Source organism: Mycobacterium sp. (assembly GCF_050700595.1).
Taxonomy (GTDB): Bacteria; Actinomycetota; Actinomycetes; order Mycobacteriales; family Mycobacteriaceae; genus Mycobacterium.
The window spans coordinates 1-49,058 of record NZ_JBOHHI010000079.1 but is presented as its reverse complement, the minus strand read 5'-3'; the positions used below and the strand labels follow the sequence as shown (position 1 = coordinate 49,058).

Annotated in this window: 50 protein-coding genes, 1 tRNA gene and 4 pseudogenes; 27 read left to right on the top strand and 28 right to left on the bottom strand. The window is 65.9% G+C overall.

From position 1 onward, the window contains the following. Window positions 1-129 precede the first annotated feature (129 nt). Genes ACRDTL_RS08325 through ACRDTL_RS08295 form a run of 7 tightly spaced genes read left to right on the top strand, consistent with a single transcriptional unit; the run spans window position 130 to window position 4,538 of the window. Complete coding sequence (locus tag ACRDTL_RS08325; protein ID WP_431506232.1) at window positions 130-1,020, top strand: NifU family protein; 891 nt, start codon at window positions 130-132, stop codon at window positions 1,018-1,020. After that, the gene (locus ACRDTL_RS08320) at window positions 1,017-1,652 is read left to right on the top strand and encodes a DUF5947 family protein (protein ID WP_431506231.1); all 636 of its coding nucleotides are present in this window, start codon (window positions 1,017-1,019) and stop codon (window positions 1,650-1,652) included. Before ACRDTL_RS08325 ends, ACRDTL_RS08320 begins: the two co-directional genes overlap by 4 nt. Beyond that, window positions 1,649-2,290: a DUF6084 family protein gene (locus tag ACRDTL_RS08315; RefSeq protein WP_431506230.1), complete on the top strand. Its 642-nt coding sequence runs from the start codon at window positions 1,649-1,651 to the stop codon at window positions 2,288-2,290. The genes ACRDTL_RS08320 and ACRDTL_RS08315 overlap by 4 nt, the downstream gene beginning before the upstream one ends. Further along, window positions 2,287-3,639 (top strand): hypothetical protein, encoded by a 1,353-nt coding sequence (locus tag ACRDTL_RS08310; protein WP_431506229.1) that lies wholly within the window; start codon window positions 2,287-2,289, stop codon window positions 3,637-3,639. Before ACRDTL_RS08315 ends, ACRDTL_RS08310 begins: the two co-directional genes overlap by 4 nt. After that, entirely contained in the window at window positions 3,627-3,746 is a 120-nt protein-coding gene (locus ACRDTL_RS08305) for a DUF6893 family small protein (RefSeq protein ID WP_431506228.1), read from the top strand. The genes ACRDTL_RS08310 and ACRDTL_RS08305 overlap by 13 nt, the downstream gene beginning before the upstream one ends. A gap of 18 nt (window positions 3,747-3,764) precedes the next feature. Further along, window positions 3,765-4,262, top strand: a complete 498-nt coding sequence (locus tag ACRDTL_RS08300; protein ID WP_431506227.1) for a hydrogenase maturation protease — start codon at window positions 3,765-3,767, stop codon at window positions 4,260-4,262. Window positions 4,263-4,265: 3 nt separating this feature from the next. Continuing rightward, window positions 4,266-4,538: a HypC/HybG/HupF family hydrogenase formation chaperone gene (locus tag ACRDTL_RS08295; RefSeq protein WP_431506226.1), complete on the top strand. Its 273-nt coding sequence runs from the start codon at window positions 4,266-4,268 to the stop codon at window positions 4,536-4,538. On the opposite strand, the gene ACRDTL_RS08290 is transcribed toward ACRDTL_RS08295, so the two are convergent. The 5 genes from ACRDTL_RS08290 to ACRDTL_RS08270 form a co-directional block, all read right to left on the bottom strand. After that, complete coding sequence (locus ACRDTL_RS08290) at window positions 4,539-5,345, bottom strand: MEDS domain-containing protein (RefSeq protein WP_431506225.1); 807 nt, start codon at window positions 5,343-5,345, stop codon at window positions 4,539-4,541. It lies immediately after the preceding gene. 58 nt (window positions 5,346-5,403) lie between these two features. Continuing rightward, a complete protein-coding gene (locus ACRDTL_RS08285) occupies window positions 5,404-6,348 on the bottom strand; it encodes an anti-sigma factor RsbA family regulatory protein (RefSeq protein ID WP_431506224.1) in 945 nt (314 codons plus the stop codon). Window positions 6,349-6,407: 59 nt separating this feature from the next. Next, window positions 6,408-7,241, bottom strand: coding sequence for a class I SAM-dependent methyltransferase (locus ACRDTL_RS08280; RefSeq protein ID WP_431506223.1), 834 nt, complete (start codon window positions 7,239-7,241; stop codon window positions 6,408-6,410). 94 nt (window positions 7,242-7,335) lie between these two features. Beyond that, window positions 7,336-8,685, bottom strand: a complete 1,350-nt coding sequence (locus tag ACRDTL_RS08275; protein ID WP_431506222.1) for a FadR/GntR family transcriptional regulator — start codon at window positions 8,683-8,685, stop codon at window positions 7,336-7,338. Beyond that, window positions 8,679-9,875, bottom strand: coding sequence for a thiolase family protein (locus ACRDTL_RS08270; RefSeq protein ID WP_431506221.1), 1,197 nt, complete (start codon window positions 9,873-9,875; stop codon window positions 8,679-8,681). Before ACRDTL_RS08270 ends, ACRDTL_RS08275 begins: the two co-directional genes overlap by 7 nt. A 48-nt stretch (window positions 9,876-9,923) precedes the next feature. Between ACRDTL_RS08270 and ACRDTL_RS08265 the strand changes: the two genes are divergently transcribed. After that, window positions 9,924-10,265 carry a Zn-ribbon domain-containing OB-fold protein gene (locus ACRDTL_RS08265; protein ID WP_431506220.1) on the top strand — a complete coding sequence of 114 codons (342 nt, stop codon included), beginning with the start codon at window positions 9,924-9,926 and terminating at the stop codon, window positions 10,263-10,265. Window positions 10,266-10,282: 17 nt separating this feature from the next. Here ACRDTL_RS08265 and ACRDTL_RS08260 read toward each other — a convergent pair whose 3' ends face one another. Next, complete coding sequence (locus ACRDTL_RS08260) at window positions 10,283-12,448, bottom strand: acyl-CoA dehydrogenase (RefSeq protein ID WP_431506219.1); 2,166 nt, start codon at window positions 12,446-12,448, stop codon at window positions 10,283-10,285. 129 nt (window positions 12,449-12,577) lie between these two features. Next, entirely contained in the window at window positions 12,578-13,336 is a 759-nt protein-coding gene (locus tag ACRDTL_RS08255) for an SDR family NAD(P)-dependent oxidoreductase (RefSeq protein WP_431506218.1), read from the bottom strand. Between the two features lie 84 nt (window positions 13,337-13,420). Here ACRDTL_RS08255 and ACRDTL_RS08250 point away from each other — a divergent pair, with 84 nt between their 5' ends. Both ACRDTL_RS08250 and ACRDTL_RS08245 read left to right on the top strand, forming a co-directional pair. Further along, window positions 13,421-14,956, top strand: coding sequence for an ATP-dependent DNA ligase (locus ACRDTL_RS08250; protein WP_431506217.1), 1,536 nt, complete (start codon window positions 13,421-13,423; stop codon window positions 14,954-14,956). A 95-nt stretch (window positions 14,957-15,051) separates the two neighbouring features. Next, window positions 15,052-16,131, top strand: a pseudogene (locus ACRDTL_RS08245) (phosphatase PAP2 family protein); the annotation flags it as partial. A gap of 33 nt (window positions 16,132-16,164) precedes the next feature. Here the strand turns inward: ACRDTL_RS08245 and ACRDTL_RS08240 are convergent. Continuing rightward, a complete protein-coding gene (locus ACRDTL_RS08240; RefSeq protein ID WP_431506216.1) occupies window positions 16,165-17,100 on the bottom strand; it encodes a D-2-hydroxyacid dehydrogenase family protein in 936 nt (311 codons plus the stop codon). Window positions 17,101-17,243: 143 nt separating this feature from the next. Between ACRDTL_RS08240 and ACRDTL_RS08235 the strand changes: the two genes are divergently transcribed. Beyond that, window positions 17,244-18,074 carry an oxidoreductase gene (locus ACRDTL_RS08235; protein WP_431506215.1) on the top strand — a complete coding sequence of 277 codons (831 nt, stop codon included), beginning with the start codon at window positions 17,244-17,246 and terminating at the stop codon, window positions 18,072-18,074. A 40-nt stretch (window positions 18,075-18,114) separates the two neighbouring features. Here ACRDTL_RS08235 and ACRDTL_RS08230 read toward each other — a convergent pair whose 3' ends face one another. From ACRDTL_RS08230 to ACRDTL_RS08215, 4 genes are all read right to left on the bottom strand, one after another. Then, window positions 18,115-18,975 carry a hypothetical protein gene (locus ACRDTL_RS08230; RefSeq protein WP_431506214.1) on the bottom strand — a complete coding sequence of 287 codons (861 nt, stop codon included), beginning with the start codon at window positions 18,973-18,975 and terminating at the stop codon, window positions 18,115-18,117. Window positions 18,976-19,024: 49 nt separating this feature from the next. Then, window positions 19,025-20,416, bottom strand: coding sequence for a hypothetical protein (locus ACRDTL_RS08225; RefSeq protein WP_431506213.1), 1,392 nt, complete (start codon window positions 20,414-20,416; stop codon window positions 19,025-19,027). Next, the gene (locus ACRDTL_RS08220; RefSeq protein WP_431506212.1) at window positions 20,413-23,622 is read right to left on the bottom strand and encodes an AAA family ATPase; all 3,210 of its coding nucleotides are present in this window, start codon (window positions 23,620-23,622) and stop codon (window positions 20,413-20,415) included. The genes ACRDTL_RS08225 and ACRDTL_RS08220 overlap by 4 nt, the downstream gene beginning before the upstream one ends. Window positions 23,623-23,765: 143 nt before the next feature. Then, entirely contained in the window at window positions 23,766-24,608 is an 843-nt protein-coding gene (locus tag ACRDTL_RS08215) for an alpha/beta fold hydrolase (RefSeq protein WP_431506211.1), read from the bottom strand. A gap of 74 nt (window positions 24,609-24,682) precedes the next feature. On the opposite strand from ACRDTL_RS08215, the gene ACRDTL_RS08210 reads away from it, so the two are divergent. After that, window positions 24,683-25,387 (top strand): alpha/beta fold hydrolase, encoded by a 705-nt coding sequence (locus ACRDTL_RS08210; RefSeq protein WP_431506210.1) that lies wholly within the window; start codon window positions 24,683-24,685, stop codon window positions 25,385-25,387. A 35-nt stretch (window positions 25,388-25,422) separates the two neighbouring features. Here ACRDTL_RS08210 and ACRDTL_RS08205 read toward each other — a convergent pair whose 3' ends face one another. After that, complete coding sequence (locus tag ACRDTL_RS08205; protein ID WP_431506209.1) at window positions 25,423-26,178, bottom strand: hypothetical protein; 756 nt, start codon at window positions 26,176-26,178, stop codon at window positions 25,423-25,425. A 573-nt stretch (window positions 26,179-26,751) separates the two neighbouring features. Between ACRDTL_RS08205 and ACRDTL_RS08200 the strand changes: the two genes are divergently transcribed. The 4 genes and pseudogenes from ACRDTL_RS08200 to brnA all read left to right on the top strand — a co-directional run bounded on the left by ACRDTL_RS08200 (window position 26,752) and on the right by brnA (window position 28,788). Then, entirely contained in the window at window positions 26,752-27,795 is a 1,044-nt protein-coding gene (locus tag ACRDTL_RS08200) for a DMT family transporter (protein WP_431506208.1), read from the top strand. Between the two features lie 170 nt (window positions 27,796-27,965). Further along, window positions 27,966-28,274, top strand: a pseudogene (locus ACRDTL_RS08195) (hypothetical protein); the annotation flags it as partial. A gap of 24 nt (window positions 28,275-28,298) precedes the next feature. Further along, window positions 28,299-28,562, top strand: a complete 264-nt coding sequence (locus tag ACRDTL_RS08190) for a BrnT family toxin (protein WP_431506207.1) — start codon at window positions 28,299-28,301, stop codon at window positions 28,560-28,562. After that, a complete protein-coding gene (brnA, locus tag ACRDTL_RS08185) occupies window positions 28,552-28,788 on the top strand; it encodes a type II toxin-antitoxin system BrnA family antitoxin (protein ID WP_431506206.1) in 237 nt (78 codons plus the stop codon). The genes ACRDTL_RS08190 and brnA overlap by 11 nt, the downstream gene beginning before the upstream one ends. A gap of 153 nt (window positions 28,789-28,941) precedes the next feature. Here the strand turns inward: brnA and ACRDTL_RS08180 are convergent, their stop codons facing one another. The 7 genes and pseudogenes from ACRDTL_RS08180 to pgm form a co-directional block, all read right to left on the bottom strand. Then, window positions 28,942-29,250, bottom strand: a complete 309-nt coding sequence (locus ACRDTL_RS08180; protein ID WP_431506205.1) for a hypothetical protein — start codon at window positions 29,248-29,250, stop codon at window positions 28,942-28,944. 200 nt (window positions 29,251-29,450) lie between these two features. Further along, window positions 29,451-29,696 (bottom strand): annotated as a pseudogene (locus ACRDTL_RS08175) (recombinase family protein); the annotation flags it as partial. A gap of 190 nt (window positions 29,697-29,886) precedes the next feature. After that, complete coding sequence (locus tag ACRDTL_RS08170; RefSeq protein WP_431506204.1) at window positions 29,887-31,149, bottom strand: ATP-binding protein; 1,263 nt, start codon at window positions 31,147-31,149, stop codon at window positions 29,887-29,889. A 266-nt stretch (window positions 31,150-31,415) separates the two neighbouring features. Beyond that, window positions 31,416-31,491 (bottom strand) — tRNA-Ala (locus ACRDTL_RS08165). 85 nt (window positions 31,492-31,576) lie between these two features. Then, entirely contained in the window at window positions 31,577-32,806 is a 1,230-nt protein-coding gene (locus ACRDTL_RS08160; RefSeq protein ID WP_431506203.1) for an NAD(P)/FAD-dependent oxidoreductase, read from the bottom strand. 32 nt (window positions 32,807-32,838) lie between these two features. Beyond that, on the bottom strand, window positions 32,839-34,092 hold the full coding sequence (locus tag ACRDTL_RS08155) for an MFS transporter (RefSeq protein ID WP_431506202.1): 1,254 nt from the start codon (window positions 34,090-34,092) through the stop codon (window positions 32,839-32,841). Beyond that, window positions 34,089-35,723 (bottom strand): phosphoglucomutase (alpha-D-glucose-1,6-bisphosphate-dependent), encoded by a 1,635-nt coding sequence (gene pgm, locus ACRDTL_RS08150; protein WP_431506201.1) that lies wholly within the window; start codon window positions 35,721-35,723, stop codon window positions 34,089-34,091. Before pgm ends, ACRDTL_RS08155 begins: the two co-directional genes overlap by 4 nt. A gap of 94 nt (window positions 35,724-35,817) precedes the next feature. On the opposite strand from pgm, the gene crcB (ACRDTL_RS08145) reads away from it, so the two are divergent. From crcB (ACRDTL_RS08145) to ACRDTL_RS08135, 3 genes are read left to right on the top strand one after another with little or no spacing between them, the layout of a single operon-like run. Next, a complete protein-coding gene (gene crcB, locus ACRDTL_RS08145; RefSeq protein ID WP_431506200.1) occupies window positions 35,818-36,213 on the top strand; it encodes a fluoride efflux transporter CrcB in 396 nt (131 codons plus the stop codon). Further along, complete coding sequence (gene crcB / locus ACRDTL_RS08140; RefSeq protein ID WP_431506199.1) at window positions 36,213-36,572, top strand: fluoride efflux transporter CrcB; 360 nt, start codon at window positions 36,213-36,215, stop codon at window positions 36,570-36,572. The genes crcB (ACRDTL_RS08145) and crcB (ACRDTL_RS08140) overlap by 1 nt, the downstream gene beginning before the upstream one ends. After that, complete coding sequence (locus ACRDTL_RS08135) at window positions 36,569-37,657, top strand: DUF190 domain-containing protein (protein WP_431506233.1); 1,089 nt, start codon at window positions 36,569-36,571, stop codon at window positions 37,655-37,657. Before crcB (ACRDTL_RS08140) ends, ACRDTL_RS08135 begins: the two co-directional genes overlap by 4 nt. Here ACRDTL_RS08135 and ACRDTL_RS08130 read toward each other — a convergent pair. Continuing rightward, on the bottom strand, window positions 37,651-38,280 hold the full coding sequence (locus ACRDTL_RS08130) for a GNAT family N-acetyltransferase (RefSeq protein WP_431506198.1): 630 nt from the start codon (window positions 38,278-38,280) through the stop codon (window positions 37,651-37,653). The two genes, ACRDTL_RS08135 and ACRDTL_RS08130, sit on opposite strands and share 7 nt — an antisense overlap. 85 nt (window positions 38,281-38,365) lie before the next feature. On the opposite strand from ACRDTL_RS08130, the pseudogene ACRDTL_RS08125 reads away from it, so the two are divergent. Both ACRDTL_RS08125 and ACRDTL_RS08120 read left to right on the top strand, forming a co-directional pair. Beyond that, window positions 38,366-38,470 (top strand): annotated as a pseudogene (locus tag ACRDTL_RS08125) (type II toxin-antitoxin system RelE/ParE family toxin); the annotation flags it as partial. A gap of 9 nt (window positions 38,471-38,479) precedes the next feature. After that, window positions 38,480-38,770, top strand: coding sequence for a HigA family addiction module antitoxin (locus ACRDTL_RS08120; RefSeq protein WP_431506197.1), 291 nt, complete (start codon window positions 38,480-38,482; stop codon window positions 38,768-38,770). A gap of 7 nt (window positions 38,771-38,777) precedes the next feature. On the opposite strand, the gene ACRDTL_RS08115 is transcribed toward ACRDTL_RS08120, so the two are convergent. The 3 genes from ACRDTL_RS08115 to ACRDTL_RS08105 are packed head-to-tail and all read right to left on the bottom strand — an operon-like array spanning window position 38,778 to window position 41,807. After that, window positions 38,778-39,605, bottom strand: coding sequence for an LLM class F420-dependent oxidoreductase (locus ACRDTL_RS08115; protein WP_431506196.1), 828 nt, complete (start codon window positions 39,603-39,605; stop codon window positions 38,778-38,780). 14 nt (window positions 39,606-39,619) lie between these two features. Further along, window positions 39,620-40,042: a DUF4267 domain-containing protein gene (locus ACRDTL_RS08110; protein ID WP_431506195.1), complete on the bottom strand. Its 423-nt coding sequence runs from the start codon at window positions 40,040-40,042 to the stop codon at window positions 39,620-39,622. A gap of 4 nt (window positions 40,043-40,046) precedes the next feature. Continuing rightward, on the bottom strand, window positions 40,047-41,807 hold the full coding sequence (locus ACRDTL_RS08105) for an N-acyl-D-amino-acid deacylase family protein (RefSeq protein WP_431506194.1): 1,761 nt from the start codon (window positions 41,805-41,807) through the stop codon (window positions 40,047-40,049). 95 nt (window positions 41,808-41,902) lie between these two features. Here ACRDTL_RS08105 and ACRDTL_RS08100 point away from each other — a divergent pair, with 95 nt between their 5' ends. Together ACRDTL_RS08100 and ACRDTL_RS08095 are read left to right on the top strand one after the other, a co-directional pair. Further along, on the top strand, window positions 41,903-43,207 hold the full coding sequence (locus ACRDTL_RS08100) for an aromatic ring-hydroxylating oxygenase subunit alpha (protein WP_431506193.1): 1,305 nt from the start codon (window positions 41,903-41,905) through the stop codon (window positions 43,205-43,207). Beyond that, complete coding sequence (locus ACRDTL_RS08095; RefSeq protein ID WP_431506192.1) at window positions 43,204-43,827, top strand: TetR/AcrR family transcriptional regulator; 624 nt, start codon at window positions 43,204-43,206, stop codon at window positions 43,825-43,827. Before ACRDTL_RS08100 ends, ACRDTL_RS08095 begins: the two co-directional genes overlap by 4 nt. A gap of 23 nt (window positions 43,828-43,850) precedes the next feature. On the opposite strand, the gene ACRDTL_RS08090 is transcribed toward ACRDTL_RS08095, so the two are convergent. Next, window positions 43,851-44,333, bottom strand: a complete 483-nt coding sequence (locus tag ACRDTL_RS08090) for a ricin-type beta-trefoil lectin domain protein (RefSeq protein ID WP_431506191.1) — start codon at window positions 44,331-44,333, stop codon at window positions 43,851-43,853. Window positions 44,334-44,554: 221 nt separating this feature from the next. Between ACRDTL_RS08090 and ACRDTL_RS08085 the strand changes: the two genes are divergently transcribed. The 3 genes from ACRDTL_RS08085 to solA all read left to right on the top strand — a co-directional run bounded on the left by ACRDTL_RS08085 (window position 44,555) and on the right by solA (window position 46,842). After that, window positions 44,555-44,785 (top strand): hypothetical protein, encoded by a 231-nt coding sequence (locus ACRDTL_RS08085; RefSeq protein ID WP_431506190.1) that lies wholly within the window; start codon window positions 44,555-44,557, stop codon window positions 44,783-44,785. A 110-nt stretch (window positions 44,786-44,895) separates the two neighbouring features. Further along, window positions 44,896-45,684 (top strand): enoyl-CoA hydratase, encoded by a 789-nt coding sequence (locus tag ACRDTL_RS08080; RefSeq protein ID WP_431506189.1) that lies wholly within the window; start codon window positions 44,896-44,898, stop codon window positions 45,682-45,684. A 9-nt stretch (window positions 45,685-45,693) separates the two neighbouring features. Continuing rightward, window positions 45,694-46,842, top strand: coding sequence for an N-methyl-L-tryptophan oxidase (solA, locus tag ACRDTL_RS08075; RefSeq protein ID WP_431506188.1), 1,149 nt, complete (start codon window positions 45,694-45,696; stop codon window positions 46,840-46,842). A gap of 18 nt (window positions 46,843-46,860) precedes the next feature. Here solA and ACRDTL_RS08070 read toward each other — a convergent pair whose 3' ends face one another. Continuing rightward, the gene (locus ACRDTL_RS08070; protein WP_431506187.1) at window positions 46,861-47,145 is read right to left on the bottom strand and encodes a hypothetical protein; all 285 of its coding nucleotides are present in this window, start codon (window positions 47,143-47,145) and stop codon (window positions 46,861-46,863) included. A gap of 93 nt (window positions 47,146-47,238) precedes the next feature. Between ACRDTL_RS08070 and ACRDTL_RS08065 the strand changes: the two genes are divergently transcribed. Beyond that, window positions 47,239-47,745, top strand: a complete 507-nt coding sequence (locus ACRDTL_RS08065) for a hypothetical protein (RefSeq protein WP_431506186.1) — start codon at window positions 47,239-47,241, stop codon at window positions 47,743-47,745. A gap of 57 nt (window positions 47,746-47,802) precedes the next feature. On the opposite strand, the gene ACRDTL_RS08060 is transcribed toward ACRDTL_RS08065, so the two are convergent. After that, window positions 47,803-48,624: an enoyl-CoA hydratase gene (locus ACRDTL_RS08060; RefSeq protein WP_431506185.1), complete on the bottom strand. Its 822-nt coding sequence runs from the start codon at window positions 48,622-48,624 to the stop codon at window positions 47,803-47,805. Beyond that, window positions 48,621-49,058, bottom strand: a 438-nt coding sequence (locus tag ACRDTL_RS08055) for a hypothetical protein (RefSeq protein WP_431506184.1), incomplete at its 5' end; no start/stop codon positions are given. The genes ACRDTL_RS08060 and ACRDTL_RS08055, both read right to left, overlap by 4 nt.

Genomic DNA, 49,058 nt, shown 5'->3' with positions numbered 1-49,058 from the left:
ATCGACATCATGCGCACGGTACGCAGCTTCGACCCGTGCCTGCCCTGCGGCGTGCACATGTATCTCGGCGAAGGCAAGACACTGCAGCGCCTGCACTCACCGACCCAGTCCGCTGCCGCGGAGTGATGCATGGCCGAGCGCCAGGACGGACTCTCCGAGGACACGCAGTGGCGCACGGCGGGCGATCGGATCCAGACGCTGCTGGACGCCGCCGCGGCGGGTGGACCCGTCGCACGCGAGCGTGCCGAGCGACTGGTCAGTGAGGTAGTCGAGCTCTACGGCGCGGGCCTGGCCCGGATCGTGGATCTGGTCGGCGATACACAAATCATCGATGGGCTGGCCGCCGACGACCTGGTGGCCAGCCTGCTGCTCGTCCATGGGCTGCACCCGCACGACATCCGCCGCCGGGTATCGGACGCACTCGAGCGGGTCCGGCCTTATCTGGGTTCGCACGGCGGCGATGTGCACCTGCTCGACATCGTCGGCGACACCGTGCAACTGCAGTTCGCCGGCAGCTGCAAGAGTTGTCCGTCGTCGGCGGTGACGCTGGAGCTAACGGTCGAGGACGCGATCCGGGCCGCCGCACCAGAGATTTCGTCGATTGAAGTCGTTGCGGCCCAAACGGAGCCGACCGCAGCGGTGATCCCGGCCGAGTCGCTGCTGACCAAAGTGCACGCCAACGGCGGTCCCACCTGGCACGCGGTACCCGACCTGGCCGAGCTGGCTGCCGGCGACGTCGGCGGGTTCATGGTCGCCGACGTCCCGGTGCTGGCCTGCCGGGTCGGCGACCAACTCTACGTCTACCGTGACCTCTGTCCGGGCTGTGAAAAGTCCTTGGCGGGCGCCCAACTGCACGGCGCACTCCTGCACTGTCCGCGCTGCGGTGGAAAGTTCGACGTCGTACACGCGGGCGCCGGACTGGACAACACCACCGCCCACCTGGAACCGATGCCGTTGCTGACCCGCGACGGGATGCTTTCGATCGCGTTGCCGGCTGAGCCGATGGGCGCACCGGCATGACCAGCCCCTACGACGTACTGGCCCGCATCACCGACAACCGGCGCGCGCCGGCGCCTGCCGGTCAACAGTGCGAAATGTGCTCCGAACCCATCGCCGATGCGCACCAACACGTCGCGAATGTGACCGGCCGACAACTGATGTGCGTCTGTCGCGCGTGCTATCTGCTGTTCACCGACGGCAAAGCCGAACTGCGGTACCGCGCAGTCCCGGACCGCTATCTGGCCTTCCCCGATTTCATGCTGGATCGTCGCACCTGGGAGGCGCTGCAGATCCCCGTCGGCCTGGCGTTTTTCTTCCGCAACTCGGCGCTGGATCGCACCATCGCGTTCTATCCGGGACCGGCAGGCGCCACCGAATCCGAACTCGACCTCGCCGCCTGGTCCACGATCAGCGACGCCGAACCCCGGGTCGGCCTGCTCGCCGACGACGTCGAGGCGCTGCTGGTGCGCGTACCCGGTGATACCGAGGCGGCGCAGCCACAGTGTTATCTGGTCCCGATCGACGCCTGCTACGAATTCGTCGGCGGGCTGCGACAGTTGTGGCGCGGCTTCGACGGCGGCCAGGAAGCACACGAGTTCATCGATGACTTTTTCGCGAAACTGGCCGCCCGCAGCGTGGAGCGCCCACGATGACCGACTTATCGTTGAATGTCGTCGACGTCGCTCCGGAACCGTATGCGGCCACCCCGCTGCTAACGGCGCGGGTCGCTATTACCGCGCCTGGCGACGACCCTGTGCACGCCATCGCGTTGCGCTGCCAGGTTCGCATTGATCCGTTGCGGCGCCGCTATTCCGACCAGGAGGCCGCCGGACTGACCGATTTGTTCGGGCTGCGGGAACGCTGGAGCAGCACCCAGCACACCTTTCTGTGGCAACACTGCGGGACGATGGTCCAGGGGTTTACCGGTAGCACTGAGACAACGCTCCCCTTGGACTGCACCTACGACTTCGAGGTCACCGCCGCCAAATATCTGCACGCATTGCGAGACGATGCCGTACCACTCCAATTCCTGTTCAGCGGAACAGTCTTCACCGCCCGCCCGCAGGGATTCTCAGTCCAGCCGGTGTCGTGGGACTGCGAGGATCGTTACGAGATGCCGGTTTCGGTGTGGCGGGATCTGATCCAGCAGCATTATCCGAACAGCGGATGGCTGCGCCTGTCGCACGACACGATGGCGGCGCTGGCCGAGTACAAGTCTGCGCGCAGCCTGTTAGGTCTCGACGACGCGGTCACCGAGCTGTTGACCGGGGCCCGTGAGGAGGTCCGGTGAGCGCAAACTGGGACCGGGCTCGCGCCGTCGCCGACGCCGTGCTCTACGAGGGCTACCTGCTCTACCCTTACCGCGGGACATCGAGCAAGAACCAATCTCGTTGGCAGTGGGGCGTTATCGGACCACCCGGCGCGGCTGAAGCCGGGATCGGTGAGGAGGACCGGCTCTCGGCGCAGTTCCTCATCGACGGCGCGCAGGCCATCACGTTGGTCGTGCGCTTCCTGCAACTACAGCACCGCAACGCCGAACGCGACACCGGCTGTCGGCGCTACGAACCGGTCGAGGAACTGACGACGCCGTCCGGATCATGGCTGAGCTGGGACGAGGCAGTCGAAATCGAGCTGTCGTTGGGGCCGTTCGAGTTCGGCGATCCGCCCGCACAGTGGACGCTGCCGGTGCTGGCGCCGTCGGGCATCGACGTCGAACCGGTCGACGGGGGCAGGCTGGTGCGCACCCGGCAAGATGTGTGCGCGTCGCTCACCGTCGAGGTCGAGCATGACGAGGACGGCTTGCACCGTGTCACGCTGACGCTGAGCAACACGGGCGCTGCCGCCACGGACAAGAATGACGCGATTGCCAGGTCGCTGATCGGCACCCATGTCATCGCAGAAGTCGTTGGCGGCGCCTTTATTTCGCTGCTGGAGCCGCCCGAGTACGCCGCAGTCGCGGTGGCTCGGTGCCGACAGCACCGATGCTTCCCGGTGCTGGCCGGCCCACCCGGCGACACTGATCTACTGCTGGTGTCGCCGATCATTCTCTACGACCACCCCGAGATCGCCGAACAGAGCGAAGGCGCGCTCTACGATTCCACCGAGATCGATGAGCTCTTGACCCTGCGGGTGATGACGATGACCGACGAGGAGAAGGCCCAGGCACGCGCCACCGATCCGCTGGCCGCGCAGATCATCGACCGCTGTGACGCGATGTCGCCGGAGTCCCTGCAGCGGATGCACGGAGTGCTGCGGGATCCGCATCAGGTTGTCAGCCTGATCCCCGAGGTGCCCGAGGGTGCCGGGTGGTGGGATCCGTTGGCCGACACCGCGGTTTGTCCCGAGATCGATGCGGTGCTGATCAACGGGGTGCGTATCGCGCGCGGCAGCCGGGTATGGCTGCGGCCGTCGCGGCATGCCGACGCGCAGGACATCTTTCTCGCCGACAAGGTGGCCCGCGTCACCTCGGTACATGAGGACGTCGACGGCAACCAACATATCGGAGTTGTCGTCGAGGACGACCCGGCGGCCAACCTGCATGAGTGGTACGGCCGTTCCCTCTACTTCGCGCCCGACGAAATCGAACCGCTCGAAGCTCAGCACGCCAGCACGGAAAGGAGTCCGACATGGAGATCGTAGGGTGGGTGTTCATCGCTATCCTGGCGCTCATCACGCTCGTGGCAGTTGTGATGGGGCTGATGTCCCTGCCCGACGCCCGGCGTTATCTCAGGATCCGGCACATGTAGCGAGGCCCTCCGCTGCATATGACTTCCCGCATCCTGATAGCCGGCATCGGCAACATCTTCCTCGGTGACGACGGTTTCGGTCCCGAGGTGCTGTGTCATGTGTCGCAGCGGGTCACCGAGTCGGATGGCTTGCGCGCCACCGACTACGGCATCGGGGGGATGCACCTGGCCTACGACCTGCTCGAGGACTGGGATGCGCTGGTGCTCGTCGACGCCGTGCCCAACCGGGGCTCGCCCGGGACCGTGCACGTCTTTGAAGCCGACCACGGCTCTCCGGACTCCCCCGCGGGCCTCGACGCGCACGGCATGGACCCGGCGACGGTGTTCGCGAGTCTTCGCGCCCTGGGTGGCGCCCCTCCGCGGACTATCGTGGTGGGCTGTGAGGTCGCCGACATCGGCGACAGGATAGGGCTGTCCGACGCCGTCCGGGCCGTGGTCCCGGAAGCGGTATCGGCGGTCGAATCGGCAGTGGCGATGCTGCGCGCCGAGACCGGCGACGCGTTACGAGAGGTTTGACCGATGTGTTTGGGAATTCCGGGTCAGGTCGTGCGGATGCTCGACGGCTATGACGGGCAGCTGGCGCTGGTCGACGTCGCCGGTGAAAACCGGAAAGTCAACGTCGGTATGCTGCCCGAGGAGACGTTCGCGCCGGGCGATTGGGTGATCATCCACATGGGCTTCGTGGTGGAAAAAACCGACAAGGCCGGCGCCGACGCAGCGATGGCCGGTTTGGAGTTGATGGGGCGCGGCGCCGCCGATCCCGACGGTCTTAGCGGTCAGGATTTGGAGTGATTACCGCGTAGCCGGCGTCGTCGAAAGCCACTGGCGGCTCTCCACCCGCACGTTCGTCAAATCGAGCAAATCGGCCAACCGGGCCGGAAGCATTTGAGCGGTCTGCAGCACGACTTTGCGGTCCATGGTGCGCGCGTACTGATCGAGCATGCACAGCGACCGGTGATCGATGAACTCCAGCCGCCGCGCGTCGACAACCAGGGTGTCCTCACCTGTCAGGTCCCAGGTGCGGCGCAGCGCGGTGGCGAACACTTCGCTGGTGGCGGCGTCGATCTCACCGGTCAATGCGAAACCGGTGTCCGGCTCCGCATAGAGCCGGAAGGTGCACGCACTCTGGTCGACGTATGGGTGCAGGCAGATCAATCCGTTCGCATCGTCAGCCAGCTGACTGGTGTCGTATGCACACAGCGTCGAGACCGGAAGCACCGACATCTTCTGGTCGATCAGGAACTCGAAGCACGCTAAGGCGTTCCGTTGTTCCGGCCTGCTTGCCATCGCGGTGGCATCCACGACGGCGCGAAAGCCCGTGTAGCCATCGTCGATCGCTTTCTCAACGGCCGCAACACGTGTCGCCACCGCGACATGGGGGTCCACGATGTCGCTTCCGGCGGGTACGGCGTAAAACTCCAGCACCGGCGTCACCTTGACATCGCTGGCGTCAGTGATCCCGGGCATGGTGGCCAGTTCGGCCCGCAGCTGCGCGCGACTGCCCGCACCGACGTATTCGACCCACTGGTTCTGGGCAAGCCCGTCGGCGATGTACTCGGCGGCGCGGGCCCGAAACTCTGCCCGGTCGCGGTAGCCCAACCCAGATGCCCGAACGGGATCAATCCGACTGCTGAGGAGACAACTCCGTTTTCGCGAGTCATGTGATCGTCCCCAGCCGAAGATAGGCCTGGATCGTAGTGCCACTGGCGGTCGCGTGGGTGCGGACGAGATCCGCCACGGAGTTGATGAGAAACAGTCCGCGACCGCTGACGGCGTTGACGCACGGCGGGCGGCGACCGGCCAGCGGATCATCGAGGCGGCCGCTGTCGCTGGCCTCGCAGACGATGCACCCGTCGTGCTGCCAGAAGGCAAGTCGGCAGACGCCGCCGGTGTGTTGGAGGCTGTTGGTGGCCAGCTCGGTGGCGATCAGCTGCAGATTGGCGATGCCGTCCGGGTCCAGTCCGAGCCACCGCGCATACCGGGTGGCGAATGACCGCGCCGGACTGAGATCATCCAATGCCCGGACCGTGTAGGTGACCGCCATCGCGTCGCGAGGTAACGGCTGGTTGTACCGGGCAAACGCGTCGTCAGGTGCGTAGTCCGGGCTGCGGTCAGCGGCGCCGTCCTGCCATAGCAGCGGATGGGTGCTACGGGCGTCGGTCATTACGTCTTCGTCGAGTCCGCACGCATCGTAGGGGCACAGTACTCGCGCCTGGCGCTCACCGAACGCCGCGTTGATCAACGCCTCATGCTGCACGCATGCCGGGTACTCGTCGCTGGTGCGGCCCGGCCACACCGGCTCGCCGATTATGCGCACCGGCCGACCGGGGTGTTCTGCGGCAAAGGCGGTCTGCAGCCCGAGGATCCGGGTGGGGTTGCGGCCGACCTCGACCATGTCGACCAGGGTCACCTCTGGGGACGGATCACCTAACCCGTCACGCAGCACGGCCAGGTTTTTAGCCGGCACCATGACCAGCACGGGTTCGCTTTTGCGCAGGCCGTCGAGAACGAAGGGAATTACCCCGTCGAGATATTCGCGCTCGGAGCAGTAGAACAGTGCGGAGTGCGGAAGCCCGGCCGGCTCGGCACACGGCTTAGCCAAGATCGTCACCTCGATCGCTACGCAAAGACTCGACCTGCTCCGATCGTACGCGCTAGCAGTCAGGCGGGTTGCGCCTTGCAGCAGGTGATTAGCAGATACTCCCATTCCATCGCCGGCGATTCGACGAGGTGGCGATCACCCAGCTCGGCCAGCGCCGCATCCAGTGCAGCGACCCGGGCCGGCTCGGACGCAATTCCGTTGTACGCCGAGATCGTGGGCCCGTAATGGCTTTTGAAATAGTCGCGGAACGCGGCCCCGTCGGCGAATGTCTCTATCCGCAGCGTCCGCCGGCGCGCAACGAACTCGACCACCCGGTCACCCAGCAAGTCGCGCACATACTCCTCGCGGCCCCAGAGCGGCGGCGAGGCACCGGACGGCGGAGCCGCAACGTACGGCTTGATCGTCGCGAACATTTCGCCGATGAAACCTTCCGGAGTCCAACTGATCAGGCCGATCGTGCCGCCCGGACGACAGACCCGAATCAACTCGTCGGCCGCGCGCCGGTGGTGCGGGGCGAACATCACCCCCAGGCAAGACAGCACGATCTCGAACTCACCGTCGGCGAACGGCAGTTCCTCGGCATTGGCTTCCTGCCAGCGCAACCGCGCGCCGCGAGCGTCAGCCAGTTTCCTGCCACTATCCAGCAGCGCCGGGCACAGGTCGCTGGCGATCACATCGGCGCCGGAGAGCGCGGCGGGAATTGCGACATTTCCCGAGCCCGCTGCGACGTCCAGCACCCGATGGCCGGTTCGGACGCCGACGGCGTCGACGAGTAGCGAACCCAGCGGCGCTACCAGGTCGGTGGCCACGGTGGCGTAGTCACCGAGCGCCCAAAGGGCGCGATGTGTGTTCTCCAGTTCGCGGTCCATGGACATCATGTCGTTAGAGTTCATCGCGTTCTCCTTCGTCGACTTCATCAAACATCGTCGATCGCGCCGGTGACGCGATTCCGCCCGTCCCGCCTGAGGACGCCAAGTTGTCGGCGGGTTAGAGCCACCAGGATGCGGCGGCGTCCAGGTGACGGCGAGCGCGATAGCGGGCCAGGCTGTCGTCGCCTTCGCCGATCGCCTCGATCACCCGCAGGTGCGCACGTTGTACCTCGACGAGATCGCCGCGGCTCGGCGACTTCTGCTCCGTACCGGTCCACTGCCGACGGAAAAGCTCGACGAGGATGCGCAAAAACAACTCCAGCACGGTGTTTCCGGCCAGTTGTGCCAGACCCGTGTGAAACAGGAACTCCTCCATGCCGGCCTTGCGCGGATCGTCGTCGGCTTGGTCGATGACGAGCCGATGCGCGTCGAGGAAGGCCCGCACATCCGCCGCGTCACGTCGTTTGACGACCTTCGCGACATTGTCGATTTCGATGACGTCACGGACTGAGCGGAAGTCGTCGCGGTTGGGTTTGCGGTATTGCAGATAGAGCGCGACCGTGTCAATACTGGCCTGCGCCAGTGGTTTTGTCACCACAAGACCGCCACCGGGGCCCCGACGCATCCGCGCGACGGCGTGGTATTCCAGCAACCGCACCCCTTCCCGCAACACCGAGCGGCTGACCCGATAGCGTTCCAGCAGTTGCAGTTCGGTCCCGAAGACCGAACCGACCTGCCAGCCGCCGGCGGCGATGTCATTGCGGATGACGGTGGCCAGCACCTCGGCGCGCTTGGCGTGCGCCGGCTCGCGGTCCTCGCCGCCCCGCCCGGTGACGTGGTGCAGCCGGGCGGTCACCGATTCCACATGGCGCTCGCTGAGCGTCTTGGCGCGTGCCACGTCGCCGGCGGTGACGGCGGCCACGATGTCGACATGCTCGGCGCACGTCCGATCCAGCGCATCGTCGTTTACGCCGGAGCCACGGGCGAACTGTGCGGTCAGCCGCATCAAAATGTCGATAAACAGCTGCAGCACCGGGTTTTTGGACTCTTCGGCGAGCGCCGAGTGAAATTTGTGCGCCGGCGTCACAGGCAGGGCGGTCCGCAGCCGGCCGATGCCGGCTTCGTCGATGCGTTCGGCGGCAAGTGCTGCCGCCAACGGCTCGAACAGTAGACGCGCATCGAGTAGATCAGCGATCGTAGTACCCAGGTACTCCAGGTAGATGACAATGGCGTTGGTCGCCGGGCCGACATCCGGCTCGCAGATCAGCAGACCGCCGCCCGGTCCGCGGCGCATGCGCGCCACCTGGTGATGCTCGACGAGCCGCACGGCTTCCCGCAGTACCGATCGGCTCGCCCGGTAGCGCTGTTGCAGCACTTGCTCGGAGCCCAGCGATTCGCCGGCCGGCCAGCCGCGCCGGATGACGTCCGCCTCGATGCGACGCGCGATCTGCGAAGCACGGCTCAGCATGTCAGTAGCATGCATCCGGCGATCGGACCGCCGCCGACGGCAACCACCGCGACTTCTGGGCGCCGCGGAACCTGGCGCTCCCCGGCCTCGCCGCGCAATTGCAGGCAGGCTTCGTGCAGCACCCAATAGCCATGCATGCGTCCCGCTGAGAGTTGGCCGCCATAGGTGTTCAGCGGCAGGACGCCGTCGCGGGCGATCCGCTCGGTGCCCTCGACGAATGGACCGGCTTCGCCGTCGCCGCAGATACCCAACGCTTCCAGCCACGCAAAGGTGAGGAAGGTGAACCCGTCATATAACTCGGCGAGGTCCAGATCGGCGGGCGTCAGGTCGGTCCGCGACCACATCTGCCTCGCCGCGTCGGCCGACGCCATCTTCGGATAGTCCTGGCGGTGAAACCAACCACCGGCGCCGTTTGAGCCGCCGATCGCCTCTACCGCCACCACGGGATGTGGGCAGTCGCGGGCGTATTCCGCAGTCGACACCACGACCGCGATCGACCCGTCGACGGGAACGTCGCAATCGAATAGCCCGAACGGTGTGGAGACCGGCCGCGCCGCGAGGTAGTCGGCCATAGTCATCGGTTCGCGGTATACCGCAAGTGGATTCAGCGCCGCGTTGCGCCGGCTGTTGATCGCCAGCCAGCCCAACTGTTCCTTGGTGGTTCCGTATAAGTGCATATGGCGCCGGCAATTCAATGCCAGCCAATTCGCCGCCGAATATGCATGCGCCGCAACGAGGTCAGACACATCGTCCATCGGGCCGACAACAGGCCGATCGCCGTCCACGGGCGACTCGACGAGCCGCGCCAGCGCCGGACGTGGCTCATCCTCCGATGGCGGCGAGGTCGGCACCGTCCCACCGATCATCTGCACAGTCCGATAGACCAGCACGTGGGAGACCCGACCCTCGGCGACGGCACGACAGGCCGACATCACCGGGGTCAACAGACCGCCGGTGTCGAAGCCGAACCCGCAGTCCACGGCGCCGATGCCCAAAACGGTGGTGACCTCGGCCGCCGGTGTATCTCCCAGAGTGGCGATGCCGTCGATATCTGCGGCGATCAGTCCGGCGTCGGCGATGGCGGCGCGCACCGCCTCGCAGGTGAGCTCAAGCCCGGGAATGCCGGTGCGGCGGCCGATTCGGGAGATGCCGATCCCGGACAGGATCGCGTTCTTCTCGAAATGTCCCATTAGCCATCCGCCCGTGCTGTCAGCTCAATAAAGTGTACTGTATTGCGGGTGGCGGCCGGGGCGAACTTGCTCATCGAGTACTGCGACGCGTGCACGCGCTGGGTGCATCCGCCGGCCGGCACATGCCCGGACTGTGCCGGTTCGCTGGTTGCCCGAGCGGTTTCGGGACGGGGCACGGTGCTCACCTACACGGTGAACTTCCATCCCTACAACCCCGACATTCCGACGCCGTATGTGATCGCGATCGTCGAACTGGCCGAACAGCAAGGGCTTCGGCTGGCGGCCAATATCGTTGATTGCGAACCGGACTCGATGGTGTGCGAGATGCCCGTCGAGGTCCGCTTCGATGGATCTACGCCGGTTTTCGCCCCGGTTGCCACGCCGGCGTGACGCTCGCGGACGACCGGTTACTTGATCAGCGGGTCGCGCGGCATACCGAGGATGCGCTCAGCGATCTGGTTGCGGGTGACCTCGGAGGTACCGCCGGCGATGGCCATGCCGCGGGCACCCATGATCATCCGGCCGACCAGCCCGGCCGGTCCGTCGGCCAGCGCGATCTCCGGTCCGAACAGCGCCGCGGCGATCGCGGCGCCTTCGCCCATGTGCTCGGCGAGCGTGAGCTTGGTGATGTTGCCTTCCGGACCCGGCCCCGCTCCCTCGATACTGCGGGCGGCGCGACGCAGGTTCAGCAGCCGCAGCGCGTGTTCCGCGGCCAGGAAGGTTCCGACGCGAACCGTGGCTCCCGCCAACCGATCTGCGCGTTGCTGGGCCAGCTGCACCAGCTGCGCGGCCACGCCCTCGTAGTACGACCCGCCGCCACCGATGCTGACCCGCTCGTTGCCCAAAGTCGCGCGCGCCACGGTCCATCCGGTGTTGGGTTCGCCCACCACGTCCTCGTCGGGGATGAACACGTCGTTGAAGAACACCTCGTTGAAGTCGGAGCCGCCGGTGATCTGCCGCAACGGCCGAACTTCGACGCCGGGCGCTTTCATGTCGATGATCACCGTGGTGATGCCGGCGTGCTTGGGCACGTCGGGATCGGTGCGCACGGTGGCCAGGCCACGGTGGCAGTAGTGGGCGCCGCTGGTCCACACCTTCTGGCCGTTGATCTTCCAACCGCGGTCGACCCGGGTAGCTCGGGTCTTGACGGCGGCCGCATCCGATCCGGCGTCGGGCTCGGAGAACAGCTGGCACCAGATTTCGTCTTGTCGCAGTGCTTTCTCGACGAATCTGTCGATCTGCGAAGGGGTTCCGTGCTGGATCAGGGTCAGGATGACCCACCCGGTGATCTGGTAGTCCGGCCGTTTGACCCCGGCGGCGGTGAACTCCTCCTCGATCACCAGCTGCTCGACCGCGTCGGCGGCCCGGCCCCACGGTTTGGGCCAGTGCGGCATCACGTAGCCGGTCGCAATCAGCTTGTCCCGCTGCGCGTTCTTGTCCAGCGCGGCGATCTCGGCGGCGTCGGCGCGGATCGCCTTGCGCAGTTCTTCGGCCTCGGCGGGCAGGTCGAGGCTGTTGGCCCGGGTGACGCCGGCCGCGGTGCGGTCGAACACATCCTGCGCGGGCGCATCGCCGCCAAACAGCGCCCGGGTGGTAAGCGCCCGACGCAGATGCAGGTGCGCGTCGTGCTCCCAGGTGAAGCCGATACCGCCGTGCACCTGAATGTTGAGTTCGGCGTTGCGCGCGTAGGCGCCGAACGCCAGCGCCGCGGCCACCGCGGCGGCCAGCCGGAACTGCTGCTCGTCCTCGCCGGCGGCGCGGGCGGCGTCCCATACCGCGGCGACGCCGGATTCGGCGCCTACCAACATGTTCGCGCAGTGATGCTTGACCGCCTGGAAGGTGGCGATGGTGCGGCCGAACTGCTGGCGCACCTTGGCGTAGTCGACCGCGGCGTCCACGCAGTCCGACGCCCCGCCGACCGCCTCGGCGGCCAGCAGCGTGCGCGCGCGGGCCAGCGCCGATTTACGTGCCGCGGGCAGGATGTCGTCGGCGGCGACGCTGACGCTCCGCAGGCTGACCCGTCCCGAGCGCCGGGTGGGGTCGAGGTTGTCGGGCACGTCGACCGTGACGCCGTCGCGGCCGCGGTCCAGCAGCAGCACGTCGTCACCGGCGGCGATCAGCAGCAGCTCGGCGAGCCCGGCGCCCAAGACGATTCCGGCGTCGCCGTTGGCCACCCCGTCCTCGACGCGGACGTCGCCGCCCAACCCGACGCCGGCGGTGACGCTGCCGTCGATCAGTCTCGGCAGCAGCCGGGCCTTTTGCTCGGCGGTGCCGTCATTCGCGACGACGGCCGAGGCTATCACCGTCGGCACGAACGGTCCCGGCGCCACCGCCCGGCCAAGCTCCTCGATCACCACCACCAGTTCGGGCAGCCCGTATCCCGAACCACCGTGCTCTTCGTCGATGTGCAGGCCGAGCCAGCCGAGTTCGACGAGGTCTCCCCAGAACTGCGGACGAGATTCGTCGCGCGAATCGAGCAGCGAGCGCGCCGCCCAACGAGCCTTCTGCGACGTCAAAAACGCGCGAGCCACGTCACCGAGTTCGCGATGGTCGTCGGTCAATGCGATACCCATCAGGGCCCTCCTCGTCTTTGCAGGCGGCGCGCAAAGAGTGTACTGAATGCGGTTTGACCGCGAGCCAGAGGCTACGGTCGTGATCCCGGCCTCGATCGCCGCCGTGGCTTCTGTTTCGCGGCTACGAGATTACTTCGGCGCGAAGCGCTGCCCGGCGTCGAGGCGCAGGCATTGACCGTTGAGCATCGGGTTATCCACGATGGCCGCAACCAGCTTCGCGTACTCCTCCGGGCGGCCCAGGCGCTTGGGGAACGCCGCGTCCTTGGTCAGGGCGGTGGCGAATTCGTCCGGAATGCCCTTGGTGAGCCCGGTGGCGAACAGGCTCGGCGCGATCGCCAGCACCCGGATGCCCATGGACCCGAGGTCACGCGCCATGGTCAGGCACATGCCGGCGATGCCCGCTTTGGCCGCGGTGTAGGCAACCTGCCCGATCTGGCCCTCGAACGCCGCGATGGATGCGGTGTTGATGATGACGCCGCGTTCGTCGTCCTCGGGTTCGTTCTTGCTCATGTGAAAGGCGGCCAGCCGGCTGATGTTGAAGGTGGCGATGAGGTTGAGATCCACCACTTGGCGGAAGGATTCCAGATCGTGTGGGCCTTGCTTGGACAGCGTCCGCTTGGCGATGCCGCCGCCGGCCGTCGTCACGATCACGTGCAGACCGCCGAGCGCGTCGACCGCGGCCTGCAGCGTTTCCTCGGTGGCGGCGAAGTCGGTGACGTCCACCGGGTAGAACGTGCCGCCGATGGCCGCGGCGACGTCCTTGCCGTCGGAACCCTCGCGGTCGAGTATCGCGACACTCGCCCCGCGATTTGCCAGCAGTTCGGCGGTTGCGCGCCCCATACCCGAGGCGCCGCCGATGACGACCACCGACTTGGCGTTGATCTCCATTCAAACCTCCTTGTTTGATCCGTTGCCAAAGCACGCTATCGCGGCCGTGCGTGACGTTGTCGGCCAGGCGTGTAAAGCTGGGCTGTGCTGCTGATCGATGTGGCGGCCACCTCGGTCGATGTGGGGGGTGTCTCGTCGCGGCGAGCCAAGATCGCGCGGATCGCCGAACTGCTGGGCCGCGCCAACACTGACTCGAGGCTGGTCGCGATAGTCGTCTCGTGGCTTTCCGGCGAGTTGCCGCAACGCCAAATCGGCGTCGGCTGGGCCGCTTTACGCTCGTTACCACCCGCCGCAGCGCAGCCGACGCTGACCGTCGTCGACGTCGACGCCGCCTTCTCGGCGATCAAGGCGACCTCCGGTAAGGGCTCGCAGGCACGGCGCGCCGAACTCGTCGCCGGGGTGTTCGCGGCCGCCACCGCAACCGAGCAGACGTTTCTGCGACGCCTGCTCAGTGGTGAGCTGCGCCAGGGCGCACTGGCCGGTGTCATGGTCGACGCGGTCGCGGCCGCCGCCCGGCTCCCCGCCGCCGCGGTGCGACGGGCCGCGATGCTCGGTGGCGACCTGCCCGCCGTTGCCGCGGCAGCCCTGGACGGTGATACGGCAGCGTTGGACGCGTTCACCCTTCAGGTGGGCCGACCGGTCGGCCCCATGCTGGCGCAGACCGCGGCCAGCGTGACCGAGGCACTCGAAAGACTCGGTGGCGAGGGCGTTTTCGAAGCAAAGCTGGACGGCGCGCGGGTCCAGGTCCACCGGTCGGGCGATCAGGTTACGGTCTACACCCGCAGCCTCGACGACGTCACGGCCCGGCTGCCGGAGGTGGTCGAGGCGACGCTGGCGCTACCCGTCACCCGGCTGATCGCCGACGGCGAGGCGATCGCGTTACGACCGGACAACCGGCCACAGCCTTTTCAGGTCACCGGGTCGCGGTTCGGCCGCTCGGTCGACGTGGCGGCCGCCCGCGCGGTCCAGCCATTGTCGGTGTTCTTCTTCGACGTCTTGCACTGCGACGGTGTCGACCTGCTCGACGCACCGACCACCGAACGGGTGACGGTGCTCGACCAGATCGCCCCGGCCCGCCACCGGGTCGATCGACTGGTCACCTCCGATCCGGTCGCGGCGGCCGACTTCCTGAACGCGACACTGGCGGCCGGGCACGAAGGCGTGATGGCCAAGTCGCCGAGCGCACCCTACGAGGCCGGCCGCCGCGGGGCGGGGTGGCTCAAGGTCAAACCGGTGCACACCCTCGACCTGGTGGTACTGGCCGTCGAGTGGGGATCGGGCCGTCGTCGCGGCAAGCTCTCCAACATCCATCTCGGCGCCCGGGATCCGGCCAGCGGCGGCTTTGTGATGCTCGGAAAGACTTTCAAGGGCATGACGGACGCCATGCTGGACTGGCAGACGACCCGGTTCACCGAATTGGCCGTCGGCGGCACCGACAACTACGTGGTGCGGCTGCGGCCCGAGCAGGTGGTCGAGATCGCGTTCGACGGGCTGCAAAACTCGTCGCGCTACCCCGGCGGACTGGCGCTGCGGTTTGCCCGGGTGCTGCGTTACCGCGACGACAAAACTCCGGCCGAGGCCGACACCATCGACACCGTGCGTGCGCTCTTTCAAAGCTGATTCACAGGCTCAGCGCCACACCGAGCGGCATTCCGCCCGTTACACGTCACCTGACGACGGGTACGGCAAGATGTACGGAAAGTGGATTTGGCGTCGTGGGTGGGGAGTTCGCACTGGTGTCAGTGACAACCGGCCGAGATGCCGAGGTTTTTGCGCGCGAACCACGATCAGCAGCCATCCAATTGGCCGGCGAACAGCCTGACGCTGTGCCGCCGCGGGACCGTCGCCTGGCGTTTGTCCGGCGAACCGCGGTAGCGATTTGGGTACTTGTGGTGGTCTACCGAACGCTGACCGCAGGGCTGGCCTTCAACCGCGAGTGGTTGCTGCTCTACATCACAACCGGATTGGTTGCCGCCGGCATCGGACGGCGCCACAAGGTGTTCGCGGTCGTGCGCGACTGGCTGCCGTTCGCCTGTGTCCTGCTGTTATACGACCTCAGCCGTGGCGCGGCGACCCTGCTCGGCGCACCCACCTTGTGGCAGCTACAGCCCAGGGTGGACCGTTGGTTGTTCTTCGGGACGGCCCCGACGGTGTGGCTGCAGGAGCAGCTCAAAAAGCCGGAGCCGCCCTGGTGGGAGGTGGCCATCAGCGGCGTCTACATGTCGTTTTTCATCCTGCCCTACGTCGTGGCCGGATTGCTGTGGCTGCGTAGCCGCGACGATTGGGCGGCTTTTGTGCGCAGGTTCGTCGCACTGTCGTTCACCGCTTTGGTCGTCTACGTGTTGCTGCCGGCCGCGCCGCCCTGGGCGGCCGCCCGCTGCACCACCGCCGACATCAACGCCGGCCCGGCCAACCCGCACTGCATGTTCGCTAACCCTGCCGATGTGCCCGACGGCGGCCTGCTGGGCGTGATGCGCACCCATCAGCCCGGCGCGAACCCTTTCGTGGAGCGGATCTCCACACGGGGCTGGGGCACGCTGCATTTGCAGTCGGCGAGCGCGCTGGTCGACTCGGGGCAGGCCAGCGTCAACCTGGTGGCGGCCATTCCCTCGCTGCATGCCGGGGTGACGGCGATGGTGGTGATGTTCCTGTGGCGCCGGGTCCAGCCGAGGTTGCGTGCGCTGCTGGCCGCGTACGGGTTGATAATGGCGTTTGCCCTGGTCTATTCGGCCGAGCATTACGTTGTCGACATTCTGCTGGGCTGGCTGCTGGCCGCCGTTGTGCTGTTGGTGATCGGCCGTCTCGAATCACGCCGGCGAAGCGACGACTCATTGCCTGACCTCGTCGAGCCAGCAGGCGATTTTGGTGGCGGCCTCGCCGTAGAAGGTCCGGTAGACGCGGTCGGCGACGTAGCCGATGTGTGGGGTGGCCACCACGGCGTCCAGCGAGCGCAGCGGGTGCCCGGCCGGCAAGGGCTCGGTGTCGAAGACGTCAAGTCCGGCCGCGGCGAGCCGGTGCGAGCGCAATGCGTCGAGCAGGGCCGTCTCGTCGACGATGGGGCCGCGTGACGTGTTGACGAGCAACGCCGTCGGCTTCATCAGTCCCAGCTCGTCGGCGCCGACCAGACCACGGGTGCGCTCGCTGAGGACCAGATGGACGGTCAGCACGTCGGCGCGGCCGAACAAGTCGTCTTTGGACACGTAGGTCGCCCCGGCTTGGTCGGCCGCCTTGGGGGTCAGGTTGGTGCTCCACGCGATGACGTCCATGCCGAATGCCGCCCCGACCCGCGCCACCCGGGTGCCGATCCGGCCCAGCCCGAGCACGCCCAGCACCGCCCCGCCCAGTTGGCGACCGACCGAAGTCTGCCAACCACCCGCGCGCACCGACACGGCCTCGTCGACGATCCGCCGCGCGGCGGCCAGGATCAGCGCCCAGGTCAGTTCGACGGTGGACTCGATGTATCCGCCGGTCGTGCTGACGTGGATGCCCCGCTCCTTGGCGGTCGCGACGTCGATGGCGGCGTTGAACGGCCCGGTGGACGCGATCATCTTCAGCCGCGGCAGGCGTTCGATGATGCTGCGCGGCAACGGCGTTCGCTCACGCATCACGAACACCACATCGAACGGCGCCAGCCGTTCGGCGACAGCGTCGTGATCGGCGAGGTGATCGTTGAAGACGGTGATGTCGGCGCGCGCCGCTACCGGCGACCAGTCGGCCATGCTCAGCGCGACGTTCTGGTAATCGTCGAGGATCGCAACCTTCATCGTGTCAATGTCGCATACCTGATCTTGAGGTGACAGAAGCCGGTCGTCCTGATGAGGAACCGTCGCGCTACCCGTTCATGTCGGTGCGCAGACCCGCGGTGTTCTCCTAATATGCCGGTGTGTCGACCGAAAGGAGACTCCCGATGTCAACCTGGCTCATCACCGGCTGCTCGACCGGACTTGGCCGCGCCCTCGCCCAAGCCGTGATCGGCGCCGGCCACAATGCCGTCGTCACCGCACGCGACGTCGCCAGGGTCGCCGACCTGGCCGACGCCACGCCCGAGCGGGTGCTCGCCGTCACCCTTGACGTCACCAGGCCCACGCAGGTCACCTCGGCGGTGCAGCAGGGCCAAGAGCGATTCGGCAGCATCGACGTCCTGGTCAATAACGCCGGGTACGGTTACCGCGCGGCTGTCGAAGAAGGCGACGACGCCGACGTCCGCGCCCTGTTCGAGACGCACTTCTTCGGCACCGTCGCGATGATCAAGGCCGTCCTGCCCGGCATGCGGACCCGCCGCCGCGGCGCCATCGTGAACATCTCCTCGATCGGCGTCCAGCTGACCCCGGTGGGGTCCGGCTACTATTCCGCAGCCAAAGCTGCCATCGAAGGCATCAGCGGGGCCCTCCACGACGAGCTCGCCCCGCTCGGCATCTCGGTCACGGTCGTTGAGCCCGGCGCATTCCGCACCGACTTCGCCGGACGCTCGCTCGCCCAATCGGCTGCGGTCATCGACGACTACGCGGACACGGCCGGGCAGCGCCGCAAGGAGCACGACACCATGCACGGCAATCAGCCCGGCGACCCGGCCAAGGCCGCTGCCGCAATCCTGGCGGCCGTCGAATCAGCCGAGCCGCCCGCATTCCTGCTCCTCGGAGGCGACGCACTGGCCGCCTATCGCTACATCGCGGACAGGCGCGCCAAGGAGATCGCAAACTGGGAACAGCTCACCACTGGCACGAACTTCGACGCCTGACACCGCTCGCTGGATTGACCGGCGATGCCGGCGCGCGCGACTACTCGGCGGAGCCGAGGTCCGGGTTGGTTCGGGCAAGCATGCGCAGTTCACTTACCGCCGCCGCCCGAAGTTTCGGGTCGTCAACCTGATCTTTGAGGGCGTCGAGCGTCGGATACAGCTCGGCGGCGATGGCCGGATCGTGCTTGTTGAGCTCCGCAGCAAGGTGCGTCAACGGTGCGAGTAACTGGCCGTAGTCGTAGCCCTCGCCCTCGTCCGCTTTCTCGGCTTCGGACATGGCATCGTCTTCGTCTTTGAGCTGACCAAAGAAGCGGTCAGCCTGCCGCTTCTCGCCCTTGTCGCTGAGCTGGTACATGACGTAGCGACGGTCCGCAAGGTCGAAGTCAGAGTCGGTGCCGGATTCGACGAGTCCGTTCTCGCGCAGCCCGCGCAGCGCTCGCGAAGCGGTGGCGATGCTGCAGCCGATTTCGGTGGAAAGGCTTGTCGGGTTTCGCGGTTCAATCGCAAGGAGATTCAGCACGCGCTCGCGGACGGTCGCCGGTGAGCCGGTGCGTTCCGCGGCTGGCTGATCCGCCGGGACGCCCCCCACGAGGCTCATGCGCGCTCCGACGGGCAGAGCTGAGCCGATCGGTGCGGCGGATTGCCGATCCGCCAGGACGCCCTGCAGGAGGCCCGACACCATCGAGAGGACTGATTGGCGAGGTGTCGGGGCGGCTTGCCGATCAGACGAGCTGCTGGGCTGGGAATCGTGGATGGCGACGACGAGTCCGCTCAGCTCTGCGTCGGGCGCCGAGGCAATGAGTTCGGCGGCGAGCTGTCCGATGAGGTAAGCCGTGGGGGTGTCGATGACCTCGCGGGCCGACTCAAGTAATTCGCGCAACGCGACGGCGGTTTCGCTCACTTGAACATCCCTCCTGGTCGTCACTTCATGGAGCATGATACATGATCGATCATTGACCGCTCGTCAATCGCGCCGTTCGCTTGAGCGAGCGGAAAAGGACCGTGTACGGCGCCTTTGCCGACGGTTTCGCGGACCGCTCGATGAGCCATTTCCTCGAGTCGGCGAGCGGCAAGCCGATCACCACGACGGGGGCTTTCGTCACGTAGGGGGGCTTGCCGGACGGCCACTCCGGCGGCCCGTTGACCACGGCGACCAGCGCCTGCGTTTTACTGATCACCTCCCCCATCCGCCGGCCGAAGTCTCCGGTTTTGCTGCTCATCGACGGCACGACCACCAGTCGCGGACATAGATCGGACACCGCGTCGACGACGTAATCAGTCAGGAAATCTGCGCAGATCAACGGAATCATTGACCAATTGATGCCGGCGTGAATCCGCAGTTCGGTGGAGCGGGAAATGTTTTCCTCGCACTCCTGGCCTCCGGGCAGCGAGATCGCATATCTGCCGATCTTGTCGTGCGTGACCACATACGGATTGTGGCCGGTGTAGATCGTCGACAGCCGGTTCCAGTGTTTCTTGCCGATGCGGATGTGGGAGCCGCCGGCGATGACGATCCGCGGTCGACGGTCGCCAAGGCCGGCCAGTGTTTTGACGATCAACCCGACCGTGCTAGTCGTACAGGAAAGTTCGGGCGTCACCAGGATGTCGGCGTTCAGGGCACTCGCTTTCTGCAGTGCGCGTTGGACGATGCCGTCCTGGCCGTTGGTGTCCTTCACTTGTAGGCGGAAAGACTTGTTGGCCGACAATGCAAAGTCGAAGTCACCCAGATTGCTGTTCGGTGAAACAGCGAGAATGTCGACCGTCTGGCCCAACGCGTCGTCCAGGTGGGTGCCGGCGTCCGTGTCATAGATGACGCGCAGCGGGGAAGACGGCCACAACGCCAGGCCGTCGACGCGATCGACAGCGGTTCCGGCATTAGCGCGGGGCCGGGCCGAGAAGCCACCGGGGCCGTACATCGAATCAAGATCTGCCGACGGGGTGGGATACGGGTCGCCCTCCTGAAGGACTCGGGTGCCCCATTTGGCGCACAATTTGCTGTACGCCTTGGGGTCGAGATCTTGCATCGCCATGTCGACACCGAGCGCCAAAGCCCGCGCCGTCAACGCGAGATCCGAAGCGCGGTTCAGAGTGTCGATCGCGAACGTTCTGGTTTTTGAGGACAGCCCCTTACTGGTAAAGGTCTTTGCCGCCGCTTCTTCCAAACGCGCCGCGCGTTTCCACAACTGTTCCCGCTTCTTCTCGTCTTGGCTCGCGGCCATCACCGCGCTCGCATGCCGGCGGCAGATTTTCAGCAGCACCACCATGAGGTCCACGACGTCCAGGGCTGCTTTGATGCCCGTAACGGCGTCGCGCAGCTCGCTGTCTGTGTGGCCGGTCGTCATGTCATCGCCTCGGCCCACGCGATATGCCCTTCGAAGCCAAGCGATTTCGCCATGTCGAGGTAACGGTCGCGCGAGTGCGCGTAAGCCGTGGCGTCGCCGTGAGCTCGCGCCAGCAGAGCATGCAGTCGCAACAGCCAGATGTCGCGCGAGGCCAAACCGTCGCCGGTCGGCGCTACAGCTAACCGCTCGATCAGGGCTTCTGCTTCGGCCACATCATCGTCGGTCGCGCGATCGAGCAGTGTCTCCACCAGAACACCTGTCGCCGGAATGCCCCACGCCAGCAGCTTTCCCTCGCGGACCAGATCATCGACGGCCACGCGCATCGGCGGTATCGCGCCGTCGAGATCTCCACGCCTGGCCCTCTCCCGCGCCAGATATACGTGGACGATCGGTAACTCGCCGAGGTTGTGTCCCCCATGCGTGAACACGTGGACGGACTCGGTCAGCAGCTGCTGTCCGCGATCGCGCTCGGCAGCCGTTTGGCGGTGCACCAGCGCAACGCCCAGCGTCGCCCGGGTCAAGGCCAACGCCAGGTCATCAACGGATCGTTCGGCAATCCCCAGGGCAGTCTCGATCTCGCTCAGTGCGGCGTCGTCGGGCCTCAGCACGCCACCCATTAGTCCCGGGAAGTAGACGTAGCAAACAACCAGGGCGTAGGACAGCGGATCAGCGTCGCGGGCCATCGCCAGGCTGTGGCACATGTCGTCGCGCCATCCGGCAAGACCCAGGCAATGCCGAGCCACCGCCCGCAGCGACAGGGCGACGGTTAGCGGTGAAATCCCGAACACCAAGTTGCCTTTTGACGGGTCACCTTCCGCCAAGTCGATGACCCGCTGCGACCAGCGCAGCGCGTCACACCACTCGCCGCTCTCACCCTTTGCGTAGATCAGCGGCACGGTCAGCCCCACCGTCAAGGTCGAGTCGCCGATCGACTCGACGAGGTCCATGGCTTCCGATGCCAGCTGCGACGCCTCGTGCATCCGGTCCTGATAGGCGTAATCGAGCACCAGCCCCGCCATTGCGACGGCCAGCGACGCCTTGTCGCCAGCGACGGTGCACAGCTCGCGTACTTCGTCGAAGACGGCGCCGGCCACATTGACATGCAGTCGCCAGGCGTTGCCGCACAACAGGATACGGGGCGCAATGCGCATGGCTACCTGGTTCGGGTCATCGGCAGGCAGTGCGTCGGCGATCTTTCGAGCACGTTCCCAGCTCAGTCGCGATGCGACAATGTCGCGATTGTTCGCCCACGTTGCGGCGCGCATGTGCCAGCCGTAGGCGGCGTGCCGATCACCGGCGGCCTCCAGATGTTCAGCGATCAGCGCCGCGTTCTCCTCCGCGGCGGACGGGTCACGTGATTCGATCGCGGCCGCGACGCGCCGGTGCAGCTCGGCGCGATCGGATTTGAGCTGTGATTCGTAGGCGACGGCGCGGACCAGCGGATGGTGGAACGCATATTCGGGTTGCCGGGTGAACGTGATCTGATCGATGAGTTCGCCCCCCACCAGCTCCTGCAGGACGGGATCTATCCCCAGCGTCTCCAGTAGGCCCCTGCTGAACCGCGAGCCAATCACCGCCGCCGCGCTCAAGCAGCGTTTGGCCGCCGGGTCGAGGCGGTCGATGCGCGCGGCAACGGTCGCCTGCAAGGTGGCCGGAACGCCGACCTCACCACCGTCGGCCGTCGACCGGTAGGCGCCGCGGTCGCCGCGAAGCACATCGCGCTCGGCCAGCTCCCGCACCATTTCCTCAGCGAAAAATGGGTTACCGGCGGCCTTCTCGGTGATCATGCTGGCCAACGCACCGACCGAGGGGTCCGGGCCGAGCAGCTGCGAGACCAGCACCGCGGTCTCCGGATCACTCAGCGGCGCAAGGGCTATGGTGTGAGCACCGGGCACCCGGCTCAATGGGCCCTGGTATCCGGGGCGGTAGGTGATCAGCACCAGCGAGGGCGTCTGCGGGATCACCCGGAGGAACTCGGCCAGCATCGACTCGCTGACCTCATCGATCCAGTGCGCGTCCTCAACCACGTAGACCGCCGGTGAGTTTCGGGCCACCGACGCGGCATTGACCAGCGCCGTCAACCGGCGCCGGCGGGCGTCCGGATCGATCTGGGGCAGTTCCACATCGGGATCGGCGATGCCCAGCAGGTCGCCAAAAAGCAGCAAGTCGTCAGGCTCCGCGTCGGGAGCCTGAGCCTGGATCTGCGCTCGGGCGGCATGCGGGTCAAGACCCTCGACGCCGGTGGCCGCGCGCAGCAGCCGAGCGACGTCATGGAAGGGCACTTGGCTGGTGTGCGACTCACAGAACGCCGTGAATACCTCGACATCACGAGCAGCTGCCATCGCAGAGACTTCACGCGCGAGACGGCTCTTACCGACCCCGGCCTGCCCCACGAAACCTACGACCCCACCGTGGCCGTCAACTACACGCTCCAACAATTGTTCGACGGCGAACATCTCCCACCGGCGACCGACCAAAGAGGACTCGACACGCCCGGCACCACGATGCTGTCCCCCCACGCTCAACAAGCGCTGGGCGAAGACCGGTTTATCGACACCTTTGATCCGAACCAACTCGGGCTGGCCGAGAACCGCTGCATCATCAGCCAATCGGGCGGTCGACGCGCTGAGCAGCACCCCACCCGGCGGAGCAACGGACTCCATCCGCTGAGCCAACCCGACCTGCTCACCCACAGCGGTGTAACCGAAAGGCCCCGAGCCAATATCACCGGTGATCACCTCGCCGGAATTCAGCCCCACCCGGGCCTGGAGATCCACGCCGTCGCGTCCCCGGACTTCGACGGCGAGCCGCTTCACCGCCTCCTGCACGCCCAATGCAGCCAAACAAGCACGGATAGCGTGGTCTTCTAAAGCCACCGGCGCACCGAACAGCGCCATGATCCCGTCACCGGTGAACTTGTCCACGGTGCCGCCGAAATGCTGTACAACCGCCGCGCAGCGGTCGACAAGGTCGGCCATGATTTCACGCAGCCGTTCAGTACCGACAGCCTTCGCTATGTCCATTGAGCGCACGACGTCGGCGAAGAGGACCGTGACTTGCTTGTACTCAGCCGACTGGGTGGTTTGGGCGAGTCGGGTACCGCACTGGCCGCAGAAGTTGGCCGTCGGACTCGACTGTGCGCCGCAAGAACCGCAAAGCAGTGCCGTCGCGGTCAGTCCACCGCCACCATTCCCGCTCGGGTCCACGTCATTATGGTGTCACCGCTGGTCAACGATGTCTGCCATATCGCCATGCCATCTCCGATACGAAGTTTTCAGACCTCGTACGTCGTCGATATGGAGACGGTTGGCGAAGAATCCGTTGGTTCTCTTTGAACTTTGGCGGCTGGTCAGTCGACTTGGTGAGCGGCGAACCAGTCGAGCAGCAGATCGGCTAGCTTGTCGGGTTGTTCCTCGGGTATCCAGTGCGAGACGCCAGGCAGGATCTCGAACCGATACTCCCCGCCGACGTATCGCGCGGTGCCGTGGGCCGCTTTGGGGAGCAACGCGATGTCACGATCGCTCCACACGTACATCGTTGGCACAGAGATCTTTTGGTTGGTTGCACGCAGGTCGGACAGTGGTATCGCGCGGTACCAGTTGATCCCCGCCGTCATGGCCCCGGGTTCACTCATGGCGTGTACATCGCGCTCGACCGCGGCCGGCGCCTGCCCGCTGCGTCGCAGGAATTCTGAGGCCATAGCGCCGTTGCGGCGCATGAGCAGCCATTCCGGTATCCGCGGCAACTGGAAGAAGTACATGTACCAGGACGCGAGGCCCTGACGACTGGTCGGGAGCGATTTGAGGAACGCAGCCGGATGCGGCACCGATACCGGCGACACGGTTGCCAGCCGCTCGGGCATTTCGGCCGCGGCGGCCCACGCGACCGCGGCGCCCCAGTCGTGCCCGACGAGGTGCACCCGCCGCGCACCGCTGGCGTCGATCAGGGCGCCGACGTCGGCGACGAGTTCGGACATGCGGTAGTCGCGGCGCCGGGTTGGCCGGGCACCCGGTGAATAGCCCCGCTGGTTCGGCGCCAGGCACCGGTAGCCCTGCGCGACGAGCAGGTCGATGACGGCGTTCCAGCTGTCGTTGTGTTGCGGGAAGCCATGTAGCAACACCACAACGGATCCGTCCGGCGGACCGGCATCGCGGACATCGAAGACCAGGTCATCTCGGCTGTAATGCTCCATCGGTGAAGCATCTCGCATTTCGGAAGCTCGTGGTCTCAAATGCCGTCACGCCGTTGTCGTGCGAACATCAGCGCATGACGACGTTCGCTCTGGTGCACGGTGGATGGCACGGTGCGTGGTGCTGGGAGCTGCTGACACCGCTCCTGCAGCAGGCGGGCCATGACGTGGTCGCCCCGGATTTGCCTTGTGATGACGAATCGGCGACGACGTTTGAGCTGTACGCCGATGTGGTTTGTGCTGCACTTCATGGGCGCGACGACGATGTCGTGGTCGTGGCTCATTCGTTGGGCGGCGCCACAGGTACGTTGGTCGCGGCTCGGCGACCGGTTCGACATCTGGTTTATCTGTGCGCCGCAGTTCCAGCCCCCGGACGCAGCTTCTATGACCAAGGTCAGGAGCAGCCCGACATGGTAAATCCGGACTGGGACAAGGGATTGAGCCAGCCTGACGCGCAATTGCGAACGAGATGGGTCGATATCGACATTGCGCGGAAACTGCTCTATGCCGACTGCGACGATCACACCATCGCGGCAGCCTTCGATCGGTTGCGGCCGCAGTCGGCTTACCCGTTCACCGCACCTCTCTCGCTGGCCGAACTGCCCTCGGTGCGTTGTACCTCGATTGTTTGCAGCGACGATCAGCTGCTTAACCCGGAATGGCAGAGGCGAATTGCTCGCGACATTGGCGCCGATATCGTCGAGCTTCCCGGCAGTCATTCACCGCTTCTTTCGCGACCGTCAGCAGTGGCTGACCTGTTGGTTCGATTGCCCGAGGAGTAATTCACTCGGCAGCCCCAGGTGGAGCGGGATTCTGGTCAGCCCCCCGATTGCGGGACCTGAACCGGTATCGGGACCGGCATAAACGGCACAGTCAAGTACTGGGTCGTCATCGGGGCGGTCGTCGTGGTCGGCGGCGGAGTCGTTGTTGCGGTGTCAGGAGCGGTCGTGGTGGTCGGCGGCTGCGTCGTAGTGGTGGTCTCTGGCGTCTGATACGTCGTCGTCACCGCCGGTTCGGGGCTGCTCGGCGGCGGAGCCACACTTGGGGTCGGGGCGGCGCTGGGGGGCGGCGGAACCGCACTCGGTGTCGGCGGCGCGGAGCTGGGTGCCGGCCGGGGCGGTGGCACCGTCGCGCTGGTGGTGGGGGCGGCCGGTGGTACCCGATGATCGGTGGTGCTCGTCAAGGTGTAAGCCACGCTGCCGATGGCCGCCATCGCCACCAGAGCGCCAAGCCCAAGGAAAAGCTGCGGGAAGCGCCGCCGCCGCCGTGGCCGCCGTGGGGGCTCTACGGGCCGCCCGATTCGGACGGGCTGCGCGACAATATCGTCATAGGGCTCACCGGCGTAGAGCACCGGCTCGTTGCCGGTGTCGTTGTACTCCGACCAGGCCAACTGCGTAGGGGCCGCGTCCTCGTCGACTATCTCGTCGACGGCGGGCAACCCCAAGATGGTGGCAGTACTGCTGCCGTCCATCATGGCGGCCATCGCCGTTGGTGCCTCGACGACCTCCTCGGCGGGTTCGCGGGGAGGCGTCATGGCAGCCCGGACCCGATCGACAACCCCACTGGTGGGCACATAGCGGATACCTTGCGTCGTAAGCGGACAGCGGTCAGTCGCTGACGATAGCGGGCCGCGACGGCCGGACATACCGCCCCATCAGACCGGTATCGACTCCATACGATTGTGTTATCGAACTGAAATCGCAGACAGGGTTTGAGCACCTCGGCCTGAACTAGAATGTGGATCCGTCGCTGACCTTGGCTTGACACATCTGGCAGTTCAGTTGCCACGGTGTCGATTTCAACTTGTAAGAGGTAAACCGCGCCGATCAGCAGCCAGGTCAGCACCCACGCAGTGCATTCGAGAGTCGTTGGCACTGAGCGGTTTTAGGTGACTGGGCTCGCCGATCGGGGTGCGCAGGTCATCACCGAACATCCCGATGCGCCGTCGAGTTGGGCGCCGCTGAGCGACGCGATGCGCCCGAGTTTACGGTCGAGCTGATTCGCCCCTCTGAATAGTTACGGGTTCGGCAAGGTTTCGCAAAAAACCGGTCTCGCGTCTCGCTCCATTGCGGAATCGTGTGGCAACGTCGCCTCCCGGTGCGCTACCGCACCGGGAAGTTTTCCAGTGATTGAGCAGGGGTCAGCCATGCCGAAGGTGGAGATCGCTGCGTTGCTCGCGGTGTGCGCTGCGCTGGCATCGGCGATCGGCGGTGTCATTCGTCAGCGGTCCGCGCAGGAGATCACCGACAGACAGGTCGGCCACTTCGAGCTGTTCTGCATGTCGTTGCGCGATACCCGATGGTGGTTGGGCGGCGTGGCGGCCATCGCTAATTACGCCTTGCAGGCCGTGGCCCTGGCGGTCGGGTCGGTGATGTTGGTGACGGCGTTGCAAGTGACGGCGCTGCTGTTCGCCCTGCCGATTTACGCGCGCTTGACTCATCACCGGGTGACCCACTGGGAATGGATGTGGGCCGTGCTGCTGGCGGTCGCGTTGGCGATGGTCGTCACGGTCGGCGACCCGACGGCCGGCTACTCACGGGGCTCGCTGGCAACCTGGATCGTGGTGGCTGTGGTGATGGGCCCGCTGTTGGTGTTGTGTGTGTTGGGCGCGAGGGTGTGGGCGGGCCGTCCGGCCGCAACGGTGCTGCTGGCGATCGTGGCGGGTTCATCGTTGGCGCTGTTCGCGGTGCTGACCAAGGGCGTCGTCGAGGTAGTAGGAGGTGGCTTCGGGGCGCTGCTACAGGCGCCGGAGTTCTATGCCTGGATACCGGCGGCGCTGGCCGGGATGATTTTTCAGCAGTCGTCGTTTCGCGCCGGTGCGCTGACCGCCTCGATGCCGACGATGACTGTGGTGAAACCCGCGGTGGCGTCGGTGCTGGGCGTCATCGTGCTCGGCGAGACTTTGAACGCCGCTGGGCCAGAGATGTTTGTGCTGCTGGCGGCGGCCGGGGTGGTGGTTATGGCGACCGTGGCCCTGGCCCGCGGCGAGGCGGCCACGATGGACGCACACCGGCGCGGACGTGGAAACCGCCGGGCAGCCCGGGACTTCATCGACTTCATCGGGACGCTAGTTTGGTGGCGTATCGGGCGCCGCTGCGATCGGCTTGGAGCACCTCCGCAGCCTGTGGCCCGCGGCGACGCCCAGCGCCTCACTCCAGACCGACAACCGGTCCATGGATCGGTCGGGTGACGTTGCAACTGACGGGCCGGATGACAGGAAGTTTTCCTCCGGCAGGAAACGCCGGGGACATCTCTGGTTTCCACCCGGATCCTCTGGCAGCAAGGCACACATGAAAAATGTCGCGCGTATCGCCGCATCAACACTCGTAATGACGGCCGGTCTAGGGCTGGCCAGCTTGGGGCAAGGTCAAGGAAACCCGCGCCGTCCGGCAATGGGCAGACGGCACACGGGAGGTCGCCAATCCGGCCGACGTGGATCGGCTCCGGGTTGCCTACCGCGCCGCCAGCATGATCACCCACCGTGATGGCAAGCAGGTCGCCCAGGCCTGGTTTCACGGCCTCAACCCGCTGCTTGGTGACCGCGCCCCGGCGCGCCTGTTACGCGAGGGTGATCTGGAGACCGTTGGGCCTCAGGTGCTCACGGCGGCCCGCCACTGGGAACGCGAAATCTATAGCGTTGTATTTGCTTGTATAGTGACCCAAAAATGAGTAATTACTATATGATTTCTATACATGCTTGACTTTGAGTTTGATCCCGCCAAGAGCGCGGCGAACCTGGCCAAGCATGGGATCGACTTCACCGAGGCGCAGTCCATTTGGCGGGATACCCACCGCATCGAGGTACCGGCGCGCACGACGGACGAGCCGAGGTGGATGGTGATCGGTCAGATTAGCGGCCGGTGCTGGTCGGCAGTGGTGACCTACCGAGACGAACACGTCCGCATCATCCCGGTACGGCGCTCACGAGAAAAAGAGGTGACGATCTATGAAGGCTAATGAGTTCGACAAGCGGTTCGATGCCGGCGAGGACATGGCTGCCGCTCTAGATACAGCGCGGGCGCGGCGGCCCGGTGAGGAACACCGCCGCGTGAACGTCGACTTCCCGGCCTGGATGATCGCCGAACTCGACCGCGAAGCCACCCGGCTCGGCGTCACACGCCAGTCACTCATCAAGGTCTGGATCGCGGAAAAACTCGACCACGGCGACCACACCGCGGCCTGACCGAACCCCAACGGTGCAGGGCCACGCCATCTGACGAATCGATCGTCTCGGTAATGATCGCTAACGGCCGGGTCGGGATTGACCGCGACCAGCAGTTCGTCCATCACGACAACTCCTACGGCACCTGCCGCGTTGAGCACAATGTCCCGGAAATCAGCTCCGCTGCCGCGGTGCGGCCCGTTCCCACCAGTTGATCGTTTCATTGTCGGTTGCCATCCGGTCGAGGATGCCAGCGATCATCTCGATGTGTGTCCCCACGCCACCGGACCAGCAGAATTTCCACAGTTCACGCACGGCCCGGTGATAGTGGTGAATCGTCTCGTCGACGGTGTAGGCGTCGATCTCGCCGGCGCGGTAGCGGTCGACCGCGACCGCGATGTTTTCGATGAGCTCACCCAGCTGTGCTTCGTGATAGTCGGCCACGGCCTTCCTCGCAGCCCGGCGTTCCGCCTTCGTTCCCACAAGCGGGAACATACCCAGTCAGCGTTTCCTCCCACTGAATCTTCAGCGGTAAGCGGGGTTGCCGGTAACGAAGGTTTGCGTGACTCGGGACAGCGGTGAGCGGTGCGAGCGTGCGGCGGAGAGGACCATCCGTCCGCACGCCGTCACCCTCTATTTGCCGACCCGTGTCCGGATCGGCACGCCTTCACTTATTGCGGTCGCGTGGCGGTGTCGATTCCTTCCGTAAGGCGCGCAACACGATTCGCCGCTCACCGAGGTCGGCGATGGTTCGGGTGACTTCGGCGACCGAGCGGCCGAGCCGATCGATCGCGGTGACGACCACCGTGTCGCCTCGCGAGCGTAGTCGAGCATCGCCGCCAAGCCGGGGTGTTCGGTTTTGCTCGAGCCGGAGAGTTGTCTGTGAATACTCGGTCGGTGTCGGCGACGCCGACTCCGGCCTGGTGGAGCTAACGGGACTCGAACCCGTGACCCCCACACTGCCAGGAGCGAGCGAGAGCTGTGATCAGGCCGTTCAGCTGGCGTTTTGCGGTGTAGGCGACGTAGTTGGGTGGCCAATTGTCGTCACGGTTGTCGTCAAAATTGTCGTCACCCGGTGGAGCCGTCCGGGTGCCGCTGCGATGGGCAACGTGTGGACGGCTAAGGCCCGAGTGCTGAGATCGGCACGACATGAACCCCGTCGGTTCGTTTGCCGCCACCGCCGGTTGCAGTCACGACGACGAGAGCCGACGGACTGCCATGCCTGGAAGTGTCCACATTGGCGGCAAAATCGAGGAGACCCTTGGCCGCCCTGTCGATGATGTCTTGATCGCCGGTCAACTTCACCTCGAATGCGGCCCAGCCGTCCGGTGTCTCGATGATCGCATCAACCTCCTTGCGACCATGAGACTCGCGCCAGGAGTACATCGCGCCGGCGAGCGGTTGGGCATAGATGCGAAGGTCGCGGATTGCCATCGCCTCGAAGTGGAATCCGGCGGCCTCGAGGTCGGCGAGCAGGTCCTTTGATCCGACCTTCAGCGCGGCAGTGCCCAGCGACGGATCCACAAAGTAACGGACCGGCGCTTCGCGCAGTTCGGTGCGAGAGCGCATATGCGGCTTCAACGCCGGCGAATTCTCGGTCAGCTTGAGCCGATCGAGCGCGTCGAGGTAGGAGTTCACCGTCTCCTTCGCCGGAGCCCGATGATCGTCACCTGCGATGTCAGCAGCGAGTGCGGTGACCTTGATCGCCGTCCCGACGGATCGCCCGAGCGATGCGAGTGCACGGCGCAGTCGGTCCGGTGTGCGCTTGCCGGTGCCGAGGTCCGGAATGTCGATGTCGACGATCTGCGTGAGGTAGTCGCCAAGCCAGCGCCGGGCGGTTCGCTCCGATTGGTCGAGCAACGCCGGCCACCCGCCGATGACTATCCGTTCCATCAGGCCGGGTACCGTCATCGCGGTCCGCTTGGCCTTCTGGTCCTCGCCCCGTAACAAAGCTGCCAGGGATGCCTCACCCGTCGAATGGCCGGACTCAAAGAGGCTCATCGGCCGCATCCTGAGCGTGCCGATCCGACCAGCGCCGGAGTGCAACTCGCGCTCATATCTCGGAGTCGCCGAACCGGTAAGAATGTAGAGACCACGACGGCGCAGATCATCGACCTGCCGTCGCACTTGATCCCAGATCTCAGGTGCGCGCTGCCACTCATCGAAAAGGATCGGCGTCTCTTGATCGAACAACTCGTGCGGGTTGAGTCCCAGAAGCGCCCGCGCGTTCGGGTCAGTGTCAAAACGAACCGAACTCTTTGCCTGCTGGAGGGCGGTTTCCGTCTTCCCGCAGCCCTTCGGCCCATCGATAAGGACCGCACCGATCGAGGTCAATCGCTCGGACAGCTCGGCGTCGGCGATGCGTGCACGATAGTCGAACATTGCACCAGTCTACGTTTCCGACATTCTGAACTCGCCGTTTTCGACAGCCACGACTCGTCGTTTTCGACACGCCGGATTCGCCCGTTCCGGCAACCACAGGCGATCCCTCGATACCCGGCAAGCATTCCCGGCAGTGAGCCGGACCATGTTCCCATACCCGAATGTGAGGACACCCGGATCGCCGGTTGTCGTCAAAAATCGACCCCGCGAACAAAACAGCTAATGCAAAAAACCTACGGTTATGCAGGTAGAGGTTGGTTTTCTAATGGTGGAGCTAAGGGGACTCGAACCCCTGACCCCCACACTGCCAGTGTGGTGCGCTACCAGCTGCGCCATAGCCCCGCGAGTTGTGCCCATCGAAGCTACACCACCGTCAACTCGCCTTCAAAGCCGCAGGTCACAACGGTCAACGCGGGGAGCCCCTGCACTAGCGAGTGGGGTCGAAGTCATGCAGCGCCGCCGGCTGCGTGCCGGTGGTGATTTGTTCGGCCAGCAGTCGGCCGGTCACCGGACCGTGCGTCATCCCCCACATGCCGTGCCCACCTGCGACGTAGATCCCGTGCTCGGACACCTGCCCTACCAGCGGGCGACCGTCGGGGCTCAACGGGCGCGGGCCAACCCACGCCTCACTGCGCTCCGCCCAGCGGACACCGTCCAAGAATGGGCGCGCCGAGTCGGCAATGGCGTCGGCTCGTGCCGCCGAAGCTGGCTCGTCCGGATCGCGCAGTTCCATCGTGCCGGTGACGCGCAGCTGTCCGTTCAACGGCGTGCAGGCCACCCGGGCCTCCGGCAGGTGGACCGGGCAGGGAACCGGCCGGTCCACTGGCACCGTGAACGAGTAGCCGCGCCCGGCCTGCACCGGGACGCGAACCCAGCGGGCCACCAGCCGCGACAGCCAGGCGCCGGTCGCGATCACCGCCGCGTCGGCGCTCAGCGCGGGACCACCGCGGGTGTGCACGGTGACGCCACCTGCCGAGCGGCCCACATCGGCGACCTCGTAGGTGTGCAGCACCGCGCCCCGTTCGACGACGGAACGGCCCAGCGCCTGCACGAAACGGCCCGGATTGACGAAGCGCTGCCCGTTGACTCGCACACCGACGACGGCCGCGTCGGAGGCCAGCGGCACCTGTTCGCGCAATGCCGCACCGGTCAGCTCGGTAGTGGACACCGGCTGACCTGCATCGGCGAAATGCCGTAGCTCCTCCAGGTGGCGCCCAGCTTCACCAGAACTCCGGAACAGCGCGGTGACCGGCGCCTCGCTGATCGTTGCGTCGACACCACTAGACACCAACGTGTCGTAGGCCTGGATGCACTCGCTGCTCAACGCCAGGTTGGCCCGCACCGCTCGGGTCCATGATGCGCTGCGGCAGTTCGCCGCGAACCGCATCAAAAAACGCCACAGCGCCGGGTCGGTGCTCAGTGGAATGCGCACGGCCGGAGTCGGTTTCAGCAGCGACCGCAGACCATAGCGCAGGATGCGGGGTTCATTGAGCGGAATCGTCAGCGCCGGAGCGATATACCCGGCATTACCCCACGAGGCACCCGCGGCCACGCCGACACGGTCGACCACCGAGACGTCGACGCCGCGCTCTTGCAGAAACCAGGCCGTCGACAATCCCACGACGCCGGCGCCCACCACGATCACGCTGTCAACCATCACTTCTCACCGTAACCAAGAGCCGTCCCCGCTCAGGCCACCTCCGGAGCAGCACCGGACAACTCCGGTTGGACCGCTACCCGGGTTTCCGGGGCAAACATCCAGCTCACCGCGGCGGCCAGCAGGATGATCCCACTGACCGCAAAGCCCCATCCGAAGCTGAAATGCTCGGCGATCTCACCGACCGCCACCGAGCCCACGATGACCCCCAAATCGGCCATCATCTGATACGTCGCCACCGCGGTGCCAGTGCGTGTCGTGCTGCCCAGGATGTCGGCGATCGCCGCCTGCTGCGGTGAACTGAACATGCCCGAGGCCGCACCCGCCAGGTAGGCCGCGCCCAGAAACAGCGGCACCGACGACGACGCGCCCACCCATACGGTTGCCACACCACAGAACGAGAGCCCGGCGATCAAGAGGGTGCGCCGGCCGATCCGGTCCGACAGATAGCCGCTGGGCAGCACCGCGGCCAGGGTGCCGACCGCGAAGGTCGCCAGCACCAGGCCCGTCATCCGCGGCCCGCGGCCCAACACGTCGGAGACGAACAGCGGTACCAGCGCGATCCGCAGCCCGAACACCGACCAGCCCGTCGCGAAGTTCGACACCAGCGCCGAGCGATACGCGCGGTGCCGAAGCGCGGCGCGCACCGTCACCGCCGGACGGGTCTGCTCCGCGGGTGCGGCCAGCGTCGACCGCCGCAAGGCGTAGAACACCACCGTCGCAGCGATCAGCAGCGCCAGACCGTAGACGAGAAACGGCGCGCTCAGCCCCAGGCTCGCGGTGAGACTGCCCACCACCGGTCCGGCGACCGCGCCAACCAAGAACCCGGTGGCGAACAGCCCGGCGATCCGCCCGCGCGCCTCGGCGGGGCTGATCCGGATCATCAGCCCCAGCGCACAAATGAAGAACATCGTCGACCCGATGCCGCCGATCGCGCGAAACAACAGCAGCTGCCAGTAGGTCTGGACGAACGCACACGCGCCGGTGGACACCGACACGATCAGCAGGCCGGCCAGGTAGACCCGTCGCTCCCCCAGTCGCTGCACCAACAGCCCGCACGCCGGTGCAAAGCACAGCCGCATCACCGAAAACGACGTGATGACGAACATCGCTGCGCCGATGCTGACCCCGAATGTGCGGGCGTAGGCCGGCAACACCGGCGACACCACACCGTAGCCGAGCGCGGTCATAGCATTCGCCGCACTCAGCACCCACGCTTCGCGCGGCAGCCGCGCCGGATTCTGACCGCAACCCCCGAAACGAGCGCGTCGAGCGGCGAGGATCACCCGACGACTTTACCCACAACCTCCCGGGCTGCCCGCTGAACCTCGGCCAAGTGTCGCGGACCACGAAATGACTCGGCGTAGATCTTGTAGACGTCCTCGGTGCCCGACGGTCGCGCAGCAAACCAGGCATTCTCCGTCGTCACTTTCAGGCCACCCAGCGGCGCACCGTTGCCGGGAGCGGCTGTCAACTTTGCTGTGATTGGCTCGCCAGCCAGTTCGGTGGCGCTCACCTGTTCCGCCGACAACTTGGCCAACCGGGCTTTCTGTTCGCGGTCGGCGGGCGCGTCGATCCGGGCATAGCTCGGCGCCCCGTATTTGCCGGCCAGCTCCCGGTAGCGCTCCGACGGGCTTGACCCGGTGACGGCCTGGATCTCCGCGGCCAGCAACGCGCAGGTGATGCCGTCCTTATCGGTCGTCCACACCGAGCCGTCGCGCCGCAAAAACGACGCCCCCGCGGACTCTTCGCCGCCGAAACCGATCGTGCCGCCGCTCAGGCCCTCGACGAACCATTTGAACCCGACCGGCACCTCGACGAGCCGACGGCCGATGCCGGCAACCACCCGGTCGATGATTGACGAACTGACCGCGGTCTTGCCGACCGCGATGTCGGCCGGCCAGTCCGGTCGATGGGTGTAGAGGTAGTCGATCGCCACCGCCAGGTAGTGGTTGGGGTTCAGCAGGCCCTCGTCGGGCGTCACGATGCCGTGCCGGTCCGCGTCGGCGTCGTTGCCGGTGGCGATCTGATAGTGGTCCCGATGGGCGATCAGTGAGGCCATCGCGTCCGGCGAGCTGCAATCCATCCGGATCTTGCCGTCCGTGTCCAGCGTCATGAACCGCCAGGTCGCGTCGACCAGCGGATTGACGACCGTCAGGTCAAGCGCGTGCCGCTCTGCGATGACTCCCCAGTAATCCACACTGGCCCCGCCCAACGGGTCGGCGCCGATCAGTACCCCGGCGTCGCGGATCGCACCGATATCGACCACATTGCGCAGGTCGTCGACATAGGCGTCGAGGTAGTCGTGATGCCATGCGGTTCGCAGCGCCCGGGCCAGCGGCACTCGCTTCACTGCGGAGCATCCCTCGCGCAGAATCTCGTTGGCGCGGTGTGCAATCGCGGCGGTGACATCGCTGTCGGCCGGGCCGCCGTGCGGCGGGTTGTATTTGAAGCCGCCGTCTCGCGGCGGGTTGTGCGACGGTGTCACCACGATCCCGTCGGCCAGACCGTCGGCGCGCCCGCGGTTGTAGTTGAGGATGGCGTGGCTGATCGCGGGGGTCGGGGTAAAACGGTCGGCCGCGTCGATCATGGCGGTCACGCCGTTGGCGGCCAGGACTTCCAGCGCCGAGGTCCACGCCGGCTCGGAAAGGCCGTGGGTGTCGCGGCCGAGGAACAGCGGCCCGGTGGTGTCGGCGCCGGCGCGGTACTCCACGATGGCCTGGGTGATGGCCAGGATGTGGGCTTCGTTGAACGCCCCGTCGAGCGACGAGCCGCGGTGGCCGGACGTGCCGAACGCCACCTGCTGAGCGACGTCGTCGGGGTCGGGTTCGGTTGTGTAGTACGCGGTTATCAGGCGCGGCAGATCGACCAGGTCCTCGGGTTGGGCCGGCTGTCCGGCACGCGGGTGGGCCACCATGGCACCAATTGTGCCGATGTCCCGCCAGGCCTGTCTTGCGGTGACCCGCTGCGCCCGGCTACGCCGCGCTGGCGCTCGCCGCTACCCTGCTTGAGTGGCGGGCCGCGACTACCGCGAATTGGCCGCCGTCTTCGCCGGCGGCGGGCTGGGCGCTGCAGCCCGTGCGGGCCTGACCACGCTCGCGGTCGCAGACCCGACGCGCTGGCCGTGGCCGACGTTCACCGCCAACATCGTCGGCGCCTTCCTGGTGGGTTACTTCACCACCCGGCTGCTGGAGCGGCTGCCGTTGTCGGCCTATCGTCGTCCGCTGCTGGGCACCGGGCTGTGCGGCGGGCTGACCACGTTTTCCACCATGCAGGTCGAGACGTTGAACATGCTCGACCACCAGCGGTACGGCCTGGCCGTCGGCTACCTCGCCACCAGCATCACGCTGGGGCTGCTCGCGGTGTATCTGGCCACCGCACTGGTCCGCCGGGTCCGGGTCCGCTGATGATCGTGTGGATCGGCGTGCTGGTGGCCGGCGGTCTGGGCTCGGTGCTGCGGTTTCTGGTCGACGGCGCGGTGGCCCGCCGGGTGGCGCGCTCGTTTCCGGTCGGGACGTTGGCGGTCAATATCAGCGGCGCCGCGTTGCTCGGGGTGATCAGCGGCCTGGTATTGAGTCGGCAGGCCGCGTTGCTCGCCGACACCGCGTTCGTCGGCTCCTATACGACGTTTTCCACCTGGATGCTGGAAACCCAGCGGCTCAGCGAAGAACGCCAGGTTGCCTATGCCGTGGCCAATATCGTCGTGAGCCTGGTGCTGGGCATGGCCGCGACGCTGCTCGGCCAGTGGATCGCGGGTCGAACATGAACCCCGAGTGCCTGAAACTAACCACCTACTTCAGCGAACGTCAGCGGGTAGCTTCCGATACGGCTGTGCGGCAAGGATTTTTGGCCGATGCATTGCTGAGTCTGTTCGGCAGCCACGAAGTCGCGACCAGCGTGATGCTGCGCGGCATCGCCAGCTTCGGGCCGCGACAGGTGCTGCGCACCGACGAATCGCTGAGCCTGTCCGAGGACCCGCCGGTGACGGTCGCCGCGGTCGATGTCGCGGCCAAGATCCGCGGACTGGTCGATGATGTGGTGGCAATGACCGACCGTGGTCTGGTGACGCTGGAGCGTGCACGGCTGGCCGGTACCGACCCGGTTCTCGACGCCGACGACCGCGACGCCAGCAAGCTCACCGTCTACGTCGGCCGCCAGGAACGCGTCGCGGGGCTACCGGCCTACCGCGCGGTGTGCGATCTGCTCTATCGACACGGATTCGCCGGTGCCGCGGTCTTTCTCGGCGTCGACGGTACCGCGCATGGCCAGCGCTACCGTGCCCGGTTTTTCGGCCGCAATGTCAACGTGCCGTTGATGATCATCGCCATCGGGACGGCGACACAGGTATCGGCGGCCATCGCCGAACTCGGCGCAGTCGTCCCCCATCCGTTGCTGACCGTCGAACGGGTGCGATTGTGCAAACGCGACGGGCAGTTGTTGGCGCGACCGCATCGGCTGCCGACAGCCGATGAGCACGGGCGGGGACTCTGGCAGAAGCTGATGGTGCACACCAGCGAAGCCACCGGGCACGGCGGTCTGCCGATCCACCGCGCGCTCGTACACCAATTGCTGGAGTCGGGCATGGCCCGCGGCGCGACTGTGCTGCGCGGTATCTGGGGATTCCAGGGCGATCATGAGCCGCACGGGGACAAACTCTTTCAGTTGGTGCGACGGGTGCCGGTGGTCACGATCATCATCGACCGGCCGGAATGGATTGTCCGCAGTTTCGACATCGTCGACGAGCTGACCGCCGAGCACGGCACGGTCACCAGTGAGATGGTGCCGGCAGCGGTGTCGCTGGAGGGGCCAGAGCACCACGGTGGTACCCAGCTCGCGCGGCTCGACTACTGACCGCGCAGCCTCGGCACGTCCTCAGGCGAACGCACCAGTGCATACAGCGCCATCCGCCGATTCGCCATGTCGTGTTCGCCGAGAAAGACGCAGCCGGCCCGCTCGCAAAACTTCCGCGCCGTTTTGTTGCGGTGATCGGGATCGAACATGATCCGACGACAGTGCGGATCCTGGCCGAGCACGCTGGCCACGAAGTAGGGCAGTACGTACTGGGCGATTCCTTGGTTCGCGAACTCGTCGTCGGCGATGGCGGCATGTATACCAAGGTCGTAGGGGTCGGCTTTATATTTCGTGGCGATGGAATCCTTTGCAGCCCGGTATAACTCGATATAGGCGTGGTCTTGCCCGTCCTGGCTGGCAAAAAACGGTCGGGAATAGCTGCCGTCAAGCTGAGCGCGTAGGTAACGACGCCAGCGCGACGGCGGCCAGGCCTGTTCCCACGATTCGGCCAGGACCGGCCGGTTCATCCACTCGGCGATCATCTCCGCGTCCGCGGCGGGATCGGCGAGGCGGAAGGCGTACGGTTCGGGCACCTCGGCGACCGAGGGGGGCGGCGGAATGCTGCGGACCTCATCGGAGAGTTCGGTCAGCTCCCGATGCAGGATCGGTTCGGTCTCGGTCATCAATCGCGAGGGTACCCAAGTTCGCCCGATACCAGTCACCACCGTGATTGGTAAGGTGCGCTGCGTAACGTTACGCGTTACACTTGATCGCCGAGGTCAGCACAGCATCCGAATCAACGGCCAATACCGCATCTGCTTCGTCTGGACGCCGACTGGACCGGAACAGGTGGAGATCACCGACTACCACTAGGAGAACAACTTGAGGGACATCCCACCCATCCACCCTGGCCGCATACTCGCCGACCAGTACCTCACCGAACTCGGTCTCTCACAACGGAAGTTGGCTAAGCTCATCGACGTGCCGCCGCGTCGAATCAACCAAATCATCAAGGGTGAGCGCGCCATCACCCCCGACACATCGCTGCGTCTCGGGAAGCTGTTCTGCCAATCCGACACGTTCTGGCTGAACTTGCAGAAGCATTACGAGATTGAGATCGCCCGCGAGACTTCCGACTTGAGCCGAGTGCAGGTTTGGAAGAACGTCGTATAGGCGAGCTCTATGCCAGTCGCGCGAATTCGGTATGCAGCTCATCCAGACGTCGAAGCGTCTGGTCGCGAGGCTCGGTCGGCAGTTCCACCAAAACTTCTTCCACCCCGAGGTGAAGGTAGCCCTCAATATCTTTCGCTGTGTGTTTCCCCCCGTGGATGTTGATCACCGGCACGTCGCGGCCGGCGATAGCGCGCAGTTCCTCAAGCCGACCCGACAGAGCGTTGGCCGATGGGCTCATCGAAATCCAGCCGGCATTGAGCCGGGCGATGCGCCGAAAGCTCGCTGGCCCCCCACCCAGGAATAGCGGCGGGTACGGCCGCGTCACCGGCTTTGGCCAACTGTAGACTGGGTCGAAGTCTACGAATTCCCCGTGGAATTCGGCCTTCTCGTGTGTCCAGATCTCGATCATCGCGCGCAGCCGTTCTTCAACCACGTGTCCGCGCACCGCGGGATCAACACCATGGTTAGCGATTTCTTCGCGCAACCAGCCCACACCCACGCCGAAGCGAAATCGCCCCTCCGAGACCAGGTCCAGGGATGCGACCTCTTTGGCCGTCAGGATCGGATCACGCTGCGGGAGCAACGCGATGCCGGTCCCCAATACCAGCGTCTGGGTGCCTACCGCCGCTGCCGTCAACGCCACGAACGGATCCAGCGTGCGATAGTACTTCGGTGGAATAGGGCCCCCGCCTGGATACGGGGTCTTGGCATCGACCGGGATGTGGGTGTGCTCGGCGAGGAACAGCGACGAAAACCCGCGCTGTTCGAGTCCGGCGCCCAGTTCCACCGGGCTAATGCCTTCGTCGGTAACAAAAGTCAAGACACCGAAACGCATGCTTGCTCCCATCATCACTGCGACTGCTGCGATGGCATCCGACCGGTGGCCGGCGCGTCTGGCGCCGCCGGGCGGCGGGCCGCGCCCCACAGCCCAACTCCAATGCCGATGATCGCGCCGCCAAGACCGACGATCTGTTGTGAGCGTTTCATCTCGTGATGAACGCTCATCCCGCCGAGAAGGTCAGCCGCGTCCGCCCCGCCGGAGGCAAGGAACCAGCCGCGGGTGTTCTTGCCGCGCAGCGCCGCGGCCGCGAGCAGCCCACCGATCAATGCGTCGCGGTAGCCCATCGACCGTAACAGCAGTCGCGCCGTCGGTGACGACTCCTCCGCATCTGCGCCCCAGAGTCGGTTCGCACGGACGGGGTCGACGAGAAACGAGATGCCCGAGGCGAATCGGATGCTTCCCGCGACCAGCGCGGTGCGGTCGATCGACATGCGCTCAGCGCGCTCCACGTATCAACCGACCGGGGCGTGCGCCGGTGTCGACGCCGTCGCGGCGCGTCACGACTCCGTTGACGATCGTGGCGCTGTAGCCGCAGGCCCCCTGCATGAGTCGATGACCGCCGGCCGGCAGGTCGTAGGCCATCCGGGGAGCATGCAGGGTGAGCGCATCCATGTCGATCACGTTGACATCGGCCTTCTTTCCGACCTCGATGACGCCGCGATCCGAAAGCCCGAAGAGCTGCGCGGTGTCGTGAGACTGCTTGCGGATGACGTACTCCAGCGGCAGCTTCTCGCCTCGATGACGATCGCGCGCCCAGTGGGTCAGCAGGAAGGTGGGATATGACGCGTCACAGATCATGCTGCAGTGGGCGCCGCCGTCGGACAACCCGAGGACACCGGCGGGGTGGGTCAGCATCTCGCGGATCGCGTCGTGGTTGCCCTCCGCGTAGTTGTACATGGGCATCAGCAGCATCGCGCCGGCATCGGCTTCCAGCATCAGGTCATACATCGTCGCCAGCGGATCCTCGCCGCGTTCGCGGGCGATCGCGGCCACGGTGCGGTCGGGGGTGGGTTCGTAGTCGGGTGGCTCGCCGAGGGCGTAGAGCCGGTCCGTGGAGTGCTGCGCGAACGCGAACATGGCGTCGAACAACACATTCGGGTCAGGAGGCAGGTCGTCCTCGGACAAGATGGCCGCTCGTACCGCGGGGTCGGCCAGCCGGGCGGCGAGTTCATCGCGGCTGCACTCGGCTTTCAGCCGCCGATAGGTCGGGCGGTGGGTGAAGGCGTGGTGTCCGGGGAACCCGAGCAGCATTCCGAACGGGCGCGCCGCGACCTGCGGATGCAGCCGGCTGCCTTCCTCGTGGGCCGCCGCCGAGATGTCGAGCTGCTCGCGCCAGAGGTTCGGGTCGGCGTCGACCTGGATCAGCGCGAAGCTCAGGGCGACGTCGATCTCGGCGCCCAGCCGCCGCATCCAGTCGATTTCCTTCTTCGGCGCCACGATGTCTTCGCCGGCAGCACCTTGCGGCGCGAGCTCGAAGACCGCCCCGCCACCGGCCGCCATCGCATGGCCCAGCGCGAAGAGTTCGTCTTCGGCCGCAAACGTTCCCGGGACGGGTTCGCCGTCCATCGCGCGGTGCGCGAGCGTGCGTGACGACGAAAATCCCAGCGCACCGGCCTCGACTGCCTCGCGCACCAGCCGGCTCATCACCGCGATGTCGTCCGGGGTCGCGGGCTCGTTGCGGGCGCCACGCTCTCCCATTGCGTACGCGCGAATGGGTCCGTGCGCGATCTGGCTTCCCATGTCGACCGCGAGTTCGCGTTTGCCGATCACGTCGAGGTACTCCGCGTAGCTCTTCCAGCCCCAGGTAATGCCTTCTGTCAGCGCGGTTCCCGGAATGTCTTCCACACCCTCCATCAGTTCGATGAGCCATTGCTCACGCCCGGGCTGCACCGGCGCGAAACCGACGCCGCAGTTGCCGGCAACGACCGTGGTCACGCCGTGGGTGCTGGACGGTTCGAGCAGGTCATCCCAGCTGACCTGTCCGTCGTAGTGGGTGTGGATGTCCACGAACCCCGGCGCGACAATCTTTCCGGTTGCGTCGATCGTCTCAGCGGCCTCGCCTGCCAGCGGCGGGCTATCAGGACCGCGGCGACGAATCTCGGCGATTTTGCCGTCCTTGACGGCGACATCGGCGTCGAAGCGGTCCGCACCCGTTCCGTCCACCACGGTGCCGCCGGTGATCTTGAGATCGAACACGATTACTCCCTTGCCTGCCCCCGCCAGCCGCTACCGTGGCAATGTAACACCGTTACAGAGAAGAGCACAGGCAGTTCGGGAAAGGCGGGAGCTCGATGACGACCCAGGCAACGCCTCGTGCCCGGCGGGAGGATGCGATCGGCACGCCGCCGAAACGGCCCACCCTGGTGCCGGCGGAGCGCTACTACTCCCCGACCTTCGCACAGCTCGAGGTGCAGCGGATGTGGCCGAAAGTCTGGCAGGTCGCCTGCACCGTCGACCATGTCGCCGAACCCGGTGACTACTTCGAATACCGTTGCGGCCCCTATTCGGTGCTGATCGTCCGCGGCGACGACGGCGCGCTGCGCGCTTTCCAGAACGTATGCCGCCACCGGGGCAACTCGCTGTGCACCGGTTCCGGTTCGGACTTACACGAACTGCGGTGCGGTTATCACGGCTGGACGTGGGACCTTTGCGGCGCTCTCAAGCGAATCCCTAACCGCAAGGGATTCGGGGCGATACGGATGTCCGAGCTTCCACTGCTCGCAGTCCGCGTCGACACTTGGGAGCGACTGGTCTTCGTCAATCTCGACGCCGACGCGATGCCCTTGCCCGACTTCTTGGAGGTGGTGCCGCACGACATTGCGTGGTGCAAACTCGGCGAGTTTCGGTGCTACGCGACCATGACCGTCGAGGTCGAAGCGAACTGGAAGACGATCGCCGACGGCTACAGCGAGACCTATCACGTGCAGACGCTGCATTCCGAGCTGCATCGGTGCGTGGACGATGTCTTTGCGCCACAGGTGATCTGGGGACACACGGGTAAGTCCGAGCAGCTCTACGGTGTGCCGAGCCCGCAGCTCAAACAAATACCCACCGACGAAGAGGTGTGGGATGCGTATGTCTGCACCCAGGGAGCGTTGATGGGCGTTGCCGAGGGCACCCCGTTTCCGCGCGACCAACGCCGGCCCGGCCAGTCGGTTGCAGACGTGATCGCGGAGCGCACAAGATCTTTCGCTGCCGAGCGCGGTGTCGACCTGGACTGGGCCAGCACCGACCAGCTGATGCGGCTGCACCAGTACAACGTCTTCCCGAACATGACGCTGCTGACCAACGCCGATCACCTGACGGTCATGACCGCACATCCGGGGCCCGACCCCGATCACGGCGAACTGGTGATGATGTTGTGGACACGCATGCCGCCGGGTGCGCCACGCAGTAAGCCCGCCGACGTTCGGATGAAGGCGGACGATGCCCAACCCGGCTTGGTGCTGACCCAGGACATCACGGTGTTGCCCGGAGTACAGCGCGGTCTGCACCAGCCCGGGTTCACGCACTTGGTGTTGTCCAACGAGGAACGGCGCGTGATCAACATGCACCGCAACCTCGAACGTTACCTGCAGCTAGGTGAAACGACGTGACATCCAAAGGCGAACAAGCCGTCAGCGCCGAGCTGATCCTCGACACCGCGGCCCGCCTGATCGAACTTCACGGGGTGGAGGCATTCACGATGCGCGGCCTCGCCGAACAACTCGGGGTAGCCGTCACCTCGATCTACTGGCATGTCGGGGGCAAAGACAAACTCTTTGACAGCGTGGTCGACCGATTGATCGGCCAGATGGCCAATTTGCCCATCGAGGGTGACACTGCCGTGGAACGTATTGCGTCACTTGCGCGCTCGCAGCGCAGTGCGCTCATCGAGCGACAGCACCTGCTGCGCATCGCGCATGAACGCGACCGGACGCCGATGTTGTTCTTGCCGATTCAGCAGAGGTTGGTGGCGCTGCTGGCTGAACTGGGCGTGACCGGAACCGATGCCGCACTCGTCTTGCGCGCGGTGCAAGTTCACGTCATCTCGTCTGCGGTGATGCAGTTCTCGGCGGTTCGTGGCGCCAAGCACGAGGAGGAGGACCCGTCGCTGTGGGCCGACGACTGGCCCGACCGGGCGCTCGTCGAGGCGCTCCGGTCCCCCACCGACTATGACGCCGTTTTCGAATACGGGCTCAATGCGCTGCTGGCGCCGTTGCGACACAGCCGCTAATGCCTTGCCGGTAGGCAAAGTCCCTAGACGTTATCCCACTGTTCGTCGGTTACATCGGGGATGCAGTGGTAGGCGATCACCGCAGTCCCGGGGTTGGGCACGCCGCCGTTGATGTTGAGACAGGGTCCGAGGGGGCTGGTGACCTGGCCGTTAGCCTGGGAATTCCACTGCTGGTTGGTCGAATTGGTCTGACACGACGACAAGGTCACCGGGGTGTTATCCGCGGCGCTGCTGATGCTCACACACTGTCCGGGGAAGGCCACGCTCTCGATCTGACCGGTGGAGTTGAAAGACCAGAGCTGAGACTTCGACCCGTCGCACGGGTTGATCATCGTCGCAGTGTTGTTCCCATTCGGGCCGTCGAAACACCAATTGCCCATCCGGCTCTTCAACTGAACCGGGTCGGCGGCACTCGCCAAACCAGCGCTGAGCAAAGCCACACCGAACACTGCGCCCGCTACGACAACGGCTCGGCGCACACCACCCATCAACTGTGATTCATGCATTTTGCTCCATCCTCCCGTCCTGGTTCACGTCACGCGCCCACAAGCGGCGCCAACTACACCAAGAACACCACTGTCACGGATGGTTTGTCGCAGATACCAAGATTCTGACCCCCACGATCGAGCAGCAGAACTAAGGGTTCGGCAGTAGATGTGTTTACAACACCGTCGCTTCGGGCATTACATTGCCTGAACAGCCGTAAATTCACTAAGAAGGGGCCAGGGTGACCGTCACAAATCTCGCCGGTTTCGCCACGGCCTGTCAGGACGCCATGAGGGCGGTCCTGCACGCCATGGCCAGCGGTGGGGACGAATGCCGAGGACACCTCTCGGAGGCCAAAGTGGCAGTCGACAAGGCCCTGCACGATGCCCACAGCGGTGAGGAATGGTGCCTGGCCGAACACCTGCGCCGGGGAATCCAGGATGTGCAGGCCCGCGCGCGGGACGCTTCCTGAGCGTTAGGTGTACTGACCGCCGGCCATCCCTCGCGTTCGTTGATTCGCATTGCGTAGGTGAATAGCCTCTAAGCGACGACGATTTCAGGCAACAACGTATGCTCGCCTGCATGAGCAGGCTCGCAGCGGACGCGCCCATTCTGGTACGCGCGGACGGGCCGGTGGCTCGCCTCACCCTCAACCGGCCGGAGAAACGCAACGCCCTCAGCCTCGAGCTCATGGCGGAGCTGATTGCCGGGCTGCAGCGGCTTGGTGCGGATCCCGACGTGCGGGTGATCGTCCTCGATGCGGCCGGCCCGGCGTTTTGCGGGGGTCATGACCTGAGCGAGATGATCGGCCGCGACGTCGTCTTCTACCAGCGGCTGTTCGACGTTTGCACCGAGCTCATGGAGACTATCCACCGCCTCCCCCAACCGGTGATCGCAAAGGTCGAGGGAATGGCCACAGCGGCGGGCTGTCAGCTGGTAGCCGCCTGCGACCTCGCCGTGGCAGCTCAAGGCGCCCGTTTCGCCACCCCGGGAGTCAAGATCGGACTCTTCTGTTCGACTCCGATGGTGCCGTTGTCGCGTGCAATCGGCAGGAAGCGCGCATTGGAGATGTTGCTCACCGGCCAGCCGATCGCCGCTGAGACCGCACTGGATTGGGGCCTGGTGAACCGCGTTGTCCCGGCGGACGCGCTCGAAGACGAGGTCGGCGCCATCGCCGACGCCATCGTGGCTTCGAGCCCGCTGACCGTAGGGCTTGGCAAGGAAGCGTTCTACGCGCAGATCGAGCTCGACGAACACCGGGCCTACGACCTCACCAAGGCCGTCATGACGATGAACGCCCACGCCGACGATGCCCAAGAGGGCATGTGTGCGTTCCTTGAGAAGCGCCCCGCGACGTGGCGTCGGCGCTGATAACTCGAAATGGTCAGTACAACAACGGGTTACGACGCCATCGTGGTGGGATTGGGCGGTATGGGAAGCGCCGCCGCCTATCATCTGGCCGCCCGGGGACGCCGGGTGCTCGGCTTGGAGCGACATGAGCCCGCCCACGATAAGGGATCCAGCCACGGCGGGTCTCGGATCATCCGCCAGGCGTATTTCGAGGGCCCCGGTTATGTTCCGCTATTGCTGCGCGCCTACGAACTCTGGGAGAAGCTGGCCGCCGACTCCCGATGTGACGTCTACCGGCTCACCGGGGGGCTTTTCATCGGGGCACCGGACTGCCTGATCGTGTCCGGTAGCCTGCACGCCAGCCGCCAATGGGATCTACCGCACGAGGTGCTCGACGCCGCCGAGATCACCGCCCGGTTCCCGAACTTCACGCCCCACCGCGAAGACATCGCGATCTACGACCCCAAAGCCGGATTCGCGCGTCCGGAGCTGACCGTGCGCGCACATCTCCAACTCGCCGAGAAAGCCGGGGCCACATTGCGATTCGGCGAAACCGTGCTGGATTGGAGCCAGGCCACGGATGGGGTGCGCGTCAATACCGGCAGTGGGTCTTACAGCGCTGGGCAGTTGGTCTTCTGCCCGGGTGCCTGGACCCCGCAGGTGCTGGGTCAGTTGGGTGTTCCCATCACGGTGGAACGTCAGGTGATGTACTGGCTGGATCCGATCGGCGGTGCTTCGGGCTTCGAGGATCACCCCGTCTTCATCCACGAGAGCGCCTCAGGCATATACACATACGGCTTGCCAGCGATCGACGGACCGCGGGGCGGCGTGAAAGTTGCCTTCGCCCGCAACGGGATCGCCTGTACGCCAGACACCATCGACCGGGTGGTACACGAACGGGAAATCAGCATGATCAGGGCGCGGATCGTTGAGTTGTTACCGGCGCTGGCGGGCAGATGCCTGCGCGCGGCGACCTGTATGTACTCCACTACACCCGACCGGCACTTCGTGATCGGGCGCCACCCGCAGTGCGCCGACGTCATTATGGCGTGTGGATTCTCCGGGCACGGCTTCAAATTCGTCCCGGTGATCGGCGAAATCCTTGCCGACCTGGTCATCGATCGGGCCACCGACCACCCCATCGCGTTGTTCGACCCGCAGAGATTGCCGACGGCATGACCGCTACCGGGGCGGTCGTCAATAGGACCGCAACCGCGCAGCGCTAACACGCAGAAGCTCAAGCGGCTCAATAAACCTCGGTCCCAAAATGCCTGCCGCGTCGAGGAACACGCGCCGGGCCAGGAAGCTCTTCCGGATGCGGCGTGCGGTCATTAACACGAGCAGGTTAATCGCGAGCCTCCCCAGCGCCACCCGAGTCGTTCGCTTCTTCCAGGTTGATGGCGTCGAGCCGGCGCGCCGGCCAAAGTAGTAGCCAATGCACAGTGCTGTCACCAGGGCGGAGATCACCACAAGCGGTGTCATGAAGACGAGCGTCCTTCATCGCTGTCGCGGGAAAGTCACATACGGGATACACCTCGGCGGTTTTTCGTCGGTGGCCCGTTACGGTGGATCGCCATGCAGGTCTTGACCGCTCCCGCGAGTTTCGGTCACTCGGACTGCGAACGCATCGTCGTTGGCGCCGCGCTGGCGCAACCCGTCCTGGCCCTCACCAGCCTGGCCTACGTCGCCGCCGGCATGGCCGTATTGGCGTGGGCAGTACAGGTTAGGGCGCCGCTGGCCGGGGCTGCCGGAGTGGCGCTCGTGGCGGTCGGGGCCGGTAGCTTCGCCTACCACGGGCCCCAGCCGTCGTGGGCGACGTTCGCCCACGACTGGCCCATCGTCGCCGCGGGAGCGGTGTACACCGCCAGCCTGGCCCGGAGCGGGTGCCGGCAGCGGTGGTCGGCCTGGGCGGCACCGGCCGCCGTCTTCGCTTTGGGATTGGCCGCCTACGTCGCAGGACGCTCCGGGTCGCCGCTGTGCCGGCCCGACAGCCTGTGGCAGTACCACGGTGCCTGGCACGTCCTCTCCGCCGCTGCCGCCGGATGGGCCGCCCGGGCCATGGCGCCGGAGCCTCGCCGGTGAGCGTCCACCAGCGCGGCGAGCCGGCGGCGGAGAGAAGCCGGGGCAGCATCCGGCGGCTCAGCGGCCGCGAAACCGAAGCTCCCTCTTCTCCACGAACGCCTGCGCCGCTTCCCGGTGATCTTCTGTCAGGCCTGTATGGATGTGATGTGTGGCCTCGAGGTCCATGCATTCCTCGAGGTTGCCGTGGACCGCCCGGTTGAGGTTCTCTTTCATGTAGCGGTAGGCGATCGACGGACCCTCGGCCAACCGCCGGGCCCGGTCCATCACCTCTTTCTCGAGTTCACCGGCCGGGAAGACGGCGTTGACCAAACCCAGCTTCTCGGCCTCAACGGCCGTGAGCCGCTCGGAGAAGTAGTACAACTCCTTGGCCTTCGCCGGGCCGACCAGTCTGGTCAAAAACCAGGTTCCGCCGTAGTCGCCGGCGAAGGCAACGCGGGCGAAGGCGGTGGTGAAGATGGCGGTTTCGGCCGCGTACCTGAGATCGCAGGCCAAGGCGAGCGCCAGGCCGGCGCCGGCAGCCGGGCCGGGAACCTGGGCGATCGTAGGTTTCGGCATCCGCCACAGCTTCCCGCTGGTCGCCTGCTGGTTCAGCCGCTGCCGGTGGATCGCCACGTCGACCGGTACCGACGGCGCGCCGGAAGATCCCCGGTCGGCCATGGCCTTCACGTCGCCCCCGGCCGAGAAGGCGTCGCCCGCTCCAGTCAGCACCACGCACCCAACCTCATCGCTGAGTTCGACCTGGGCCAGGACGCGTCCCAACGCCTGGAGCATGTCGTTCGAGAAGGCGTTGCGCCTAGACGGCCGATTCATGGTGATCACAGCTACGCCGTCGTCCACCCCGGCCAACAGATCGTCGGTGCCGGTGTCGAGAGCCGTCATGGCGCACGCACTACGAATCGCACTCCGCCGATCTCGGCGACCGGCCCGTCACCGTTCGGCAGGCCCGGCAAGCCGGGTGTCAACCAGATTTCGGTAATGCCTTCGGCCCGGCCGTCGACCGCCGGGACGAACCTCAAGGATTGGCCAGCCGGGTCCAGCCGGACCTCGGCGAGTCCACCCTCCACCTCGGCGCCGAGACCAAGAACGCCGGCCCACCGCTGGGCCGCCGCGGCCGGTTCTTTCACCTCGACCGTGATGCCGGCGATGCCGCCCGCCGGGTGATCGGGCGCCGTTGCGGTCCATGCCGGTCCCGCCCATCGCCACGAGTTGGTCGGCGACGCCCAGTCGAGGGACACGATCGCCCCCGGGATGTCCTTGGGGTGCAAGTGGGTGCCGGCGATGTCGTCGAGGTCGACCTTCCACACCACGCGCAC

Coding starts and splice junctions, on each gene's coding strand:
- ACRDTL_RS08080 (WP_431506189.1), top strand. CDS start 44,896: ATGAGCAGGCTCGCAGCGGACGCGCCCATTCTGGTACGCGCGGACGGG.
- ACRDTL_RS08115 (WP_431506196.1), bottom strand. CDS start 39,605: ATGCGTTTCGGTGTCTTGACTTTTGTTACCGACGAAGGCATTAGCCCG.
- ACRDTL_RS08090 (WP_431506191.1), bottom strand. CDS start 44,333: ATGCATGAATCACAGTTGATGGGTGGTGTGCGCCGAGCCGTTGTCGTA.
- ACRDTL_RS08170 (WP_431506204.1), bottom strand. CDS start 31,149: ATGTTCGACTATCGTGCACGCATCGCCGACGCCGAGCTGTCCGAGCGA.
- ACRDTL_RS08060 (WP_431506185.1), bottom strand. CDS start 48,624: ATGACGGCTCTCGACACCGGCACCGACGATCTGTTGGCCGGGGTGGAC.
- ACRDTL_RS08215 (WP_431506211.1), bottom strand. CDS start 24,608: ATGGAGCATTACAGCCGAGATGACCTGGTCTTCGATGTCCGCGATGCC.
- ACRDTL_RS08100 (WP_431506193.1), top strand. CDS start 41,903: ATGACGACCCAGGCAACGCCTCGTGCCCGGCGGGAGGATGCGATCGGC.
- ACRDTL_RS08070 (WP_431506187.1), bottom strand. CDS start 47,145: ATGACACCGCTTGTGGTGATCTCCGCCCTGGTGACAGCACTGTGCATT.
- ACRDTL_RS08255 (WP_431506218.1), bottom strand. CDS start 13,336: ATGGAGATCAACGCCAAGTCGGTGGTCGTCATCGGCGGCGCCTCGGGT.
- ACRDTL_RS08275 (WP_431506222.1), bottom strand. CDS start 8,685: ATGCTGAGCCGTGCTTCGCAGATCGCGCGTCGCATCGAGGCGGACGTC.
- ACRDTL_RS08270 (WP_431506221.1), bottom strand. CDS start 9,875: ATGGGACATTTCGAGAAGAACGCGATCCTGTCCGGGATCGGCATCTCC.
- ACRDTL_RS08135 (WP_431506233.1), top strand. CDS start 36,569: ATGAACCCCGAGTGCCTGAAACTAACCACCTACTTCAGCGAACGTCAG.
- ACRDTL_RS08130 (WP_431506198.1), bottom strand. CDS start 38,280: ATGACCGAGACCGAACCGATCCTGCATCGGGAGCTGACCGAACTCTCC.
- ACRDTL_RS08065 (WP_431506186.1), top strand. CDS start 47,239: ATGCAGGTCTTGACCGCTCCCGCGAGTTTCGGTCACTCGGACTGCGAA.
- crcB (WP_431506199.1), top strand. CDS start 36,213: ATGATCGTGTGGATCGGCGTGCTGGTGGCCGGCGGTCTGGGCTCGGTG.
- ACRDTL_RS08320 (WP_431506231.1), top strand. CDS start 1,017: ATGACCAGCCCCTACGACGTACTGGCCCGCATCACCGACAACCGGCGC.
- ACRDTL_RS08295 (WP_431506226.1), top strand. CDS start 4,266: ATGTGTTTGGGAATTCCGGGTCAGGTCGTGCGGATGCTCGACGGCTAT.
- ACRDTL_RS08210 (WP_431506210.1), top strand. CDS start 24,683: ATGACGACGTTCGCTCTGGTGCACGGTGGATGGCACGGTGCGTGGTGC.
- ACRDTL_RS08280 (WP_431506223.1), bottom strand. CDS start 7,241: ATGAACTCTAACGACATGATGTCCATGGACCGCGAACTGGAGAACACA.
- ACRDTL_RS08325 (WP_431506232.1), top strand. CDS start 130: ATGGCCGAGCGCCAGGACGGACTCTCCGAGGACACGCAGTGGCGCACG.
- ACRDTL_RS08315 (WP_431506230.1), top strand. CDS start 1,649: ATGACCGACTTATCGTTGAATGTCGTCGACGTCGCTCCGGAACCGTAT.
- ACRDTL_RS08200 (WP_431506208.1), top strand. CDS start 26,752: ATGCCGAAGGTGGAGATCGCTGCGTTGCTCGCGGTGTGCGCTGCGCTG.
- ACRDTL_RS08300 (WP_431506227.1), top strand. CDS start 3,765: ATGACTTCCCGCATCCTGATAGCCGGCATCGGCAACATCTTCCTCGGT.
- pgm (WP_431506201.1), bottom strand. CDS start 35,723: ATGGTGGCCCACCCGCGTGCCGGACAGCCGGCCCAACCCGAGGACCTG.
- ACRDTL_RS08260 (WP_431506219.1), bottom strand. CDS start 12,448: ATGGGTATCGCATTGACCGACGACCATCGCGAACTCGGTGACGTGGCT.
- ACRDTL_RS08225 (WP_431506213.1), bottom strand. CDS start 20,416: ATGACGACCGGCCACACAGACAGCGAGCTGCGCGACGCCGTTACGGGC.
- ACRDTL_RS08305 (WP_431506228.1), top strand. CDS start 3,627: ATGGAGATCGTAGGGTGGGTGTTCATCGCTATCCTGGCGCTCATCACG.
- solA (WP_431506188.1), top strand. CDS start 45,694: ATGGTCAGTACAACAACGGGTTACGACGCCATCGTGGTGGGATTGGGC.
- ACRDTL_RS08240 (WP_431506216.1), bottom strand. CDS start 17,100: ATGAAGGTTGCGATCCTCGACGATTACCAGAACGTCGCGCTGAGCATG.
- ACRDTL_RS08235 (WP_431506215.1), top strand. CDS start 17,244: ATGTCAACCTGGCTCATCACCGGCTGCTCGACCGGACTTGGCCGCGCC.
- ACRDTL_RS08190 (WP_431506207.1), top strand. CDS start 28,299: ATGCTTGACTTTGAGTTTGATCCCGCCAAGAGCGCGGCGAACCTGGCC.
- ACRDTL_RS08160 (WP_431506203.1), bottom strand. CDS start 32,806: ATGGTTGACAGCGTGATCGTGGTGGGCGCCGGCGTCGTGGGATTGTCG.
- brnA (WP_431506206.1), top strand. CDS start 28,552: ATGAAGGCTAATGAGTTCGACAAGCGGTTCGATGCCGGCGAGGACATG.
- ACRDTL_RS08110 (WP_431506195.1), bottom strand. CDS start 40,042: ATGTCGATCGACCGCACCGCGCTGGTCGCGGGAAGCATCCGATTCGCC.